The sequence below is a fragment of the Pseudomonas sp. Pse1 genome (genome assembly GCF_024519635.1).
Taxonomy (GTDB): Bacteria; Pseudomonadota; Gammaproteobacteria; order Pseudomonadales; family Pseudomonadaceae; genus Aquipseudomonas.
Genome location: NZ_JALJRO010000007.1, coordinates 172,002 through 229,672 on the forward strand (window position 1 = coordinate 172,002; position 57,671 = coordinate 229,672).

Sequence of the window (57,671 nt, forward strand, 5' to 3'; positions counted from 1 at the left end):
TCGAGGGGATGGGGCAAGTGGTTGAGGGTCGGGATCACGGTGGTGGCCTCACGGTTATTTGAGGTGCTGCCTCTGGTGGGCAGGTGATTTTTTTGTATGGCTATCGCGGGCGAGCCCGCTCCCACAGGGGATTGCACTTCGATTTCAAACTGTAGGAGCTGGCTTGCCAGCGAATGACGGCTTCAGCGTTTCACAGCCACGGGCCTGTTCAACTCCGCCCGCTTGCTGAGCAAATCAAACACCGCCGGATAGGCCGGCCGTTCGATATAGCGTCCGGCACCACGCTCGGCCCGCAGGTCGCCGTTGGCCCAGACCAGCTTGCCTTGGCTGATGGTGTGGCTGGGCACGCCGCGCACGGTCTTGCCTTCGAAAATGTTGAAGTCGACCTGCTGATGATGGGTTTTGGCCGAGATCGTGCGAGTGCCCTCAGGGTCCCAGAGCACCAGGTCGGCATCGGCACCGACGCGAATCGCGCCTTTGCGTGGGTAGAGGTTGAAGATCTTCGCGGTGTGGGTGGAGGTCAGGGCGACGAACTGCTGCATCGACAGGCGTCCGGTGTTGACCCCTTCATCCCAGAGCACCGCCATGCGGTCTTCGATACCCGCGGTGCCGTTGGGGATCTTGCTGAAATCGTTGCGGCCGGCGGCTTTCTGCTCGGCGCAGAAGCAGCAGTGGTCGGTGGCGGTGGTGTGCAGGTTACCTGCCTGCAGGCCATGCCACAGCGCCTCTTGATGGCCGCGTGGGCGGAACGGCGGGCTCATCACGTAGCCTGCAGCGGTGTTCCAGTCGGGATGCTGGTAGACGCTGTCGTCCAGCAGCAAGTGCCCGGCGAGGACTTCGCCGTAGACCGGCTGGCCCTTGCTACGGGCATAGGTGATTTCGTCCAGTGCCTCCTTGGTCGAGACGTGCACCAGGTACAGCGGAGTGCCGAGGGTTTCGGCGATGCGGATCGCCCGGCTGGCAGCTTCGCCTTCGACCTGAGAGGGGCGCGACAGCGGATGCGCCTCGGGACCGGTCATGCCTTGGGCCATCAGTTTGCGTTGCAGGTGGAACACCAGCTCGCCGTTTTCGGCGTGCACGGTGGGCACGGCACCGAGTTCCAGGCAACGCTCGAAACTGGCCACCAGGGTGTCGTCGGCCGCCATGATCGCGTTCTTGTAGGCCATGAAATGCTTGAAGCTGTTGACCCCGTGCTGGCTCACCAACTCGCCCATCTCTTCGCGGACCTGCTCGCTCCACCAGGTCACCGCCACATGAAAGCCGTAGTCAGAGGCGGACTTTTGCGCCCAGCCGCGCCATTGGTGAAAGGCTTCCAGCAAGGATTGCTGCGGATTGGGAATCACGAAGTCGATGATCGAGGTGGTGCCACCGGCCAGGCCGGCCGCAGTGCCGCTAAAGAAGTCTTCGCTGGCCACGGTGCCCATGAAGGGTAATTGCATGTGGGTGTGGGGATCGATGCCACCGGGCATCAGGTATTGGCCGCTGCCGTCGAGCACTTCGCAGTCTGCGGGAACATCAAGATTGTCACCGATGGCGGCGATCAATCCGTTATGGCACAGGACATCGGCGCGATAACTTTCATCATGGGTAACAACGGTGGCGCCACGGATCAACAGAGACATTCCGAGTTCCTCGCAGGCAAGACCGGCTTATGCCGGTTCTAAGTGTTTTTATATGAGGCAGGCTGCGTGGGTTATATTCCTGTCAGCGCTGTCAAGATTAAACGCTAGCTGGTGATGTCAGATTGAGCAAGAATATTTTTTATAAGCTTATAGCCTGATTAACTATATGATTTTAAATGATTAAATATGTAAATCCGCAATTTGGTGCGGTCCCTCACCAATTTGACGAACTTGACAGGATCCAAATATGGTCAAGATTTCTCATGTGCAATCAGCTATTTGCGGTAGGTTCGTGGCATACGAAAAAAACGCCTATAAATAAAGCGCACCAGTTTGGATCCTGGAAGTTCCGATCATTTGACCGACATTTAGCCTGAGTGCCCGATCAAGTAGTCGCAGCGGGATCGACTGTAGATATAAAAGTTATGGGTATCAGTTGTTTACATGGATTTTACCGAGCCGTTGCAACCGTCAACGGAGCCTGCGGCACAGTTATTGATTGCCGCCGCTGGCACCTTGGCCGGTCGGTAAATGTTGTCAGTTCTCCGGCCATCGTCAGGTCAGCGGATCGCCGCTGGCCAACCCGATGAGCACAATAATCAGAACAGTGGAGCGGCCATGCAACAGAACAGATCGCAAGTCACCGAGCGTGACGGACTCTACGAACTCGAGGCCGCCAGCGACGTCCTCGACAGCCCCCGATACAACCACGACATTGCCCCGACCAAGGTCCACGAGCGCACTTGGAACAAGTGGCACATCACTGCGCTATGGGTTGGCATGTCGATCTGCGTACCGACTTACACTCTTGGCGGCGTGCTCACGGCTTACTTCGGCCTGAGTGTCGGCGAAGCGCTGATGGCGATTCTGCTGGCCAACGTCATCGTGCTGATCCCGCTCACGCTCAACGCCTTTGCCGGCACCAAGTACGGCATTCCATTTCCGGTGTTGCTGCGCTCGTCCTTCGGGGTGATTGGCTCCAACGTACCCTGTCTGATTCGCGCCTTGGTGGCCTGCGGCTGGTTTGGCATCCAGACCATGTTCGGCGGGCTGGCGATCCACCTGTTTCTAGGCTCGCTGTCGGCCGACTGGAAGGGGCTCGGCGGCACCGGGGAGGTGATCGGCTTCATGCTGTTCTGGGCGCTGAACCTGTGGGTGGTGCTGCGCGGCGCCGAGTCGATCAAATGGCTGGAAACCCTTTCTGCGCCGCTGCTGGTGCTGGTGGGCCTGGGCCTGCTGGTGTGGGCGATGCCTAACGTGTCGCTGACCGAACTCATGGCCCAGCCGCCAAAACGGCCCGAGGGCGCCAGCCTGTGGAGTTATTTCTTTGCCGGCCTGACCGCGATGGTCGGATTCTGGGCCACGCTGTCGTTGAATATCCCGGACTTCAGCCGTTATGCGAAAAGCCAGAAGGACCAGATTGTCGGGCAGATCATGGGCCTGCCGTTGACCATGTTCCTGTTCGCCGCCCTCGGCGTAGTGATGACTGCGGCTTCGGAAAAACTGGTGGGGGTGACCGTCTCGGATCCGGTGTCACTGATCGGCCATATCCAGAGCCCGGCGTGGGTCGCACTGGCCATGGCGCTGATCATTATCGCCACTTTGTCCACTAACACCGCCGCCAACATCGTCTCGCCCACCAATGACTTCCAGAACCTCGCGCCGAAGCTGATCAACCGCACCAAGGCAGTAATGCTCACCGGTCTGGTGGGCCTGGCGCTGATGGGCCATGAGCTGCTGAAAAAGCTCGGCTGGATCGTCTCCGAAATCAGCCTCGAGTCGGTTTATTCCAACTGGCTGCTGGGCTACTCGAGCCTGCTGGGGCCGATCGCCGGGATCATGGTGGTGGACTATTTCCTGATCAGGAAACAGCAACTCGATCTCGCCGGCCTGTACCGCGATGACGTCTATCCGGCGTGGAACTGGTACGGCTTCATTGCCTTCGCGGTGCCTGTGGCGCTGACTCTGCTGTCGCTGGGCAGTGATGTCTTCAACTGGTTCTACAGCTACGGCTGGTTCACTGGTTCGGCGTTGGGCGGCCTGATTTACTACGGGCTGTGCTCGATGCGCTCCAGTCAATCGGTGGCGAAATCTGCGGTGTAGTGGGCGGCGTTCCGCTGCTCGCGAAGGGGCCCTCAAACCCACCCAAAAACCACCTGAACGAACCCATAAGAACAACCCCGAGGAGATCACCATGAACGCGGCCGTAGACGTTCTGCAGTCCAGCCACCAGCACATCAACCGCGACCGCCTGTGGCAGTCACTCATGGAACTGGCCAAGCTCGGCGCCACGGTCAAGGGCGGCGTCTGTCGCCTGGCGCTGACCGACCTCGATCGCCAGGCCCGGGACATTTTCGTGGGTTGGTGCGAGGACGCCGGATGCACGGTCACCGTGGACGCGGTGGGCAACATCTTTGCCCGCCGCCCCGGACGCAATCCCGACCTGCCGCCGGTCATGACTGGCAGCCACATCGACACCCAGCCCACCGGCGGCAAGTTTGACGGCTGTTTCGGTGTTCTGGCCGGTGTCGAGGTGCTGCGCACCCTGAATGACATGGGCGTGGAAACCGAGGCACCACTGGAGGTGGTGGTCTGGACCAACGAAGAAGGTTCGCGCTTCGCCCCGTGCATGATGGGATCCGGGGTGTTCGCCGAGAAATTTACGTTGGAGGAAACCCTGGCCAAGGTCGACGCTGAGGGCGTAACGGTGGGGGAGGCACTCAACGCGATTGGCTATGCCGGTCCGCGTAAAGTCAGTGGGCACAAGGTCGGTGCCTACTTTGAAGCACATATCGAACAGGGGCCGATTCTTGAAGATGAGCACAAGACTATTGGTGTAGTCATGGGCGCGCTGGGGCAGAAGTGGTTCGACCTTAAGCTGCGCGGTGTCGAGGCCCACGCCGGGCCAACCCCGATGCACCTGCGCAAGGATGCCCTGGTGGGTGCTGCGGTGATCGTCGGTGCAGTCAATCGCGCAGCTCTGGGGCACCAGCCCCATGCCTGCGGCACCGTCGGGTGTCTGCAGGCCTATCCCGGCTCACGCAACGTGATCCCGGGCGAGGTGCGCATGACCCTGGATTTCCGTCATCTGCAACCGGAGCGCCTAGACTCGATGATCGCCGAAGTGCGCCAGGTGATCGAAACCACCTGCGAGGAACACGGCCTGAGTTACGAACTGACGCCCACCGCCGATTTCCCACCGCTGTACTTCCACCAGGACTGCGTCGAGGCGGTTCGCGGGGCGGCGCAAGGCTTGGGTTTGTCGCACATGGACATCGTCAGCGGCGCGGGACATGACGCGATCTTCCTCGCGGAACTGGGCCCGGCGGGGATGATATTTGTGCCTTGTGAGGGGGGGATCAGCCACAACGAGATTGAGAATGCCGCACCGGATGATCTGGCGGCTGGGTGTGCGGTGTTGTTGCGTGCGATGTTGGCGGCGTCGGCGACGGTGGCCGGGGGGCATGGCAAGGGATAACAAAACCATGTGGGAGCAGCCGGTCGACGCTCGAATGCTCGCGAAGGTCGTCAACGATAACGCGCTTTTTCAGCTAAGGCGCGGTGACCTTGAGACCTTCGCGAGCAGGCTCGCTCCCACAATGATCAACTAATAGCCGAAGATTACTCTTCGATGTTACCCATAGCCGTGGTGTTGAAACCACCGTCTACATACATGATTTCACCGCTGATGCCCGACGCCAGGTCGGAGCACAGGAAGGCGCCGGCGTTGCCGACTTCGTCGATGGTGACGTTGCGACGCAGCGGGGTTTGCGCTTCGTTGGCGGCCAGCATTTTGCGGAAGTTCTTGATGCCGGAAGCCGCCAGGGTGCGGATCGGGCCAGCCGATACGCAGTTCACGCGGGTGCCGTCCGGGCCCAGGGAGCCGGCCAGGTAACGCACGCCAGCTTCCAGGGAAGCCTTGGCCATGCCCATGACGTTGTAGTTCGGCATGGTGCGCTCGGCGCCCAGGTACGACAGGGTCAGCAGGCTGCCGTTGCGGCCTTTCATCATTTCGCGACCGGCCTTGGCCAGGGCCACGAAGCTGTAGGCGCTGATGTCGTGGGCAATGCGGAAACCGTCACGGGTGGTGGCTTCGGTGAAGTCGCCGTCCAGTTGGTCGCCCGGGGCGAAGCCCACGGAGTGCACGATGCAGTCCAGGCCGTCCCACTTCTGGCTCAGGGCTTCGAAGACCTTGGCGATTTCTTCATCGCTGGCCACGTCGCACGGGAAGCACAGCTCAGGGCTCGAACCCCAGCCTTGTGCGAACTCTTCGACACGACCCTTGAGTTTGTCGTTCTGATAAGTGAAGGCAAGCTCAGCGCCCTCGCGATGCATGGCGGCAGCGATGCCGGATGCGATGGACAGCTTGCTGGCGACACCGACGATCAGTACGCGCTTACCGGCGAGAAAACCCATGTGTTGCTCCTCTTTCAGGTTATTCGGCTGATGCTGGGGCCAGGAAGGCGGCCTCCAGCAACTGCTGGGTATAGGGATGTTGCGGTGCGGCAAAGATCGCTTGCGCAGCACCTTGTTCGACCACTTGGCCATGCTTGACCACCATCAATTGGTGGCTCAGCGCTTTCACCACAGCCAGGTCATGGCTGATGAACAGATACGTCAGGTTGTACTTGCTCTGCAGTCTGCGCAGCAGTTCAACCACTTGGCGTTGCACGGTGCGGTCGAGGGCCGAAGTCGGCTCGTCCAGCAAAATCAACGCCGGTTTTAGCACTAATGCCCGGGCAATGGCGATTCTTTGCCGTTGCCCACCGGAAAATTCGTGAGGGTAGCGGTGCCGGGTGTCCGGATCCAGGCCTACTTCCTCGAGCGCGGCAATAATAGCCTGCTCTTGCTCTGCTTCCGTGCCGATCTTGTGAATTCGCAGGCCTTCGCCGACGATCTGACTCACGCACATGCGTGGGCTCAGGCTACCGAAGGGGTCCTGGAACACCACCTGCATCTCCCGCCGCAGCGGCCTGACCTGTTGCTGCGTCAGGCTGTCCAGCGATTTGCCTTCAAAACGGATCGCGCCCTTGCTGGCAATCAAACGCAGTATCGCCAGGCCCAACGTCGACTTGCCCGAACCACTCTCGCCGACAATGCCCAGGGTCTGGCCCTGGGGCAGGCTGAAGTTGATTCCGTCCACCGCCTTCACGTAATCGACGGTGCTGCGCATAAAGCCTTTCTTGATCGGGAACCAGACTTTCAGGTCCTCGACTTGCAGCAGCGGCGGGCCGATTTCATTGCTCGCCGGGCGTCCGCTGGGCTCCGCTGCCAGCAATTCACGGGTGTACGGATGCTGTGGCGCGCGAAACAATTCCTCACACGATGCCTGTTCGACGATGCAACCGCGCTGCATGACACATACCCGATGCGCAATTCTTTGCACCAGGTTCAAATCGTGGCTGATCAGTAGCAGCGCCATGCCCAGGCGCGCCTGTAAATCCTTGAGCAAATCGAGGATTTTCAGCTGCACGGTGACGTCCAGCGCGGTGGTCGGTTCGTCAGCGATCAGCAGTTCCGGCTCGTTGGCCAGGGCCATGGCAATCATCACCCGCTGTCGTTGGCCGCCGGACAATTCGTGGGGGAGAGCCTTGAGGCGTTTGTGCGGTTCAGGGATGCCCACCAGTTCCAGCAATTCCAGGGTGCGCTGGGTCGCGACCTTGCCGGTGAGACCCTTGTGGATCCCCAGCACCTCGTTGATCTGCTTCTCGATCGAATGCAGCGGGTTCAGCGAGGTCATGGGTTCCTGAAAAATCATCGCGATGCGATTGCCACGAATGTGGCGGATGGTTTTTTCTTTCAGGCTCAGCAGGTCATGCCCGGAGTAGTGGATGCTGCCGCTGGGGTGACGGGCCAGGGGGTAGGGCAGCAGGCGCAGGATCGAGTGCGCGGTGACCGACTTGCCCGAACCGCTTTCGCCGACCAGTGCCAGCGTTTCCCCGCGCTTGATGTCGAAACTGACACCCTCGACCACCCGATGCCGTCGGTCGCCGATGCCAAACTCGACGCTGAGGTCGCGCACTTCGATCAGATTGTCCTGATTCATTTCACTTCCTCGGGTCGAAGGCATCGCGAGCGGACTCGCCGATAAACACCAGCAAACTCAACATCACCGCCAGTACCGCAAAGGCACTGATACCCAACCACGGCGCCTGCAGGTTGGACTTGCCCTGGGATACCAGCTCACCCAGGGACGCACTGCCGGCCGGCAAACCGAAGCCGAGGAAGTCCAGGGCGGTCAGGGTGCCGATGGCGCCGGTGAGGATGAACGGCATGAAGGTCATGGTCGAGACCATGGCGTTGGGCAGGATATGGCGGAACATGATCGCGCCGTTCTGCATGCCCAGCGCCCGGGCGGCACGCACGTATTCGAGATTGCGCCCACGCAGGAACTCGGCACGGACCACATCCACCAGACTCATCCAGGAAAACAGCAGCATGATTCCCAGCAGCCACCAGAAGTTGGGCTGCACGAAACTGGCGAGAATGATCAGCAGGTACAGCACCGGCAAGCCCGACCAGATTTCCAGGAAACGCTGCCCGGCGAGGTCGACCCAGCCGCCATAAAAGCCCTGCAGGGCACCGGCGATCACCCCGATGATCGAACTGAGGACGGTCAACGTCAGGGCAAACAGCACCGATACCCGGAAACCGTAGATCACCCGGGCCAGCACATCACGGCCCTGGTCGTCGGTGCCCAGCAGGTTATCCGCCGACGGCGGCGCGGGGGCCGGGACTTTCAGGTCGTAATTGATGCTCTGGTAGCTGAACGGGATCGGCGCCCACAGGGTCCAGGCGTCCTTGGCCTTGAGCAACTCGCGGATGTACGGGCTCTTGTAGTTGGCTTCCAGCGGGAATTCGCCGCCGAAGGTGGTCTCTGGATAGCGCTTGAGTGCCGGGAAGTACCACTCGCCGTCGTAGTGCACGGCCAGCGGCTTGTCGTTGGCGATCAGCTCGGCGCCGAGGCTCAGGCCGAACAGCACGAGGAAGATCCACAGCGACCACCAGCCGCGCTTGTTGGCCTTGAACAGCTCGAAACGGCGTCGATTGAGAGGGGAAAGGTTCATCTCAATGCTCCCGGGTTTCGAAGTCGATACGTGGGTCGACCAGGGTGTAGGTCAGGTCGCCGATCAGTTTTACCACCAGGCCCAGCAGGGTGAAGATGAACAGGGTACCGAAGACCACCGGGTAATCGCGGTTGATCGCCGCCTCGAAACTCATCAGGCCGAGGCCGTCGAGGGAGAAGATCACCTCCACCAGCAGCGAGCCAGTGAAGAAAATCCCGATGAAGGCCGAGGGGAAACCGGCGATTACCAGCAGCATGGCGTTGCGGAATACATGGCCGTACAGCACCCGGTGGCGGGTCAGGCCCTTGGCCTTGGCGGTGACCACGTACTGCTTGTTGATCTCGTCGAGGAAGCTGTTTTTGGTCAGCAGGGTCATGGTCGCGAAGTTGCCGATCACCAGGGCGGTCACCGGCAGCGCCAGGTGCCAGAAGTAATCGAGGACCTTGCCACCCAGGCTCAGTTCGTCGAAGTTGTTCGAGGTCAGGCCGCGCAGGGGGAACCAATCGAGGTAGCTGCCGCCGGCGAACACCACGATCAGCAGGATGGCGAACAGGAACGCCGGGATCGCATAGCCGACGATGATCGCCGAACTGGTCCAGACGTCAAAATGGCTGCCGTGTCGCGTGGCCTTGGCGATCCCCAGGGGGATCGACACCAGGTACATGATCAGGGTGCTCCACAAGCCGAGGGAGATCGACACCGGCATCTTCTCCTTGATCAGGTCGATCACCTTGGCATCGCGGAAGAAGCTGTCGCCGAAATCCAGGCGCGCGTAGTTTTTGATCATAATCCACAAGCGTTCCGGCGCCGACTTGTCGAAGCCGTACATCTGCTCGATTTCCTTGATCAGCGCCGGGTCCAGGCCCTGGGCGCCGCGATAGCTGGAGCCAGCCACCGAGACTTCGGCACCGCCACCGGCAATCCGGCTGGTGGCGCCTTCGAAGCCTTCGAGCTTGGCAATCATCTGCTCCACCGGGCCACCGGGCGCGGCCTGGATAATCACAAAGTTGATCAGCAGGATGCCGAACAGGGTAGGAATGATCAGCAGCAGTCGCCGTAATATGTAGGCCAGCATCTTATTGCTCCCCGGCCGCAGGTTCGGCTTGCTCTTGTTTCAGCACCTCGATCGCCGGCTTGGCGTCGGGCTTGATCCACCAGGTATTGATGCCGATGTCGAAGGTCGGCGAAACCTTGGGGTGACCAAGGTGATTCCAGTAGGCCACACGCCAGGTCTTGATGTGCCAGTTGGGGATCACGTAATAGCCCCATTGCAGCACTCGGTCGAGGGCGCGGGCGTGAGCCACCAGGCTGCTGCGCGAGTCGGCATTGATCAGCGCCTCCACCAATTGGTCGATGGCCGGGTCCTTGAGGCCAATGTAATTGCGGCTACCCGGCTTGTCGGCACTTTCCGATTTCCAGAACTCGCGCTGTTCGTTGCCCGGCGAACTGGACTGCGGGAAACCGCCGACCACCATGTCGAAGTCCCGCGAGCGCACGCGGTTGATGTACTGCGAGACGTCGACCCGGCGAATCTCCAAATCGATCCCGAGGTCGCTGAGGTTGCGCTTGAACGGCAGCAGCACGCGCTCGAACTCGGTCTGCGCCAGCAGGAATTCGATCTTCACCGGTTTGCCGCTGGCGTCGACCATCTTGTCGTCGACAATGCGCCAACCGGCTTCCTGCAGCAGTTGATAGGCCTGGCGTTGCTGGGCGCGGATCATGCCGCTGGCATCGCTCAGCGGGTTGGCGAAGGCCTCAGTGAACACTTGCTCGGGAATCTTGCCGCGCAGGGGTTCGAGGATCTTCAACTGGGCTTCATCCGGCAGCCCGGTGGCGGCCATTTCCGAGTTTTCGAAGTAGCTGCGGGTGCGGGTGTAGGCGCCGTTGAACAGCTGTTTATTGGTCCATTCGAAGTCCAGCAACAGGCTCAGGGCCTGACGCACCCGCACGTCCTGGAACAGCGGCCGGCGCAGGTTAAAGACAAAGCCCTGCATGCCGGTGGAGTTGCCGTTGACGATCTGTTCCTTGATCAGTCGACCTTCACTGACCGCCGGGATGTTGTAGGCGTTGGCCCAGTTTTTCGCGGAAATTTCCAGCCAGTAATCGAACTGGCCAGCCTTGAGGGCTTCCAGGGCGACGGTATTGTCGCGGAAATAGTCGGTGCTCATCACATCGAAGTTATAGAAACCGCGATTGATCGGCAGGTCCTTGCCCCAGTAGTCCTTGACCCGCTCGTAACGGATCGAACGTCCGGCCTTGACCTCGCTGACCTTGTACGGCCCGCTGCCCAACGGCGCTTCGAGATTGCCCTTGGTGAAGTCGCGGTTTTCCCACCAGTGCTTGGGCAGCACGGGCAATTGACCGATGATCAGCGGCAGCTCGCGATTGTTGTTGTGCTTGAAGGTGAACAGCACCCGCAGTGGGTCTTCGGCGACCACTTGGTCGACATCGCCGTAGTAGCCGCGATACAGCGGTGCGCCACTTTTCATCAGGGTCTGGAAGCTGAACACCACGTCCTCGGCACGGACCGGATGGCCGTCATGGAAGCGTGCCTCAGGGCGCAGGTAGTAGCGCACCCAGCTATTGTCCGGGGCTTTCTCGATCTTGCTGGCGATCAGCCCGTATTCGGTGAAGGGTTCGTCCAGGCTTTGCCGCGCCAGGGTGTCGTAGATCAGGTCGGTGTCGTTGGCCGGTACGCCTTTGCTGATGAAGGGGTTGAGGCTGTCGAAGCTGCCGAAGCCGGCCTGGCGGAAGGTCCCGCCTTTGGGCGCATCCGGATTGACGTAATCGAAGTGTTTGAAATTCGCCGGGTACTTGGGCGGTTCGTCGTACAGGGTCAAGGCGTGTTGCGGCGCCGCTTGGGCGACACAGGCTACACCCGCGAGGAGCAGGCCGAGGAGGGTACGCACAGGCATCATTGAGCTTTCTCCGAAGTCTTCAGCCACCACGCGTTCAGGCCCAGGGTGTAGGGCGGCGTGGTCACGAAGGCGAACCGGTTACGGTACGCCAGGCGGTGATAATTGATGTACCAGTTAGGAATGATGTAGTGCTGCCACAGCAGCACGCGGTCCAACGCCTTGCCGGCGGCCAATTGTTCATCGCGGGACTGGGCCGCGAGCAACTGTTCCAGCAGGTGGTCGACCACCGGGTTGGCGACGCCGGCGTAGTTCTTGCTGCCCTTGACCGCGACCTGGCTCGAATGGAAGTACTGCCACTGCTCCAGCCCGGGGCTGAGGGTCTGGTCGAGGGTCATGAGGATGATGTCAAAATCGAACTGGTCCAGACGCTGCTTGTACTGGGCGCGGTCGACCGTGCGCAGGCGCGCGTCGATGCCGATGCTGGCGAGGTTTTCCGCGTAGGGCTGGAGAATCCGTTCCAGGTTCGGGTTGACCAGCAGAATCTCCAGGCGCAACGGCTGGCCGGCGGCGTTCTGCAGGCGCTGGCCATTGAGCTTCCAGCCCGCTTCGGCCAGCAAGCCCAGGGCCTGGCGCAGGGTCTCGCGGGGAATCCCGCGGCCCTCGGTGCGCGGCAGGCTGAACGGCTCGGTGAACAGCTTGGCGGGCAACTGCTCGCGATAGGGCGAGAGCATCAGCCATTCGTGGCCCACCGGCAGGCCGCTGGCAGAGAATTCGCTGTTGGGGTAATAACTCATGGCCCGTTGGTAGGCGCCGCTGAACAGGGTGCGGTTGGTCCATTCGAAGTCAAACATCAGGCCCAGGGCCTGGCGCACCTTGGCGTCGGCAAACGTGCTGCGCCGGGTGTTCATGAACAGGCCCTGGGTCTGGGTCGGGATCTGGTGCTTGATCTGTGCCTTGATCACCTCGCCCCGGCGCACGGCGGGGAAGTTATAGCCATTGGCCCAGTTCTTCGCCTGGTGTTCGATGTAGATGTCGAACTCGTTGGCCTTAAAGGCTTCGAAAGCGACGTCGCTGTCGCGGTAAAACTCGACCTCGACCTTGTCGTAGTTGTATTTGCCGCGATTGACCGGCAGATCCTTGCCCCAGTAATCCTTGACCCGTTCGAACTGCAACTGTCGCCCCGGCTGAACCTGGATGATGCGGTACGGCCCGCTGCCCAGTGGTGGTTCGAAGGTGGTGGCCTTGAAGTCGCGACCTTTCCAGTAGTGCTGCGGCAACACCGGCAACTCGCCAAGGCGCAGGATCAACAGGGGGTTGCCGGCGCGCTTGAAAACGAAGCGGATGCGCAACGGGTTGAGGATATCGACCCGTTGCACTTCCTGCAGACTGGTGCGGTAGCGCGGGTGACCTTCCTTTAGCAATAAACGGTAGGAAAAGGCCACGTCGTAGGCAGTGATGGCTTTTCCGTCGTGGAAACGTGCCTCGGGGCGCAGGTTGAACACCACCCAGCTGCGGTCCTCACTGTATTCCACGGATTGCGCGATCAGCCCGTAGCTGGATGCCGGCTCGTCGCCGGAGGGTGCGTATTGCCCGGTGCCGACCATCAGTGGCTCATTCAGCTCGTTGATGCCGTATTGCAGGAAATTGGGCGTGGCAACCGGGCTGGTGCCCTTGAAGGTGTAGGGGTTGAGGGTGTCAAAAGTGCCAAACGCCATCAACCGCAAGGTGCCGCCCTTGGGCGCTTGCGGATTTACCCAGTCGAAGTGGGTAAAGCGGGCTGGGTACTTGAGTGTGCCGAACTGCGCATAACCGTGGCTTTCGCTGATGGTTGCGCTCGCAGGGAAGCTCAAGGCCAGGCTGATCAGCAGGAGGGGAAAGACAGGCTTCAAGTCAGGGTTTCGATCCAGGCGGCTTGGGCTACATGGTTCGTACAGTAACAGCTTGTCTTGACAGGAAAAAGCCGGAGGAGGGGGCTGTTCAAATGTAGGAGCTGGGTTGTCGGGACGCCGCATCGCAGCGAAAAACCTGAGGCCGCCGCATTTATTCAGAATGGGCGCCTCATCGTTGACATTTTTCGCGAGCAAGCTCGCTCCTACCACTTATCGTCCATTAGACACGCATTGACTCTCAGCGCGGCGAGGAGACGGTGAGCAACTGCCCCGGCTTCAGCGCCTGGCCCACCCGTGGGTTCCAGCGCTTGAGGTGTTGCATCTCGACATTGAAACGCTTGGCGACCATGTACAGCGAGTCACCGCGCTGGACCTTGTACTTCGTCTGCTTCTTGCTGTTGGCGGCTAGGGTGGTGGTAGTGCGGCCGCTGCTGCGGCGGGTGTCCTGCATGACCAGGGTCTGGCCGGCCTTGAGGTGCTTGCCGCTGAGGTTGTTCCAGCGCTGCAGGTCCTTGACGTCGACCTTATTGGCCTTGGCGATGGCGGTCAGGTTGTCGCCACGCTTGACCCGATAACTGCGCTTGGCACCGGCAATCGCCGGGCTGTCGGCACCGTCGAACACCGGCTTGAGCGGCCGCTTGCTGATCAGCTCTTCGGGCTTCATGGTCGACAGGCTGGCCGTCAGCAGCTGTGCCTTGGAGGTTGGCACCAGCAGATGCTGGGGGCCGTCGATGGTGGTGCGTTGCTTGAAAGCCGGGTTGAGCTGGAACAACTCGTCTTCGTCGATATTGGCCACCGCGGCGACCTTGGACAGGTCCATGCGCTGGTTGATTTCAACGACTTCGAAGTAGGGCTGGTTGGCAATCGGGTTGAGATTGACGCCGTAGGCTTGCGGGGTGATCACTACCTGGGACAGGGCGAGCAACTTGGGCACGTAGGCCTGGGTTTCCGACGGCAGTGGCAGGTTCCAGTAATCGGTGGGCAGGCCGAGTTTTTCGTTGCGCTCGATGGCCCGGCTGACCGTGCCTTCGCCGGCGTTGTAGGCCGCCAGAGCCAGCAGCCAGTCGCCGTTGAACATGTCATGCAACTTGGTCAGGTAATCCAGGGCGGCGGTGGTCGACGCGGTGATGTCGCGACGACCATCATAGAAACGGGTCTGGCGCAGGTTGAAGTAACGTCCGGTGGACGGAATGAACTGCCACAGGCCTACCGCGTTGGCCGGTGAATAGGCCAAGGGATTGTAGGAGCTTTCAATCACTGGCAGCAGCGCCAGCTCCAGCGGCATGTTGCGTTCTTCGAGGCGCTCGACAATGTAATGCATGTACAGGCTGCCGCGTTCGCCGGCGCTTTCCAGGTAGGAAGGATTACTGGCGAACCACAGGCGCTGTTGCTCGATCCGAGGGTTGACGCCCAGGCCGTCCTGCAACTGGAAACCCTGGCGCATGCGCTCCCAGACATCCTGCGGGACCTCCGGCGTGGGTTTTTCGCTGAGCCAGATCGGCTTTTGCTTGGGGCGTGCGGACAGGGTGTGTGCCGCATCGGTTTGCGGCACTTGACCGGTGCTGCTGCAGCCCGCCAGGGTGGCGGACACAGCCACCGCGATGGCTTGAGCCAGGCGGGTCAATGCGTCTGATTTGATGGATTTACGTATAGATGACGACATTGGCTGGAAGTAAGTTCCGGGCAAAAATGTCGGGCGATTCTAGAAAGGGCACCCGGTGCGGTCAACCTTTGAGAATCTTCCGACCTATGCTGGCCCTGTTTAGAACCTATCCTTCCAAGCCCGAAGTGCCGCAAAAACCTCACTGGGCGCCCGGTCTTTGGAGTCACTCCGTTCGTCTAATATTTCTTTAACGGATGTTTCGCCGGTGCGCAAAAAGGGATTTGTCAGCTTTTCCAAAGCCAGATTGGACGGCAATGTAATCTGCCCGGCTTCGCGTAATTGCGAGACATTCCTGAAGCGCTTGGCGACGTCCGGGTTATTCGGTTCGACGGCGACGGCAAAGCGCAGATTGCTCAGGGTGTACTCGTGGGTGCAATACACCAGGGTCGCGTCCGGCAAGGCAGCGAGGCGGCTCAGCGAGTGGTGCATCTGTTGCGCAGTGCCCTCGAACAGGCGGCCGCAACCGGCGGCGAACAGGGTGTCGCCACTGAACAACACGCCCGGGGTGTAGTAAGCGATGTGGCCGAGGGTGTGGCCCGGCACCGCATACACGTCGAAGGTATGACCGAGTACGCTGATCTGGTCGTTATCGTTGAGGGCCACGTCGCGCGCCGGGATGGCTTCGCTGGCTGGGCCGTAGACCTTGGCCCCGGTGGCTTGCTTGAGGGTTTCGACGCCGCCGACGTGGTCATGGTGATGGTGGGTGACCAGAATATCGCTGAGGGTCCAGTCGGAATGTTCCGCCAGCCAGGCCAGGACCGGTGCCGCATCGCCCGGATCGACCACGGCGCAGCGGAAATTTGCTTCATCTTGTAACAACCAGATGTAGTTGTCGGTGAAGGCGGGTAGGGCTGTGATCGGTATCATTACGAAATTCGCCAAGCGGAATACATTGGCGCATCTTAGAGCTTCCTGGCGAGTTGGAGAATGCAATGACCGATAAAGCGTTCGCGCAGGCCGATCCGCAGTGGCTGGAGTTGATCGGCGCTGCCCGCGAGTGGCTGTCCGGGCCCATTGGCCAGTTTCTGCTGAATGAAGAGCGGCGCATGCTCGAAGACGAACTCGGGCGCTTCTTCGGCGGCTACCTGGTGCATTACGGGCCCTCGGCTGAAACGCCGCCCAACGCCCCGCAAGTGCAACGCAATGTGCGCCTCGGTGCGCCGCTGCCGGGGGTGGAAATTGTCTGTGAAGAACAGGCATGGCCGCTCAGCGAGCACGCCGCCGACGTGGTGGTCATGCAGCACGGCCTGGATTTCTGCCTGTCGCCCCACGGCCTGCTGCGCGAGGCCGCCAGTGCCGTCCGCCCTGGCGGGCATTTGCTGATCATCGGCATCAACCCCTGGAGCAGTTGGGGCATGCGCCATGTGTTCGCCGCTGACGGGATGCGCAAGGCGCGCTGCATTTCGCCGTCGCGAGTGGCCGACTGGCTCAACCTGCTGGGCTTCGCGCTGGAGAAACGCCGCTTCGGGTGCTATCGTCCGCCGCTTGCGTCTCCTGCCTGGCAAGCTCGCCTGGCCGGTTGGGAGCGCAGGGCGGGTAACTGGCAACTGTCCGGTGGCGGCTTCTATCTATTGGTCGCACGCAAGATTGTTGTGGGCCTGCGCCCGGTGCGCCAGGTGCGGCGCGAGCCGATGGGCAAGCTGATCCCGCTGCCGATGGCCAAGGTCAACCGACGCGACAGCAAGCCGTAACCCCCCTTCCTTATTACTCCAGCCGGGTTCGCCCGGCCCAGGCATTGTCGACCCAGGCCGACAAGCCACCGACTTATTCTGGATAGATTGCATGAGCGATAGCGTAGAACTCTTCACCGATGGCGCCTGCAAGGGCAACCCCGGCCCCGGCGGCTGGGGCGCCTTGCTGGTGTGCAAGGGCGTGGAAAAGGAGCTCTGGGGCGGCGAAGCCAACACCACCAACAACCGCATGGAGTTGATGGGGGCAATTCGTGGCCTGGAAGAGCTCAAGCGGCCCTGCGATGTGCTGCTGGTGACCGACTCGCAGTACGTGATGAAGGGCATCAACGAGTGGATGGTCAACTGGAAAAAGCGCGGCTGGAAAACCGCTGCCAAGGAACCGGTCAAGAATGCCGACCTGTGGATGCAACTGGACGAACAGGTTAATCGCCACAACGTGACCTGGAAGTGGGTGCGTGGCCACATCGGCCATCCGGGTAACGAGCGCGCCGACCAGTTGGCCAACCGCGGCGTCGATGATGTGCGCGGTTACAAGCAGGCCTGATCGGCTGAAAAGCTGCGCAGTTCGTCGATCAAGCGCAAACAGTGCTTCAACCCCGGTGAAACGTCGCCAATGCGCTGACTGAGAATGATCGGCGAGGTGGCGTTGTTTTCCAGGACCGGGGTGAAGCCGATGTCGTCGCGGTGCAGCAATTGCACCGACGCCGGCACCAGGGTCACGCCGATGCCCGCACCCACCAGGCCGATCGCCGTCTGCAGTTCGTTGGTCCACTGCGCCACCTTGATGCTCACCCCATAAGACTCGAACAACGCGATCACATGGTCGGCGTAGCTTGGCCGTGGGTTACCGGGATAGAGCACGAAGGGCTCGTTGGCCAGCTCGCTGAGGCTGATGGGTCGGGCCAGCAGCGGATGGCCGGCGGGCAGGGCGGCGACCAGGCGGTCTTCGTTGAGCACGGTTTGGATGATCGCCGGGTCATCGATACGAATCCGCCCGAAACCGACATCGATCCGACCCGCTTTGAGCGCCTGCACCTGCTGCAGGGTGGTCATTTCCGACAAGCCCAACTCCAGCTCCAGGGCGTCGTTGCTGCGCAGGCGCCTGATCAACTCGGGGAGTACACCGTACAGAGTCGATGGCGCAAAACCGATACCCAGCCAGGTTTTCTCGCCCAGGCCAATCCGCCGGGTGTTGTCGCAGACTTTGTGCAGTTGCTCCAGCAGCGCCGTGGAGTGCTCAAGGAAAAACCGCCCGGCCTCGGTCAGGCGCAGCGGCCGTCCGCGCTCCAGCAGGACCACCCCCAACTCATCTTCCAATTGCTGGATCTGCCGGCTCAAAGGCGGTTGGGCGATGTGCAGGCGCTCGGCGGCGCGGGTGAAATTCAGGGTGTGCCCCAGCACCTGGAAGTAGCGCAAATGACGTAGTTCCATGAGTCCTCCACAGTCGAATCTTGAAAATACCTAAAAGGTATCGATCCAGACCAATTCTATATTGGAACCCGGAAAAAAGCCGTACGAGAATCGGTCCCAGAACTTCAAGAACCTGATGGGTATGGACATGCTTTCTTCTGCCATTGAATCGATCGAGACGATCATCGTCGATCTGCCGACTATCCGCCCGCACAAGCTGGCGATGCATACCATGCAGAACCAGACCCTGGTGATCATCCGTGTGCGCTGCGCCGACGGCATCGAAGGTATCGGTGAGTCGACCACCATCGGTGGCCTGGCCTACGGCAACGAAAGCCCGGACAGCATCAAGACCAACATCGACCAGCACTTTACGCCGCTGTTGCTGGGCCAGGACGCCTGCAACATCAACGCCGCGATGCTGCGTCTGGATCGCAGCATCCGTGGCAACACTTTCGCCAAGTCCGGTATCGAAACCGCCTTGCTCGACGCTCAGGGCAAGCGCCTTGGTTTGCCGGTCAGTGAGTTGCTCGGTGGCCGTGTGCGTGACGCGCTGCCCGTGGCCTGGACCCTGGCCAGCGGCGACACCGCCAAGGACATCGCCGAAGCCGAACAGATGCTCGACCTGCGTCGTCACCGGATTTTCAAATTGAAGATCGGTGCCGGCGAAGTCGACCGTGACCTGGCTCACGTGATCGCGATCAAGAAAGCCCTCGGCGATCGCGCCAGTGTGCGGGTCGACGTCAACCAGGCCTGGGACGAGGCCGTGGCCTTGCGCGCCTGCCGGATTCTCGGCGGCAACGGCATCGACCTGATCGAGCAGCCAATCTCGCGCAACAACCGTTCCGGCATGGTCCGCCTCAATGAAATGAGCCCGGCGCCAATCATGGCCGACGAGTCCATCGAGTGCGTCGAAGACGCCTTCAACCTGGCCCGCGAAGGCGCGGCGTCGGTGTTCGCCCTGAAAATCGCCAAGAATGGTGGCCCTCGCGCCGTGTTGCGCACCGCCGCCATTGCCGAAGCAGCGGGGATCGGCCTGTACGGCGGCACCATGCTCGAAGGCGGGATCGGCACCCTGGCCTCGGCCCATGCGTTCCTGACCCTGAACAAACTGAGCTGGGACACAGAGCTGTTCGGCCCCTTGCTGCTGACCGAAGATATTCTCAGCGAGCCACCGGTGTACCGTGATTTCCAATTGCACGTTTCACGCGAGCCGGGCCTTGGCCTGAGCCTGGACGAGGAGCGCCTGGCGTTCTTCCGCCGTGACAAAACCGCCACCACCCTGTATTCCGCCTGAGGAGATGCGCATGCTGTTCCACGTAAAAATGACCGTGAACCTGCCGGTCGACATGAATCCCGAGCGGGCTGCCAAGCTCAAGGCCGATGAAAAGGCCTTGGCCCAGCGCCTGCAGGAACAGGGCAAGTGGCGGCACCTGTGGCGAATCGCCGGGCTCTACGCCAACTACAGCGTGTTCGACGTCGACAGCGTGCAGGAACTGCACGACACCTTGATGCAACTGCCGCTGTACCCGTACATGGCCATCGAAGTGAACGCGATGTGCAGGCATCCTTCTTCTATTCACGAAGACGATCGCTGAGCCGGCGTCGTCCGTACTGCACTCTAATAACTACAAGATGAGGAATAATCATGAACGTCAAAATTTCCCACACTGCCACTGCCCAGAAGTTTCTCGAAGAAGCCAGTGGCCTGCATAACGATGAAGGCAGCCCGCGCGCCAAGGCGCTGATCTACCGCATCCTGCGCGACTCGGTGAACATCATCGAAGACCTCAACGTGACCCCGGAAGAGTTCTGGAAAGCGGTGAACTACCTGAACGTCCTCGGCGCACGCCAGGAAGCGGGCCTGCTGGTTGCCGGCCTAGGCCTGGAGCACTACCTCGACCTGCTGATGGACGCGGAAGACGAGCAGGCCGGTAAAACCGGCGGCACCCCGCGCACCATTGAGGGCCCGCTGTACGTAGCCGGTGCGCCGCTGTCCACCGGCGAAGCGCGCCTGGACGACGGCGTCGATCCGGGTGTGGTGCTGTTCATGCAAGGCCAAGTGAAGAACACCGACGGCTCGCCACTGGCCGGCGCCGTGGTCGACGTCTGGCACGCCAACACCGGCGGCACTTACTCGTACTTCGATGGCAGCCAGTCGGAATTCAACCTGCGTCGTCGTATCGTCACCGATGCCGAAGGTCGCTATCGTTTCCGCAGCATCGTGCCGTCGGGCTACGGCTGCCCACCGGACGGTCCGACCCAGCAACTGCTCGATCAACTGGGCCGTCACGGCCAGCGTCCGGCGCACATCCACTTCTTCATCTCGGCAGACGATCATCGTCACCTGACCACCCAGATCAACCTGGATGGCGACAAGTACCTGCACGACGACTTTGCCTACGCCACCCGCGACGAACTGATCGCCAAGATCACCTTCAGCGACGATCAGCAACGCGCCGCAGCCTACGGCGTGAGCGGGCAATTCGCCGAAATCGAGTTCGATTTCACCCTGCAGTCCTCGGCTCAGCCTGACGAGCAGCAGCGTCACGAGCGAGTTCGCGCCCTGGAAGACTGATAACACGCGGCTCACCGACCACGAGATAAACCACCGTTTATCTCGTGGTTTTTGCCGTTGTGGCACCTGGCATACAATGGCCCGGTCCGATGTACCCATAACAACAATGAGAGAGACGGTTATGCAAGCGCATCTATTGAGTGAGCGCAGCCGCGTGTTTGCCCAGGCCGACCCCTATGCGGTGTCGGAGTACGTCAATCAACACGTGGGCAACCACTGCATCCGCCTGCCTGGCAGCGGCAGCCCGCAGGCCAGTCTCAATCACAGCAAATTCGCCAGCCTGGACCTGTGCCGTATCAGCTACGGCGGCAGCGTGCGGGTCACCTCACCAGCCCTGGAAACTATCTTTCACCTGCAAGTCCTGCTGCGTGGCCACTGCCTGTGGCGCGGCCATCGTCAGGAGCATTACTTCGCTCCCGGCGAGTTGTTGCTGATCAATCCGGACGATCCGGTGGACCTGACCTATTCCGACGACTGCGAAAAATTCATCCTGAAAATGCCCGCCAGCCTGCTGGAATCGGTGTGCCAGGAGCAGCGCTGGTTGCACTCGGGGCAGGGCGTGCGCTTTCTCGAAAATCGCTATCAACTGGATGAGTTGGAAGGCTTCTTCAACCTGCTGGGCATGATCTGTCAGGAGGCCGAAGCGTTCGACAGCATGCCGCGGGTCCAGGATCACTACGCACAGATCATCGTCAGCAAGATGCTCAGCCTGATGAAAACCAACGTCAGCCGCGCCGGCCTTGGTTCGCAGACTGCCTGCTTCGAGCGGATCACCGATTACATCGAGCGCAACCTCAAGCAGGACATCTGCAGCGAGGAACTGGCCCGCCAGGCGAGCATGAGCCTGCGTTCGCTGTACGGGCTGTTCGAGCGATATGCCGCGACCACGCCAAAAAACTACATTCGCCAGAAGAAGCTGGAACGGGTCAACGCCTGTCTCAGCGACCCCACCTGCACCGTGCGCAACGTCACCGAGCTGGCCATGGATTACGGTTTCCTGCACCTGGGCCGGTTTTCCGAAAGCTACCGAAAGCAGTTCGACGAATTGCCGTCGGACACCCTCAAGCGCCGCCACTGATCGTCAGTCGATGCGCGCAGCCCGCGTATCGACCTGGTTGCACAAAACGGATAGTGCTTTGCACCCAGTGGATATTGGCCCTCCAGCGCCCGTTCTAGCATGAGCCTTGCCTGAACAATAACAATGGAGGCGGCGGCCATGACCCTGCGACCCGAATATCTTCAATCCCTGCTCGAAGACGATAAAGAACAGGGCCTCTTCCGTTGCAAGCGGGAGATGTTTACCGACCCGCGCCTGTTCGATCTTGAAATGCAACACATTTTCGAGGGCAACTGGCTGTACCTCGCTCACGAGAGCCAGATTCCCAACAAGAACGATTTCTACACCACCACCATGGGCCGCCAATCGATCTTTATCGCCCGTAACAAGGACGGTGAGCTCAACGCTTTTCTCAATGCCTGCAGCCACCGTGGCGCCATGCTCTGCCGGCACAAAACCGGCAATAAGAGCTCCTATACCTGCCCGTTCCATGGTTGGACCTTCAACAACTCCGGCAAACTGCTCAAGGTCAAGGATCCAGCGGCGGCCGGCTACCCGGCGAGCTTCAACTGCGAGGGCTCCCACGACCTGACCAAGGTGGCGCGCTTCGAGTCCTACCGTGGCTTCCTGTTCGGCAGCCTCAAGGCCGACGTGGTGCCGCTGGTGGAGCACCTGGGTGAGTCGGCGAAGATCATCGACATGATCGTCGATCAGTCGGTGGACGGCCTGGAAGTCCTGCGCGGCTCCAGCAGCTACATCTATGAAGGTAACTGGAAACTCACCGCCGAAAACGGCGCCGACGGCTACCACGTCAGCTCGGTGCACTGGAACTACGCGGCGACCCAGAACCAGCGCAAGCAACGCGAATGCGGCGACGAGAACCCGACCATGAGCGCCGGCACCTGGGCCAAGCAGGGCGGCGGTTTCTACTCGTTCGACAAGGGGCACATGCTGCTCTGGACCCGCTGGTCGAACCCCGAGGACCGGCCGCTGTACGAGCGTCGCGACGAACTCGCCCGCGACTTCGGCAAGGCCCGCGCCGACTGGATGATCGAAAACTCGCGCAACCTGTGCCTGTACCCCAACGTTTATCTGATGGACCAGTTCAGTTCGCAGATTCGCATCGCCCGGCCGATCTCGGTCAATCGCACGGAAATCACCATTTATTGCATCGCCCCCAAAGGCGAAAGCGACACCGCGCGCTCCAGCCGGATCCGCCAGTACGAAGACTTCTTCAACGTCAGCGGCATGGCCACCCCGGATGACCTGGAAGAGTTCCGCTCCTGCCAGATGGGCTATCAGGGCAGCAACACGGCCTGGAACGACATGTCCCGTGGTGCCGAGCACTGGATCGAGGGCGCCGATGAGGCGGCCAAAGAGATCGACCTGCAGCCACTGCTCAGCGGTGTGCGCACCGAAGACGAAGGGCTGTTCGTGCTGCAGCACAAATACTGGCAGGAAACCATGCTCAAGGCCCTGGCCGAAGAGCAGTCGGCCTTGATCAAGCTGGAGGCGCTGGCATGAGCATTTCTTACGACGCCGTGCGCGACTTCCTCTACCGTGAAGCGCGCTACCTCGATGACAAGGACTGGGACAACTGGCTGGAGCTGTACGCCGCTGACGCCAGTTTCTGGATGCCGTCCTGGGATGACAACGACGAGTTGACTGAAGACCCACAGCGGGAAATCTCACTGATCTGGTACGGCAACCGCATGGGCCTGGAGGACCGCATCTTCCGGATCAAGACCGAGCGTTCCAGCGCCAGCGTGCCGGACACCCGGACCTCCCACAACATCAGCAACATCGAGCTGTTGGAACAGGCTGACGGCCTGTGCAAGGTGCGCTTCAACTGGCACACCCTGAGCTTTCGCTACAAGACCGTCGACAGCTATTTCGGTTGCAGTTTCTACACCCTCGACGTGCGCGGCGACAGCCCGCTGATCAAGGCCAAGAAAGTGATCCTGAAGAACGACTACGTTCGCCAGGTCATCGATGTCTACCATTTGTGAGGTCACGGTCATGACGCATTCCATTGCACTGAATTTCGAAGATGGCGTGACCCGGTTCGTCGACGCCAAGCCGGGCGAGACCGTGGCCGATGCTGCGTACCGTCAGGGCATCAACATTCCGCTGGACTGCCGCGACGGCGCCTGCGGTACCTGCAAGTGTTTCGCGGAGGCTGGCCGTTATGAACTGGGCGAGGAATACATCGAAGACGCCTTGAGCAGCGAGGAAGCCGAGCAGGGCTTCGTGCTGACTTGCCAGATGCGCGCCCTGAGCGATTGCGTGGTGCGGGTGCCGGCGTCCTCGGACGTCTGCCGGACCCAGCAGGCCAGCTACAGCGCGGCCATCAGCCAGGTGCGGCAGTTGTCCGACAGCACCATTGCTCTGTCGATCAAGGGCGACGCCTTGAGCAAACTGGCGTTCCTGCCGGGGCAATACGTCAACCTGGGGATTCCCGGCAGCGAGCAGACCCGTGCCTATTCCTTCAGTTCGTTGCAACGCGACGGCGAGGTCAGCTTCCTGATACGCAACGTCCCGGGCGGCCTGATGAGCAGTTTCCTCACCGGCATCGCCAAGGCCGGCGACAGCATGAGCCTGGCCGGGCCACTGGGCAGTTTCTACCTGCGCGAAATCCAGCGCCCGCTGCTGTTGCTGGCCGGCGGCACCGGCCTGGCGCCGTTCACCGCGATGCTGGAGAAAATCGCCGAGCAGGGCAGTGCCTATCCGCTGCATCTGATCTACGGGGTGACCAACGATTTCGACCTGGTAGAACTGGATCGCCTGCAGGACCTGGCCGCGCGCATCCCCAACTTCAGCTTCAGTGCCTGCGTGGCGAATCCGCAAAGCGCTCATCCGCTCAAGGGCTACGTGACCCAGCACATCGAACCGCAGCACCTCAACGAGGGCGACGTCGACGTCTACCTCTGCGGCCCGCCGCCGATGGTCGAAGCGGTCAGCCAGTACATCCGCGAACAGGGCATTGCGCCGAAGAACTTCTACTACGAGAAATTTGCTGCCAGCGCGGCGTGATCGAGGTCGGCGGATGGTCCGTTGACTTTGTGGGAGCTGGCTTGTCGGGCCGCCGCGGTGTACCTGATACACCGCCATCGCCATGCTCCTACAGGGGTGCTGTCCAGTCAGATGTCCATGATTCAAAGGAACCCAACATGCACAGATTCCAAGACAAAATCGCCCTGGTCACCGGCGCCGCCCAAGGGATCGGCCGGCGGGTGGCCGAGCGTTTGGCAGCCGAGGGCGCGCGCCTGGTGCTGGTCGACCGCTCGGAGCTGGTGTTCGAACTCGAAGCCGAACTGGCCGGCAAGCACCCAGTGCTGGCCCTGACCGCCGATCTTGAGCAATACGCCGAGTGCAGCCGGGTCATGCAGGCCGCGGTAGAGCGTTTCGGTCGGCTCGACATTCTGATCAACAACGTCGGTGGCACCATCTGGGCCAAGCCTTTCGAGCACTACGAAGAACAGCAGATCGAAGCCGAAGTGCGGCGTTCGCTGTTTCCCACCCTGTGGTGCTGCCACGCCGCCTTGCCATTCATGCTGGCGCAGGGCAGTGGTGCGATTGTCAACGTCTCGTCGATCGCCACCCGCAGCGTCAACCGGGTGCCCTACGGCGCCGCCAAGGGCGGAGTCAACGCGCTGACCGCCTGTCTGGCATTCGAAACCGCCGAGCGCGGCATCCGCGTCAACGCCACGGCTCCGGGCGGCACCGAAGCGCCGCCACGACGCATCCCGCGCAACAGCGCCGAACAAAGCCCCGAGGAGAAGGTTTGGTACCAGCAGATCGTCGACCAGACCGTCGATAGCACCCTGATGAAGCGCTACGGCACCATCGACGAGCAAGTCGAGCCGATCCTGTTCCTCGCCTCCGATGATGCGGCCTACATCACCGGACTGGTAATGCCCGTGGGCGGTGGCGACCAGGGCTGAGCCCACGCCGATCGACCCGGTCGGCGTGCCTCGTACGCTCTGTGATAAGATCGCGCCCTTACGCAAAACGGCACGATGAGGGGTTGAAACAAGATGGCTCAAAGGATGGTGGTGCTCGACACTGAAACCACCGGTATGCCGGTGACCGACGGCCACCGGATCATCGAGATCGGTTGCGTCGAGTTGCTTGGTCGACGCCTGACCGGCCGGCATTTCCACGTCTATCTGCAGCCGGACCGGGAAAGTGACGAGGGCGCGATTGGCGTCCACGGCATCACCAACGAGTTCCTGGTGGGCAAGCCGCGCTTCGCCGAAGTGGCCGATGAGTTCTTCGAGTTCATCAAGGGCGCGCAGCTGATCATCCACAACGCGGCGTTCGACGTTGGCTTCATTAACAACGAATTCGCGCTGATGGGTCGCCACGACCTGGCCGACATCACCCAGCACTGCTCGATCCTCGACACCCTGTTGATGGCCCGTGAGCGTCACCCCGGCCAGCGCAACAGCCTCGATGCCCTGTGCAAACGCTACGGCGTCGACAACTCCGGCCGTGAACTGCACGGCGCCTTGCTCGACTCGGAGATTCTCGCCGACGTCTACCTGACCATGACCGGCGGCCAGACCAGCCTGTCGCTGGCGGGTAATGCCTCTGACGGTGCCGGTGACGGCTCCGGCAGCCAGGCCACGGAAATCCGCCGCTTGCCGGCCGACCGCACGCCAGCACGGATCATCCGCGCCAGCGAAGCAGAGCTGGCCGAGCACGCCGCACGCCTGGAAATCATCGCCAAGTCCGCCGGCGCTCCGGCGCTCTGGACCCAGTTGCTCGAAGCGCAGAGCCAGGGCTGATACACGCGGCCTCGCGACATGGGGTTTGACCTTCTACCCTGAATGTATTCAGGCAGGTGTGGTCCAGTGCCGATCAGTTGAGCGATGGGGATCAACTGTAGGAGCGAGCCTGCTCGCGATGGTCGTCAACGATAGCGCGTTCCTGCAAAGGGCACGCGGCGTACTTGAGTCCATCGCGAGCAGGCTTGCTCCTACAAGGTCCTTGACTGACGGGGATCAGGCCATGGCCTGTCATCTCAGGACGCCGCTCCCCATGTACAAAGACTTGAAATTCCCGGTCCTTATCGTTCACCGCGACATCAAGGCCGACACCGTCGCCGGCGACCGTGTGCGCGGTATCGCCCGCGAGCTGGAGCAGGAAGGCTTCAGCATTTTCTCGGCGGTGGATTACGCCGAAGGCCGCCTGGTCGCCGCCACCCACCACGGCCTGGCGTGCGTGTTGATTGCCGCCGAGGGCGCCGGGGAAAACACCCATCTGCTGCAGAACATGGTCGAGCTGATCCGCGTCGCCCGCGCCCGCGCACCCAACCTGCCAATCTTCGCCCTCGGCGAACAGGTGACCCTGGAAAACGCCCCCGCCGATGCCATGAGCGAGTTGAACCAACTGCGTGGGATTCTCTACCTGTTCGAAGACACCGTGGCCTTTCTTGCACGCCAGGTGGCGCGGGCGGCACGCACCTACCTGGATGGCCTGTTGCCGCCGTTTTTCCGCGCCCTGGTGCAGCACACCGCCGACTCGAACTACTCCTGGCACACACCGGGGCATGGCGGCGGCGTGGCCTATCACAAAAGTCCGGTGGGGCAGGCATTCCACCAATTTTTTGGCGAGAACACCTTGCGCTGCGACCTCTCGGTGTCGGTGCCCGAGCTCGGCTCGCTGCTGGATCACACCGGTCCGTTGGCCGAAGCCGAGGCGCGGGCGGCGCGCAATTTCGGCGCCGATCACACCTTTTTCGTAATCAACGGCACGTCCACCGCCAACAAGATCGTCTGGCAGGCCATGGTCGCCCGCGACGACCTGGTGCTGGTGGATCGCAACTGCCATAAATCGGTGCTGCACTCGATCATCATGACCGGCGCCATCCCCCTGTACCTCTGCCCCGAGCGCAATGAGCTGGGGATCATCGGGCCGATTCCCCTGAGTGAATTCAGCCCCGAGTCGATCCGCGCCAAGATCGACGCCAGCCCGCTGACCCGTGGACGGCCAGCCAAGGTCAAGCTGGCGGTTGTCACCAATTCAACCTACGACGGCCTGTGCTACAACGCCGAGCTGATCAAGCAAACCCTGGGCGACAGCGTCGAAGTCCTGCATTTCGACGAGGCCTGGTACGCCTACGCGGCTTTCCACGAGTTCTTCGCCGGTCGCTATGGCATGGGCACTTCGCGCTCGCCCACCAGCCCGCTGGTGTTCACCACCCATTCCACGCACAAGCTGTTGGCCGCCTTCAGCCAGGCCTCGATGATCCATGTGCAGGACGGCGGAGCCCGGCAACTGGATCGCGACCGTTTCAATGAAGCGTTCATGATGCACATCTCGACCTCGCCGCAGTACAGCATCATCGCCTCTCTGGACGTCGCCTCGGCGATGATGGAAGGCCCGGCCGGGCGTTCGCTGTTGCAGGAAATGTTCGATGAGGCCCTGAGTTTTCGTCGCGCCCTGGACAATTTGCGCCAACACATCAACGCCGACGACTGGTGGTTTTCGATCTGGCAGCCGCCGCAGGTGACCGGAATCGCCACCGCCGACTGGCTGTTGCAGCCGGACGCGGAATGGCATGGCTTTGGCGACGTCGCCGAGGACTACGTGCTGCTGGACCCGGTCAAAGTCACTCTGGTGATGCCCGGTCTGACCGCTGGCGGCGCCTTGAGCGAGCGAGGGATTCCGGCGGCGGTGGTCAGCAAGTTCCTCTGGGAGCGCGGGCTGGTGGTGGAAAAAACCGGGCTGTATTCGTTCCTGGTGTTGTTTTCCATGGGCATTACCAAGGGCAAGTGGAGCACCTTGCTCACCGAATTGCTGGAGTTCAAGCGCAGTTACGACGCCAACCTCAGTCTCGCCGCCTGCTTGCCGTGTGTGTCCCGGTGTGACCCGGCGCGTTACCTGGGCATGGGGCTGCGCGATCTGTGCGATCAGTTGCACGCGTGTTACCGCAGCAATGCCACGGCCAAACACCTCAAACGCATGTACACCGTGCTGCCTGAAGTGGCGATGAAACCGGCCGAGGCCTACGACCATCTGGTGCGCGGCGACGTCGAGGCGGTGCCGATCGATCAATTGCCAGGGCGCATCGCCGCGGTGATGCTGGTACCGTACCCACCAGGTATCCCGCTGATCATGCCAGGCGAGCGTTTCACCGAGGCGACCCGCTCGATCATCGACTACCTGGCATTCGCCCGTACCTTTGACATCAGTTTTCCCGGGTTCGTCGCCGATGTGCACGGCCTGCAACACGAAGACGCGGGCAGCGGGCGCTGCTACACCGTCGACTGTATTTGCACCTGAGGACGTTTCCCCCTATGCAACCGCTGAGTAACCCCCGACAGCCGAATCTCGCGGTGCGTGTCGCCGACCAGGGCTTTGCCGCCTATATCTGCGCCAGTGATTTCAGTTTTGAAATCAGCGCTTATATCAGTGCCCATATCGACCGGCCGGTGGCGCAGTGGCCGTTGCACGCGGTGACGCCTTACCGCAAATGTTATGGCATTGACGCCGAGGAGTTCGCGAGTTACCACGATGCCCCCGACAGTGCGATTTTCATGGCTTTTCTGGACGAGCAGGCGGTGGGGCATATCGTGGTCAGCACCAACTGGAATGGCCTGGCCCATATCGATGAAGTGGCGGTGCATGCGCCGGCCCGGCGGCATGGCGTGGCCAAGGCCTTGCTGGACGTGGCGCAGTTCTGGAGTCAGAAGAAACTGCTGCCGGGGATCATGCTGGAGACTCAGAACAATAACCTCGGTGCCTGTCGGCTGTATGAGCGTTGCGGCTACGTGCTGGGCGGCATCGATCACCTGCGCTATCGGGGGATTGATCCACGCACCCAGGAAGTGGCGTTGTTCTGGTATCGATTTTTCGACGAAGCAACCGCCCTCAACCCTGCAACAGTGCCTGGGCGTTCGTCGTGATGATCTCCAGCAGCGCTTCCTGCGCCGTTGTTGGCTCAACATTCTTCAGGCTCAGGGCGTAAAGACTGATCGGCACCGCCGGCGACACCGGGCACACATCCAGTCCGGACGCCTTGGCGCCAAGGGCGGTAAACGGATCGACAATCGCCAGGCCTTCACCGGCCTCGACCATACTGCGCATCATCTGGTGGGTCTGCACCCGGGTCTGCACCACGGGCGCAGGGCGCAACGCTTGTAGCTTGCTGTCGAACAGCACACTCAATGGGTCATGGCCTTCCAGCCCGACCAGCGCCTGGCCGGCCAGGTCTTGGGCCGAGATGTACTTCTGTCGCGGTTGCAGCCAGCCGTGGGGCGCCAGCAGTTGCAGCTTGCCCTGGGCCAGCACCTGGCATTGGATGTCACTGTGTTCGGGGTCGTGCAGGCTCAATCCCAAGTCGCTTTCGCGCAGCAACAGGCTCCTGACGATGTCGGCGGTGGGCTGGCTCTGCAGAGAGCAGGGCATATCGGGGAAGCGCCGGCGCAAACTGGCAATAGCCTGCGGCAGCAGTTGATACGCCAGGGGCGGCGTGCCAATCACCCGCAATGGCGGCGCGTGGTACTGGCGCAGGCTTTCAGCCAGGCGTTGCACAGGTTCGAACGCGCTATAAACGTTGGCGATCTGCACCTGCAATAACCGTGCTTCACGCGTGGCCTGCAAGCGCCCGCGAACACTGGCGAATAGCATGAAGCCGAGTTGATCCTCGGCCTCGCGCAATACCCTCTCGATCTCGGTCACCGGCAGTTGCAACATCTCGGCTGCGGTACCCACGTGAGCGGTTTGCAGGAGCGCCTGGATCACTTCGATATGGCGTAGACGCATGCGTGAAGTCCATGTTCAGCGGGTGAGGGGTAGTGGCTGAATCCTAACCCAAGTCCGCAACCATGACTCCAACGGGTCGTGGAATTACTCAGGCGCTGACCACGGATTCGGGTTCACGAATCAGCGTGACGCCTGTTTGTACCAGCACGAACTGGTTGTCATCGACTTTATTGACCCGGTCTCCGATCGCCAATTTGTAGGTCATGACCGGTGCGGATCCGCCGAAACTGTCGACCGCTGGGGTGGATTCCTGGAACTCATGCACCGAGTAGACGCGGCCCTGCGCGTCTCTTGCATGGAATTGTCCGACGAGTACTGCTGCCATCTGCTTAGAACCTCTGGGAATAAGTCATTCAATTTGCGGTTCAGTAGACCGTCGTCAAGCGTGGGAAGTTTTCCTTCCGGAAAAAAATAGTGAATTGCCGTGATTGCCCGAGCCAAACCCGCTGCACTGCCCGTGGATCATCTATAACTACAGGCTCCTTTAGCCAGATAGTCGGGAATTCCCATGAGCAAGGTCCATACGGTCGCTGTCCTGGTAGGCAGCCTGCGAAAACAGTCGATTAACCGCAAGGTTGCCCTGGCGCTGGCGGAACTGGCCCCGGCCACCCTGAAGCTGAACATCGTCGAGATCGGCGACCTGCCGCTCTATAACGAAGACATCGACGAAACACCGCCGGCAGCCTACAGCACTTTCCGCGAGCAGGTACGTTCATCCGACGCAGTGCTGTTCGTCACCCCCGAATACAACCGCTCAGTGCCGGCGCCTTTGAAAAACGCCATCGACGTTGGCTCCCGGCCCTACGGTAAAAGCGCCTGGAGCGGCAAGCCCGGTGCGGTGATCAGCGTTTCTCCGGGCGCCGTCGGCGGTTTCGGCGCCAACCACCATCTGCGCCAGTCCCTGGTATTCCTCAACGTCCCGTGCCTGCAGCAGCCGGAAGCTTATCTGGGTGGGGCGGGGACGTTTTTTGATGAGTCGGGCAAGCTGTCGGATAAGGTTCAGCCGTTCTTGCAGAGCTTTATCGATGCATTTGCGGGGTGGGTGGAGCAGCACAAGAAGGTGTGAGGGCAAGGTCATTCTGGACATTTAAGTCCCTGCCTCTCCGAGCTACCGTTGGCGTAAGAGACGCCTTGGCTTTTCAGCAGGAAGAAGCTCCAACGCCCGTGCGTCTGGACAGTCTGCTGTTGTTTGCACCCGGCAGCGCCGAGTTCAGGACCGATTCGGCCAAGGTACTGATCGACGCCTTGGTGACTATCAAGGCTCGGCCAGGCTGGTTGATCGTCATCAGTGCCCACACCGACAGTTCCGGCGACACCGAGCGCAATCTGCAGTTGTCCCACGCCCGGGCCCTGGCTGTTCGTGACTGGATGCAGCGCATGGGTGATATCCCCAGTGGCTGCTTCGTTATCCAGGGGGTTGGCGCCAATCAGCCGGTTGCCAGCAATGACACGGCCGCCGGGCGCGTCGAGAATCGGCGAGTGGATATTCGCCTGATTCCTGAAGCCGGCGCCTGCTCCAGCGCATCAATGGGGCCCGTGGCGAGTTGACAAGCCCGCAGCAACTGATGGATAGGTGACTCCCTTCTCCAGTTGTTGCAGGCCCCACGCATGCTCATTGCCGCCTCCATCTTCCTGCTGACCATCACCCTGGTGATCTGGCAACCCCGTGGCCTGGGTGTGGGCTGGAGTGCGATGCTCGGCGCCGGACTGGCGTTGCTCAGTGGCGTGGTGCAGATCAGCGATATCCCACTGGTGTGGGAGATCATCTGGAATGCCACCGCCACCTTTGTCGCGCTGATCATCATCAGCCTGCTGCTGGACGAGGCGGGTTTTTTTGCCTGGGCGGCGTTGCATGTGGCGCGCTGGGGGCGGGGTAACGGGCGTCGGTTGTTTGCCTGGATGATCGTGCTGGGGGCGTTGGTCTCAGCGTTGTTTGCCAACGATGGCGCGGCGTTGATCCTGACGCCGATCGTGATTTCGATGTTGCTGGCCCTGCGTTTTTCACCGACGGCGACCCTGGCCTTCGTCATGGGCGCCGGATTTATCGCCGATACCGCCAGCCTGCCGCTGGTGGTGTCAAACCTGGTGAACATTGTCTCGGCGGACTTCTTCCACATTGGCTTCAACCGCTATGCCGCGGTGATGGTGCCGGTCAACCTGGTGGCCGTCGCGGCGACCCTGGTGGTGCTGATGGTTTTTTTCCGTCGGGACATTCCGCAGGCCTATGAACCCGGGCAACTGGATGAGCCGAAGAGCGCGATCCACGACAAGGCGACCTTTTATGCCGGATGGGTGGTGCTGGTCATTCTGCTGCTGGGGTGCTTTGCCCTGGAGCCGTTGGGGGTACCCATCAGTGCGATTTCGGCGGTGTGTGCGGCGCTGCTGCTGGCCGTAGCCGGGCGTGGTCACAGGATTTCCACGCGCAAGGTGCTCAAGGAGGCGCCGTGGCAGATCGTGATTTTCTCGCTGGGCATGTACCTGGTGGTCTACGGCCTGCGCAACGCCGGGCTGACCGCCTACCTGGCCGGCTGGCTGGACGCTTTCGCCCGGCAAGGGGTATGGGGCGCGGCCATGGGTACCGGGTTGCTGACGGCGCTGCTGTCATCGCTGATGAATAATCTGCCCACCGTGCTGATTGGCGCCTTGTCCATCGATGCCAGCCAGGCGACCGGGGTGGTCAAGGAGGCGATGATCTACGCCAACGTAATCGGCAGCGACCTGGGGCCGAAAATTACCCCGATTGGCAGCCTGGCGACCTTGCTCTGGCTGCATGTACTGCAGCGCAAGGGCATCCTGATTGGCTGGGGGTATTACTTCAAGGTCGGGATTGTGCTGACGTTGCCGGTGTTGTTGCTGACGCTGGCGGCGTTGGCGGTGCGGTTGACGGTGGGGTTCTGAGGCTGGGGATGATGGTGTATCAAGTCCAGGCACATCAATTCCCCGGTACATTCGGCCAGTGGTCCGAGACCAGGAACAGCCGTTCGGCCTCTTCCCAATCACCCCGGGCGTTCTCGCTCAGACGCACCAACAGCTGCGCCGGCGCCAGTGGGTCGAGGTTTTCCAGCCAATCCTGAAGTTGCCCAGCGTCCCAGGTTTGATCTGCCGGGTAGTGGGCCGGGGCCAGCCAGGCGTGGCGGGGCAGGGGTTGCCAGCGGCCGGGCGGGCGTTGCGCGACGAAAGCCGACCAGTCCTGTTGGTGCAGCCAACTACCGCGCAGGTGCTGCGGATGGGCGCCGTGAGGGGCGGCGGCGTGGCCTGGCCAGGGGTAGAGCAGATAGCCGCCGAGCCACAAGGTGGCGCTGAAATCTTCCACCTCCAACGCTGCAAGGGCGACGCGGCTCTCCGGGCGGGCGGAAATCGGCAGTTGGTGCTGACTCAGATGCGCCAGCTTCAGGTCCAGCCGGTCGTGACAACCGGGGCCCAGCCACTGAGCCGGATCCGCGCCATCGCCGTGCTGCGGCCCCAGGTACAGCTTGATTGCCAGTTCCAGGTGATGCACACCCTCGCGATCACGCAGCAGCATGTCCAACTCCCCGAGGGTGTGACCCTCGCGGCGAATCGGCAGGTTGGCCGCGATCAGCTCGATCCCCGGCGCCTGCGCCACGGCGAACTGCCACAAACGCTCGTAGTACAGACCCAGGCGTCGAGTGCGGGCCTGGGACAACCAATGCAGCAGTGCATAGCTGTCGCGGTCCAGTTGCCGCAGCCAGTGCTCCAGCCGCTGCGGGTCGCGCACCCAGTCGCTGCCGGCCAGCGGGTGGCGTTGTGGCCAGGGCGTGGCGCAGAGCATCGGCGGGGCGAGGATGACCCACGCTAGGTCACGCACTTCAGGGTGACGTAATTGCTGGGGCAACTGCAGTAAATCGGGAAATAGGATCATCCTGCGAGCATAGCCGCAAACCGCAGTGGCCCCTTGCCGCTGAAAGGATTTTGTCTACGGCGCGCTTTCGCCCATAATTGGGCTTTTCGCTGTTGCAGACCTCAGGGTCTGCCGACCTGGGCGGCACAGCCCCCACGGCCAACCGACCCTCGCTAGGAGCCCCATGGAGCAATTTCGCAATATCGGCATCATCGGTCGCCTGGGCAGTTCTCAGGTGCTGGATACCGTTCGCCGACTGAAAAGATTCCTGCTTGACCGGCACCTGCACGTGATTCTCGAAGACACCATCGCCGAAGTCCTGCCTGGCCACGGCCTGCAAACCTCGTCGCGCAAAATGCTCGGCGAAGTCTGTGACATGGTCATTGTCGTTGGCGGTGACGGCAGCCTGCTGGGCGCCGCCCGTGCCCTGGCGCGCCACAATATCCCGGTGCTGGGGATCAACCGCGGCAACCTCGGCTTTCTCACCGACATCCGTCCTGATGAACTGGAAGTCAAGGTCGCCGAAGTGCTCGACGGCCATTACCTGGTGGAAAATCGTTTCCTGTTGCAGGCCGAAGTCCGTCGGCATGCCGAAGCCATCGGCCAGGGCGATGCACTCAACGACGTGGTGCTGCACCCCGGCAAATCGACGCGGATGATCGAGTTCGAGCTGTACATCGACGGCCAGTTCGTCTGCAGCCAGAAGGCCGACGGCCTGATCGTCTCGACCCCCACCGGTTCCACCGCCTATGCCCTGTCCGCCGGCGGCCCGATCATGCATCCCAAGCTCGATGCCATTGTGATTGTGCCGATGTACCCCCATACCTTGTCCGGAAGGCCGATCGTGGTCGATGGCAACAGTGAGCTGAAAATAGTCGTGTCCAAGGATATGCAGATCTACCCGCAGGTGTCCTGCGACGGGCAGAACCACTTCACCTGCGCCCCCGGTGACACCATCACCATCAGCAAAAAAGCGCAGAAATTGCGCCTGATCCATCCGCTGGATCACAACTACTACGAAGTCTGCCGGACGAAGCTGGGCTGGGGTAGCCGCTTGGGTGGTGGAGGCGACTGATGCTCGATCCCGCGCGTAGCTACGACCTGATCGGTGACGTGCACGGTTGCGCTCATACCCTTGAGCATCTGCTGGACCGGCTCGGTTACGAGAAGCACGGTGGCGTGTGGCGTCACGCCCGGCGCATGGCTGTGTTTCTCGGTGATGTGATCGACCGTGGCCCGCGGATCCGCGAGGCCCTGCACATCGTCCACGACATGGTCGAGGCCGGGCAGGCGCTGTGCATCATGGGCAACCATGAGTTCAACGCGCTGGGCTGGTCCACTCCGGCACCACCGGGCAGCGGCAAGCAGTACGTGCGTGAACACACCCCACGCCATGCGCGCCTGATCGAAGCAACCCTGACCCAGTTCGCTCACCATCCGGGGGACTGGCACGACTTCCTTGCCTGGTTCTACGAGATGCCGCTGTTCGTCGATTCCGGACGTTTCCGCGTGGTGCATGCCTGCTGGGACGGCGCGCTGATCGACCTGCTGCGCGAACAGTATCCCGACGGCCGCGTCGATGAACATTTCGTCCAGGCGGCGGCAGTGCCTGGCAGTTTTGCCTGCATGGCCTTCGACCGCCTGCTGCGCGGCACCGACATGCGCCTGCCCCATGGCCAGACCATGACCAGCGGCGATGGCCTGACGCGCGCGTTCTTCCGCACCAAGTTCTGGGAAGACAACCCGCAGACCTACGGCGATATTGTGTTCCAGCCGGATGCCTTGCCCGAACCCGTGGCACAGACGCCGCTGTCGCCAGTGGAAAAAAACAAACTGCTGCGCTACGACGTCGAACAGCCACTGTTGTTTGTCGGTCACTACTGGCGCAGCGGCACGCCGGCGCCGATCCGCTCCAACCTGGCGTGCCTGGACTACAGCGCCGTGTTGTACGGCAAGCTGGTCGCCTATCGCCTGGACCAGGAAACCCGTCTCGACCCGAACAAGTTCGTCTGGGTCGATGTTGAACGGCCGGAGGCCCCGCAATGACTGCTGTTGCCGTACTGCGCCTGCCGCTGAGTGTTGATCTCAGTGGTTTCGTCAAACTGCTGCAGCGTATGCAGGTGCCCCATCGGGTCAGCGAAGAGGCTGGCGAGCAGGTGCTGTGGGCGCCGGAGGCGATCAGTGAGGACGTGCGCTCGCTGTATCAGCGCTTTCCAGCGGGCGATCCCGATCAGCAACTGGACCTGCCACCGGCCGCGCGCTCGCAGCGTCCGGGCTTTGTCGAGCAACTGCGCCACAGCCCGATGACCGCGCTGGTGCTGCTGGCAACCCTGATCGTCGGCGGCCTGACGCTGCTGGGCTCCAACCTCGACACCATGGAATGGTTTTCCTTTCTGCAATACCGGGTGGCGGGCGAATACATCCAGTTCACCTCGCTGACCGAGAGCCTGGCGGCAGGGCAGTGGTGGCGCCTGGTGACGCCGATGCTGATTCACTTCGGCTTCCTGCACATCGCCATGAACGGCATGTGGTACTGGGAACTGGGGCGGCGCATCGAAGCGCGCCAGGGTGGGATCAACCTGCTGGGCCTGACCCTGCTGTTCAGCCTGGTGTCGAACTACGCGCAATATTACTACGGCGGTCCGGGGCTGTTCGGCGGCCTGTCCGGGGTGCTCTACGGCTTGCTCGGACACTGCTGGATCTACCAGTGGCTGGCGCCCAACCCGGCGTATCGCCTGCCCCGTGGGGTGCTGGTGATGATGCTGGTGTGGCTGGCGCTGTGCATGTCCGGGCTGATGTCGATGATCGGCTTCGGCGAAATCGCCAACGCGGCCCATGTCGGCGGGTTACTCGTCGGATGCTTCAGCGGTTTGTTGGGCGGCTTGTACAGTCGCCGTAAAATCGCCCTCTAATTCTGTTACGTCACTGAAGAGCACGGAGACCCTGATGTCCTCTTTCAACGAAATGATCAGCAACATCACCCCCGAGATCTACCAGAGCCTGAAACTGGCGGTGGAGATCGGCAAGTGGTCCGACGGCGGCAAACTGACCACCGAGCAGCGTGAACTGTCCCTGCAGGCGATGATCGCCTGGGAATTGCAGAACCTGCCGGAAGACCAGCGCACCGGTTACATGGGCCCGCAGGAATGCAGCTCGAAGTCGATTCAGGTGCCAAATATCCTGTTCAAGTCGGATGCCATCCATTGATCGAGATTGGCCGCGGTGCAATCAGTAAAATGTCGGCGCGCCTCGACGGGCCGAACGTGCAATATGCTTTTCGCCTGGGCGACAGCGAGGTGCCGGTCAATCCGTTGATCGGCTCCACAGTGCGCCTGGAATACCTGGGGGCGATCCACTGCACCCATTGCGGGCGCAAGACCAAGACCAGTTTCAGCCAGGGCTACTGCTACCCGTGCATGACCAAACTGGCCCAGTGTGACGTCTGCATCATGAGCCCCGAGCGCTGCCACTACGACGCTGGCACCTGCCGCGAGCCGCAGTGGGGCGAGCAGTTCTGCATGACCGATCACATCGTGTATCTGTCGAATTCCTCCGGGGTCAAGGTCGGGATCACCCGCGCTACCCAACTGCCGACCCGCTGGATCGACCAGGGTGCCAGCCAGGCCCTGCCGATCATGCGTGTTGCCACTCGCCAGCAATCGGGCTTCGTCGAAGACCTGCTGCGCAGCCAGGTGGCCGACAAGACCAACTGGCGCGCCTTGCTCAAGGGCGATGCCACGCCTGTCGACCTGGCTCAGGTGCGCGATCAGTTGTTCGCCAGTTGTGCCGACGGTTTGCAGGGCCTGCAGGAACGATTTGGCCTGCAGGCGATCCAGACAGTAACCGACGTCGCGCCGCTGGAAATTCGCTATCCGGTCGAGCAGTACCCGGCCAAGATTGTCAGCTTCAACCTGGACAAGCAGCCGATTGCCGAAGGCACGCTGATGGGAATCAAGGGCCAGTACCTGATTTTCGACACCGGCGTGATCAATATTCGTAAGTACACGGCCTACCAGCTCGCCGTGCATCAGTAAGGACTCCAGCATGCGCACCGAACAACCGAAGATGATTTACCTCAAGGACTATCAGGCACCCGAGTACCTGATCGACGAAACACACCTGACCTTCGAGTTGTTCGAGGACCACAGCCTGGTCCACGCGCAACTGGTGATGCGCCGCAACCCCGAGCGTGGCCCGGGCCTGCCACCGTTGGTGCTCGATGGCCAACAGCTGGAACTGCTGGCAGTGAGCCTGGCGGACCATGCGCTGGACGCCGGCGACTACCAGTTGACTGACAGCCACCTGACCCTGCACCCGACCAGTACCACCTTCACGGTCGACACCAGCGTGCGCATCCACCCGGAAACCAACACCGCCCTGGAAGGCCTGTACAAATCCGGCACGATGTTCTGCACCCAGTGCGAAGCCGAGGGCTTTCGCAAGATCACCTATTACCTCGACCGCCCGGATGTGATGAGCGCCTTCACCACCACCGTGGTCGCCGAGCAGCACAGCTACCCGGTGTTGCTGTCCAACGGCAACCCGATCGCGTCCGGTCCTGGCGAAGACGGCCGGCACTGGGCGACCTGGGAAGACCCGTTCAAGAAACCGGCGTACCTGTTTGCCCTGGTGGCCGGTGACTTGTGGTGCGTCGAAGACAGCTTCACCACCATGAACCAGCGCGACGTGGCGCTGCGCATCTACGTCGAGCCGGAAAATATCGACAAATGCCAGCACGCGATGAACAGCCTGAAGAAGTCCATGCGCTGGGACGAAGAGGTGTATGGACGCGAGTACGACCTGGACATCTTCATGATTGTCGCGGTCAACGATTTCAACATGGGGGCCATGGAGAACAAGGGCCTCAACATCTTCAACTCCAGCGCCGTGCTGGCCCGCGCCGAGACCGCCACCGATGCCGCGCACCAGCGGGTCGAAGCGATCGTCGCCCATGAATACTTCCACAACTGGTCGGGCAACCGCGTGACCTGCCGCGACTGGTTCCAGTTGTCGCTCAAGGAAGGCTTCACCGTGTTCCGCGACTCGGGCTTCTCCGCCGACATGAACTCGGCCACGGTCAAGCGCATCCAGGACGTGGCGTTCCTGCGCACCCACCAGTTCGCCGAAGACGCCGGCCCCATGGCCCATGCCGTGCGCCCGGACAGCTTCATCGAGATCTCCAACTTCTACACCCTGACGGTCTACGAGAAGGGTTCGGAAGTGGTCGGTATGATTCACACCCTGCTTGGCGCCGAGGGTTTCCGTAAAGGCAGTGACCTGTACTTCGAACGCCATGACGGCCAGGCCGTGACCTGCGATGACTTCATCAAGGCCATGGAAGATGCCAACGGCGTCGACCTGACCCAGTTCAAGCGCTGGTACAGCCAGGCCGGTACACCACGCCTGGCGGTGAGCGAGTCCTATGACGCCGCCGCGAAGACCTACAGCCTGACCTTTCGCCAGAACTGCCCGCAGACCCCGGACAAGGTGGAAAAACTGCCATTCGTGATCCCGGTTGCGCTGGGCCTGCTGGACAGCCAAGGCAACGAGATTGCCCTGCGCCTGACCGGCGAAGCCGCCGCTCAAGGTACATCCCGGGTGATCTCGGTCACCGAAGCGGAACAGACCTTCACCTTCGTCGACATCGCCGAACAACCGCTGCCGTCCCTGCTGCGCGGCTTCTCGGCGCCGGTCAAGCTGAGCTTCCCGTACAACCGCGACCAGTTGATGTTCCTGATGCAGCACGACAGCGACGGCTTCAACCGCTGGGACGCCGGCCAGCAACTGGCGGTGCAGGTGTTGCAGGAATTGATCGCTCAGCAGCAGAAGGGCGAGACGCTGACTCTCGATCCACGGCTGGTGACGGCGCTGAAAACCGTGCTGTCCGATGAGTCGCTGGACCAGGCCATGGTTGCCGAAATGCTCTCGCTGCCAGGTGAGGCATACCTGACTGAAATCAGCGAAGTGGCAGACGTCGAAGCGATCCACAACGCCCGCGAATTCGCCCGCAAGCAACTGGCAGACGCCTTGTTCGAAGGCCTGTGGCTGCGTTACCAGGCCAATCGCGACCTGTCCCGCCAGACCCCATACGTCGCCGAAGCCGAGCATTTCGCCCGGCGCGCCCTGCAGAACATCGCGCTGTCGTACCTGATGCTCAGCGGCAAGCCGGAAGTGTTGGCGGCGACCCTCGAGCAGTTCGAACATTGCGACAACATGACCGAACGCCTGACCGCGCTGGCGGTGTTGGTCAACTCGCCGTTCGACGAGCAGAAGGCCGAGGCCCTGGCCAGCTTCGCCGAGCACTTCAAGGCCAACCCGCTGGTGATGGACCAGTGGTTCAGCGTGCAGGCCGGCAGCACCTTGCCGGGTGGCCTGGAGCGGGTCAAGACGCTGATGCAGCACCCGGCGTTCACCATCAAGAACCCGAACAAGGTACGGGCGCTGATCGGTGCATTCGCCGGGCAGAACCTGATCAACTTCCATGCCGCCGACGGCTCCGGCTACCGTTTCCTCGCCGATCTGGTGATCGAACTCAACGGCTTCAACCCGCAGATCGCCTCCCGGCAATTGGCGCCGCTGACCCGCTGGCGCAAATACGACAGCGCCCGCCAGGCGTTGATGAAGGCCGAGCTGGAACGCATCCGTGCCTCCGGTGAGTTGTCCAGTGATGTGTTTGAGGTGGTCAGCAAAAGTCTGGCTTGATGCTCAACCAGGCGACGCAGATTCACTAGGAGCCGGCTTGCCGGTGAAGGTCTTGAACGATGACGCGGGTTTCCTGACTGCACGCGGCGCTCTCAAGTCCTTCGCCAGCAAGCTCCTACAAACATCGAGTTCAGCGAGCTTTTTTCATCATCCCCACGAATGACCGCTCATTCAGCATCTACCCTCAATCCCCAGGTTAACAAAACATAACGTGGCGTTGATTGTCAGACGATTCCAAAGCTGGATAGGATAAGCCAGCCCGCAGAAGGGGCTCTAGACGGCAGGTTTCAGCAGTGTGTTGAAGCTGTTTAAAAAGAGCATGAACTCCCTGAACGGCGCCCCAAGGGTTAAACGACCTGACAATAATAATGGGAGAAAGGTCTATGAGTGAGCCTGTCATGGGTGTGGGTATTGGCCGCCCGCCGGCACTGCGCAGATTCGCAATGCTGGCTACAGCGCTCTCGCTGCTGGCGACTGCAGTGCTGTCGGCCCCGGTGCTGGCGGCCGCGACGCCCGCCGTCGAAACCGTCTATTCAATTGAATCGGCCAAGGCCGCCAAGGGCTTGATGCTCGATGTGGTGCACGCCGGCAACCGGCTGATCGCGGTCGGCGATCGCGGGCACATTCTCTACTCCAATGATCAGGGCGCCACCTGGACCCAGGCCAAAGTGCCGACCCGGCAACTGCTGACCTCCGTGTTCTTCGTTGATGAGCAGCACGGCTGGGCCGTCGGACACGATGCGCAGATCCTCGCCAGCACCGATGGCGGCCTCACCTGGACCAAACAATTCGAAGACCTTAAGCGCGAAGCACCCTTGCTCGACGTCTGGTTCAAGGACACCAGCAGCGGCTTTGCCGTGGGTGCCTATGGCGCTCTATTGACCACCACCGACGGTGGCAAGACCTGGGAAGACGTCAGCGACCGCCTCGACAACGAAGACCAGTACCACCTCAACGGCATTGCCGCGGTCAAGGATTCCGGACTGTTCATCGTCGGCGAGCAAGGCAGCATGTTCCGCTCGGCCGATTGGGGCGAGACCTGGGAACACGTCGAAGGGCCGTATGAAGGCTCGCTGTTCGGCGTGATCGGCACCGCCCAACCAGCAACCCTGTTGGCATACGGCCTGCGCGGCAACCTGTTTCGCTCAAGCGATTTCGGCAGCACCTGGGAGCCGGTCGAACTCAAGGCCGCACGCGGTGCGCTGGAGTTCGGATTGTCGGGCGCGACCCTGCTCGACGATGGCTCCATCGTCATCGTCGGCAACGGCGGCAGTGTGGTGCGCAGCAGTGACGATGGCCAAAGCTTCAGCGTGTTCAATCGACCGGACCGGATCTCCGTCTCGGGCGTGACTGCCGCAGGCAATGGCAACCTGATTCTCGTCGGACAGGGCGGCGTTCGCGTGTCGATGCCAACCGGCGCTGAGCTAAGCAAATGAGCCGGGCACATAATAAGAAGGCGGAGAGATGACATCCATGAGCAGCCACCACCAAGACAAGGCGACCTTTCTCGAACGCCTGATTTTCAACAACCGCCCGGCAGTCATCGTGATCTGCTTGCTGGTGAGCATTTTCCTGTTCTGGCAGGCGACGCTGATCCGGCCGTCCACCAGCTTTGAAAAGATGATCCCGCTGGAACATCCATTCATTGAAAAAATGATGGAGCACCGCAACGACCTGGCCAACCTGGGCAACACCGTGCGGATTTCGGTGGAGGCCACCAACGGCGACATCTTCTCCAAGGAGTACATGGAGACCCTGCGCCAGATCAACGACGAGGTGTTCTACATCTCCGGCGTTGATCGCTCGGGGCTCAAGTCGCTGTGGAGTCCAAGCGTGCGCTGGACCGAAGTGACCGAGGAAGGTTTTGCCGGTGGTGAAGTGATCCCGCAGAGCTACAACGGCTCGGCCGACAGCCTCGAACTGCTGCGTAACAACGTGCTCAAGTCGGGGCAGGTCGGGCGTCTGGTGGCCAACGATTTCAAGTCGAGTATCGTCGATATCCCGCTGCTGGAGTCCTACCCGGACCCGCAGGACCAGGGCAAACTGTTGGCGCTGGACTACCAGAAGTTCTCCCACGAGCTTGAAGAGAAGATCCGCGACAAGTTCGAAAAGCAGAACCCCAACATCAAGATCCACATCGTCGGTTTCGCCAAGAAAGTCGGTGACTTGATCGATGGCCTGATCATGGTGGTGCTGTTCTTCGGCGTGGCCTTCGTCATCACCCTGATCCTCCTGCTGTGGTTCACCCATTGCGTGCGCAGCACCGTGGCCGTATTGATCACCACCCTGGTGGCGGTGATCTGGCAACTGGGGCTGATGCATGCGTTCGGCTTTGGCCTCGATCCGTACTCGATGCTGGTGCCATTCCTGATCTTCGCCATCGGTATTTCCCACGGCGTGCAGAAAATCAACGGCATCGCTTTGCAATCCGGTGAGGCCGACAACGCCCTGACCGCAGCCCGGCGCACCTTCCGCCAGCTGTTCCTGCCGGGGATGATCGCGATTCTGGCTGACGCCGTGGGCTTCATCACCTTGCTGATCATCGACATCGGGGTGATTCGCGAGCTGGCCATCGGTGCTTCGATCGGCGTGGCGGTGATTGTGTTCACCAACCTGATTCTGCTGCCGGTGGCGATTTCCTATGTCGGCATCAGCAAGCGTGCAATCGCCCGCAGCAAGAAGGACGCGACCCGCGAGCATCCGTTCTGGCGCCTGCTGTCGAACTTCGCCAGCTCGAAAGTCGCCCCGGTGTCGATCCTGATCGCCCTGGTCGCCTTCGGTGGCGGCCTGTGGTACAGCAAAAACCTGAAGATCGGCGACCTCGACCAAGGCGCGCCGGAACTGCGTCCGGACTCGCGCTACAACCAGGACAACAACTTCATCATCAGCAACTACTCCACCAGTTCCGACGTGCTGGTGGTGATGGTCAAGACCAAGGCTGAAGGCTGCTCGCGCTACGAAGCCATGGCGCCGATCGATGAACTGATGTGGAAGATGCAGAACACCGAGGGCGTGCAGTCGGCGATTTCCCTGGTCACCGTATCCAAGCAGATGATCAAGGGCATGAACGAGGGCAACCTGAAATGGGAGACCCTGTCGCGCAACCCGGACGTGCTGAACAACTCCATCGCCCGTGCCGACGGTCTGTATAACAACAGTTGCTCGCTGGCGCCGGTGCTGGTGTTCCTCAACGACCACAAGGCCGAAACCCTCGACCGCGCAGTGCATGCGGTGCAAGAGTTCGCCAAGGAGAACAACAAGGACGGCCTGGAGTTCATCCTCGCGGCCGGTAACGCCGGGATCGAGGCGGCGACCAACGAGGTGATCAAGGAGTCGGAGCTGACGATTCTGATTCTGGTCTACATCTGCGTCGCGACCATGTGCATGATCACCTTCCGCTCGTGGGCAGCGACCCTGTGCATCGTCTTGCCGCTGGTGTTGACCTCGGTGCTCGGCAACGCCCTGATGGCCTTCATGGGCATCGGCGTCAAGGTGGCGACCCTGCCGGTGGTGGCGCTGGGCGTGGGGATTGGCGTGGACTACGGCATCTACATCTACAGCCGCCTGGAAAGTTTCCTGCGCGCCGGTTTGCCGCTGCAAGAGGCCTACTACGAGACGCTGAAGTCCACCGGTAAAGCCGTGCTGTTCACCGGCCTGTGCCTGGCCATCGGCGTGTGCACTTGGATCTTCTCGGCCATCAAGTTCCAGGCCGACATGGGCCTGATGCTGACCTTTATGTTGCTGTGGAACATGTTCGGTGCCCTGTGGCTGCTGCCAGCGCTGGCGCGCTTCCTGATCAAACCGGAGAAACTGGCAGGGCAGAAGGGCAATTCACTGTTCGCCCACTGATCCTTTGGTTGTGTTGAAACGCGAAAGCCGCGCCCCTGAAAAGGCGCGGCTTTCGCCGTTCAACGAGCGGCGATCAATTCGGCAGCAGGCTCAGAAACAGACGTTGATCCCGTGGCGCGGTAATCGGACTGTAGAGATCGCGGACGATCACTGTGTTGTCCGCTCCGGCCTTGGCTATCAGGTCCTTGAGCGTGATAAAACGATGCTCCGGGCGCTTCAGGTGGGCGACGCTGTAGCTCGCAGGCGTGCTGCTCGCCTGGGCATAGTGAAAGTGTGCGTACCACAGGACCTTCAGCGAGTTTTTCTCACGGATCGCAAACTCCGTCAGATAGTCTTTGGCGGCGGTGCGCTTGAGCGCCTGGACCAGGCCAATATCCACCGCCTGGTGATCACGCAGGTACTGAATGTTTTCCTCGCGCGGACGTTGTGCCTTGAAACCCTCGATGCAGTGTTGCTGGCCCTTCAGGCGGGCTTGCGCGGCACCACTGCGTAGGGTTTCGAGGGCGCCGGCCAGTTGCGGATGCTCGGCATGGGTGCGCTCAAGCTCGCCGGCCAGGGTTTCGATCCGTTCGGCCTGGTAGCCCAGCATGTCGTTCCAGTCACGCGGGTTGAGCTGATCGCGGCGTAGCGGATCGGCGAGCTTCTTCCTTTGAAAGTCGATTGAACGCTCAATGGCCGGGACCTCGTCGATCAGTCGCTGCCCCTCTGCCCGCAGGACGGCGAAAGCACGCGGCGGGGGTGTCAGGGTCGGTTTTACCGGTGCGGCGTCGACAATCTCGACCCATCCCTCACCGGGGTGCTCCATGAATCGGCCGCCCACCTGCAGGGTCACCGGATGGCGGCTGACCATCGTCGCAAACGGCATACCGGCCTGCGCCGGCTCTAGCTCACCCACCAGTGCGCCTTTGTCCCGTGACTTGAACACGCGCTTGGTGTTCGACGGGACTTTCAGCGTTTTAAGTGCCGCCGATGAAGGCGGCAGAAATTCATCTTCGCGCAACAGGTCGGCTAGTTCGGCCTCGGCACTGCTGCGGGCGGTCTCCAGGCGGGTCATCAGCAGGTCCATGAAGGGCTGCCGGATCAGCGGTGACCCGAGCTCCTGCAACGAACGATTGAATGTCAGGCGTTCTTCATAGTGTTTGATCACGTTGCTCAGGACGTCCTTGCGCTCCTGTGGGGTGAAGCCATCGGTGATCATCAGGTCGAGGTGGGAGTTTTCAAACGCCACCATGTCGTCACGACGCGCCTCGTAGGCCTTGATGAAGTACTGTTCCTGGGGCGTGCTGGCATCGCTGAAGAAGTCAACGCTCAGGGTGTTGAGGACATCCAGTGACTCAAGGACCGCCGCATCGCGGTTGTAGTAGCGGGTGCGCGGATTGTCCTTGAGAAACTTCAGGCGGATGGCCGGCCCGGTCTTGAAGTTCTGCGCCAGCTCCGTCAGCACCTCGTCGAAGGCGATCATCGCCTGGGTGTAGCGCTCGGAGGCGGCAAAATTGTTCTCCAGCATGTCGTACATGCGCTGCGAGCCTTCAATGTCATTGATTTTGTGCTGCCTCTCGATCAGCGGTTCGCCTTGCTCGGAAATGAAGCTGGCCAAATAGAGGTCGGTCAGGCGATGGATACGCAAGACGTGGGCCCCCAAAATCTTATGGTACTCGTCGGTCGCGCTGCCCTCGAAGTCGAACCTCGCGTCGACCTCTTTGAGCTGGCGGAAAGCCTCGATCAGCTCACGCCGGGCCTGGATCAGTTGGTCAATGACGATCTCTTCGCGTTCCTGCAGCACCTGGAAATCCAGGCGGCTGCGGGATCGCGCAAGCACCTTGAACCGCTGCGTATCCATCAGTTGCTGGTCGTCGGGTGATGCTCGCAGACGCGCCCGGGCGACTCCCAGCTCGTTGTGATTTTTTTCGTAGGCGGTTTTGGCAACGCTCAGTAGATGGTCCAGATCCCTGGCCTGGCTGATCAGCTGTGACGCCTTCTCGCCGATTCGACCGACTTCGTCGCGCACCTGTTGGCGCTTCTTCTCGATCTCCGCCAGCTTGTTCTGCAGGCGATTCTTGGGGCCGCCCCCTCGCAACTTCAACCCGCGATCCAGTGTCCAGTGGCCCTGACCGTCAGTCTGCAGCTTGAACCCGGGGTGCCCAGGCTTGTGCGGGTGAATGAGGTACACCTCGCCTAGGTCGAGATCGACAGTGACCTTGAACAACAGGCCCGCCACCGACCCGTACCATTGATGGTCGATACGGTAAAGGCCCCTGACTATCCCAATGTCGACAGGCTCGGGAGCCGGCACGGGCCAGTCGACGTGCAACTCAAGCAAGGCATTGAGCAAGCGTCGGCTGGACGAATCCCTGGCGCTGGAGTGAATGAAATCGATCTGGGTGCTGTCGCCCGCCGGCGGCGATGCGGGCAGGCCGGTGGCACCTTGTTCGATAACGGCGCTTGCCACAAATGTCTCTTCGGGGGCGCGACGCAAGGCTGCGAGATGCAGCGCCGGGTCTGGCGACTCGTGCACCGGCAGAGGCGGATGTCCACGGGAAGACAGCTGCATCAGCAGCAGGCCAACGTTGAGCAGCAGGTCGACCCAGGCCAGTTCCCTGGCGGTCGGATCATCACTGTGCAGCGCCGGTATATCCTGATTGAGGCTGACGGCCAGTTGCAGCATCCAGCCGGCGAGCATTGCCGGACCACTGAGCACCGGCAGGAGGATGGTGTTGAACAGCAGCCAGCCGCCCTCGCGCACAATCGCCCAGCGGCTCTCGGCGTTGGACACCGACTCTCTGTCTGCCAGGTCGACCAGCGCTCGGGCGTTGCAGGTGTAGAGGTACTGGGTCAGGTTGACGCTGGCCAGGGCCTGGGCGCTTGTATCCTGAGCCAACTGTGCCGGCTGCGGCTTTTCCCAACGGACGCTGTCGTCCCCCGACAGAAATTGCAGGATATGCGGGCTGTTGAAACCGTCATGGCTGTAGATCGGCCGGGCCTTGTCCGGCAGCCAACTCAACACGCTGTCTTGCAGGGCACCGGTATGGGCAATGGCCTCGAACAGGGCTTCACGGCTGGCGAACTGTAGAAGGGCGTCCCGGTACACCGGGCGGTAGAGAATGTGCGGGCCAACCGCAATGTCTCGCGGTTCAATGATGAACATATTCTCGACCACGTCCGCGCTCGCGCCGGGCTGGCGGATAAAGGCCAGCGGACGGATCACAATGTCCTGGCCGTCGACCACGCGCTCGGGTGCCTGGCTGTGCAGAACCGCCCTGACGCAGCGGTATCCGTGGAAGCTCAGGCCGTGTTCGCCACGTATGGCATGTTCAAGTGCCTGCAGCGGCAGTTGGACCTTGAGCATCTGGCCAAAGAGGCTGGCGCGGCGGGCAGATTCACCGGCGTCGTCGAGCAATAGGGCCTTTAGCTGCTGCGGGTAGCGTTGACCAATGTTCACCCGGCTGATCAGCCCCTCGGTGCTGCTGAACAGGCCCGGTACACCGAGGATGTAGTCGGCGTTCAGCCAGGCAGGAACGGCTTTGCCGCTGCTGTCGCTGACGGTCATGTTGCGTGAGGGCATGGCGCTGAGGTTGCGGATCGCCAATTCGCTCAACGGCATCGGCACGTGGGTGACGAAACCACTGCCGAAATCACCGGCCGCGACATGGAAGTTGAGTAGCAGATCCTGCGGCTCGTTTTGCACATCTGGATGATCGAGGCGTAACTGCGTGCGCAAGGCTTCAAGGGTGAAGGCTTGCAGGTTGTCGATGCCGTCGAGGAATGACTTGCCTGCGGTCAGTCGCTGCAGGCGAGCTTGCTCCACCAGTAACTGGCGGTACTCGTCGCGCTGGGTATCGGTTCCATCCTTGAGCCATTGCGGCAGGGCAGCGTGGATTTTTTCCATGGCGGGCGCGACTGGCACAGGCGCATCGCGAAAAAATCGACTGGGATCGGTGCAGGCGGCGATGCGTCGCTCCAGGGCGGCCACCCCTTGATCAGCGGGGAAACGCAGAGCATCCAGACTTTGCAACTGACGCTCCAGCAGCAAGGCGGCCTGGGTATCGAAGATATTGCCGTCAGGCTCGGAGCGCTCGATCACCAGGGTCTCGGCTTGGAATTGGCGCTCCACTTCGCTCCCCCAGGCCTGATTAAAGGCGTGCATGTCCGGGTATGACTCCAGGCGCCCGCAACTCCGGTACAAAAACACCCGTTCGGCCTGGACGATCAGTAGATCGGGGCTAAGCAACGAGTGGCTTTGGCCATGGCTGAGCAAGCGGGTTTCCAGGCACCAGGCATGCACAAAACCGCCGGGGCAGGGGATGGCTTTACGCTCGCGGCGGTCTGGGTGGCGGGCCAATTGGTAGAGCGCGTCCCGGGCCGTTGTCTGCGTCACGGGCAGCAGGCTGGCAGCGCTGCTCAGGCCGCTGGCCAGCAAGTCGCCGAGCCATTTCCAGTGGCTGTCGCCGTGTTCGTCGAGCTGGTTCCAGTAGTCACTCAGGGCGTTCTGCAGGTGTGTGCCGAGGGTATCCGCCAGGGCCAGGATCTGTTCCTGGATGACCGCCATGTCCGGACGCCCGGGGCCCTGCGAGCCAGTAAAGTACAAGCGCGAGGGCAACTGGTTGCTGAGGAAGTGCGTACGACCGTCGATTTCCTGAGTGAGGTCGAGGCGAGTGCCGTGGGCGAGAAAGTCCAGGGCGACGTCGATCAGCAGGATGAAATCCCAGCCCCCGGTGCGGTTCGGGACGGCCAGGCGGGTAACCTGCGGATCCAGCGGCAGGGTCGGGTATTGCTCGAGAATACTGGCGGCCAGCACGTGCCCGACGATCTGGCGCAGGGTCGGTCGGCCGGCAAATCGCAGGGCGACCGCCTGGGCGGGGGCGTCGCTCAAGGATATGGGTAGAAGGGTGGTTTGGTCTGGCATGGCGGATTCCTTTCTGCAGCGAAAATAAGGGACTTCGCTGCCAGAATGGAGGGCGCGGCAAGCGTCTGTGCGCTAGCGCGCTACCGCTCGGATCAGCCGCAAACGTGCCTGCTCAAGCCTGACTTGGCGCTGGGCGCAATGGGGTATCATGCTGGCTTTTCCACCCAAAGATTAATTGCCATGACTGCTGTGACCGACACCTTGCTCAACGCCCTGGAAAACTGCGACATGCTGGAAATCGACGGCCTGCACGCCTTCGATTTCTACCTCGACGAGGACGATAACCTGCACATCGAGTGCATGGACGGCCGCGCCAACAAGCGTTGGCAGTTCAGCCTGGCCCAGGTAGAGGCAGCAGTGTTCGATAGCACACTGCACAGCTGGACCCTCTGCAGCGATGCCGGCGAGCATCGCCTGGTGTGCCTGAGCGCGCTCAGTGGTAGCAACCAAGAGGACGACGAGCATGCGGATGCCTAAGGTCTGGCCGCTATTGGTGGTCGCAGGCATCGGGGCAATGGGTGGGCCAGCAGTCGCGGCTCAGCCCCATCAATTGCTGATCGGCAGCTACACCCAAGGCACCAGCCAGGGGATTTATCACCTCAGCTTCGACAGCCAGACCGGCCTGCTCGATGCCAAGCCGCTGCAGGTGATCAAGAGCGCCAACCCGTCGTGGCTGACGCTCTCGGCCGACCAGCGCCGTCTGTTCGCGGTCAACGAGAACGGTCCAGGACAACGTGATGTGGTCGGACGGGTCAGCAGCTTCGCCGTCGATCCCAAGTCTCGGCAATTGAGCCCGATCAATCAGGTGCAAAGCCTCGGCAATGAGCCGACGCATTCGAGCCTGAGCGCCGATGGGCGTTACCTGTTTGTCAGCAATTATTCGGTGGCTGAGGATCCGGGCGGCAGCCTGGCGGTATTGCCAGTGGATGCCGGCGGCCGGTTGTCGCCGCCGGTGCAGTTGAGCAGCCACCCGGCGAGTCGGATCAACCCCGAGCGGCAACGGTCAGCGCATGTGCATTCGACCGTGTCGTCGCCGGATGGTCAGTACGTGTTTTCCAACGACCTGGGGGCCGATCGGGTATTCGTCTATCGCTATGAGCCCAAGGCCCACCCCGAGCATCCGCTGATCGCCGCGACGCCGGCCTCGGTGCAATTGCCGCCCGGCAGTGGGCCGCGCCATCTGCTGTTCGGTGCCGACGGCAAGCACGCCTACCTGAGCATGGAAATGAGTGCGCAAGTGGCAGTGTTCGACTACCAGGCGGGGCAACTGACCCAACGCCAACTGGTGGACCTGGCGGCAGGGCAACCGGCAGCCAACAAAGCCGCTGCCGCATTGCACGCATCGCGCGATGGCAAGTTTCTCTACGTCAGCAACCGTGGCGCCGCCAACGAACTGCTGGTGTTTGCCATCGATCCGGTCAGTGGCGAGCTGAAAGAGCTGCAACGGCGTTCGGTGGAGGGCGATCACCCGCGCGAATTCAGTCTCGATCCGAGCGAAAAATTCATGCTGGTGGCCAACCAGAAGAGCAATCAGATCGTGGTCATCGAGCGTGACCGGCAGACGGGCTTGCTGGGCAAGACCGTGCAGAAACTGCCGTTCGATGCCCCCAGCGACATCAAGTTCTTCTCTGCTGAATAAGGCTGCAGGCCCCGGTTGACGGGGCCTGCGTGCTTGTATTAATCAGAGTGATAACGGCTACTGCTACAAAAGATTTCAAGCGCTCCAAGCATCGGGCGTAAGTTTGCTTCACGGCCTACACAGGCAAACAAGCCAACTGCACACGAGGGTTACCGCCATGAATTTCAATCTCTTCTCCGTGATCGCCGCTTCCGCCATTTCCGCCAGCGTGGTGTTGCCGGCGGGCGCCAGTGTCGAAATCAGCTCGAAAAAATCCGCGACCCATAGCTACACCCAGAAGTACCTGCAGCAGAGTGCCAATTTCTATGCGGCGCTGGATCATAAGGTTCAGCATTGATTGCACATTTCGGATGTGTTGCTGATGGCCCATTCGCTAGCTGGCTAGCGAATGGGCGCTCCTACAAGAGCTGCTACTGCTGCTTGATCATCACCGCCACAAACAGCCCTGATTGCAACAAACCCTCCAACCACGCCTGCAAATGCCGATACGGCGTCTGCGCGAACCAGTCGCGGTCGACGTGGGCGAATTGACGGATGAAGGGCAGCAGGGCCATGTCGGCCAGGCTGGGGTGTGCGGCCAGGAGAAAAGCCTGGCGTTGCAGCAACCCGTCGAGCTTGCGCAGAAACGCCTCGCCTTCACTGCGATAGTGTTCCATCGGCTGTTCGGGATAGCGCTCGGCGTATTTGTAGCGATTGAGTTGCAGCTTGAACGACTGGTCGTTTTCCTCAATCAGCGCCGCCATCAACGGTTGTGCATCGGCGTCGTCCTTGAGCATCCAGTCCTGCGGGTCGTGCTGTTGCAGGGCCCAGCGCATGATGTCCAGGCTCTCGTCCAACACCCGGCCGTCCGCGCTCAGCACCGGCACCGTGCCCTTGGGTGACAGTGCGAGCATGGCGGCGGGCTTGGCCTTGAGGCTGACTTCGACGATCTGCAGCGGCACTTCGCTGTAACGCAGGGCGAGGCGGGCGCGCATCGCGTAGGGACAGCGGCGGAACGAATACAGGGTATTCATTTGACCTCCAGGGTGCTCAGGCCATTGCCCTGGCGGTGGACCTGGATTTGCACCGGGATCCGTTCATGCATTTCCTGGACGTGGGAGATCACCCCGACCTTGCGCCCCTGCGCCTGCAACCCGTCGAGGGCGTCCATGGCCAGTTGCAGGGATTCCGGATCGAGGCTGCCGAAGCCTTCGTCGATAAACAGTGATTCGATTTTCAGCGTGCTCGAGGCCATCGACGCCAGCCCCAACGCCAGGGCCAGGGACACCAGGAAGGTCTCGCCGCCGGACAACGAGTGCACCGAACGCAGCTCATCGCCCATTTCGGTGTCCAGCACCAGTAAGCCGAGCATGCTGCCGCCGCGCTTGAGCCGGTAGCGTCGTACCAGTTGGCGCAACTGGACGTTGGCGTGGTGCACCAGCAGGTCAAGGTTGTAGGCCTGGGCGATCTTGCGGAAGGTGTCGCCGGTGGCCGAGCCGATCAGCGCGTTGAGCCGTGCCCAGCGCTGCCACTCGTTGTAAGCCTCATCGATGCGCTGAGCCAGGGCTTGATTGGCGTCCTGGCGACGCTGGTCCTCGGCTTGTTGCGCACGCAGTTCGGCGCAGTGTTGTTCGCGCTGGGCGTTGTCGTGCTGGACCGCGACCAGGGCGCCGGCCAGTTGCTCGGCGTCGAATGGCTCGCTGTGCAGCGCCTGGTGGTCGTGCAGGCGCTTCTCGCGTTCCTGCAGCAAGACCCTGGCCTGTTCGATGGCCGACTCGCTCGATTTGAGTTGCTGGCGCAACTGGCTGACTTGCTCATCGCTGTAACCCAACAACCGCTCCAGACCGCCGTCATCCAGTTGCGGATGCAAGGCGCGCCAGTCGGCGATGCGCTTGCCCAGATCACTGCGCTCCGCCTCTAGCGTCTGCTGACGCTCCTGCTCAGCCTTGAGTTCGGCAGCCACCTGAATCAACTGACTGGCAACGTCCTGCAAGTGCTGCTCAGCCTGGCTTTGCGCCTGGCGTGCCTGTTCCACCGACTGTTCCAGATGCTCTTGCCATTGTTCGGCACTGGCGTGTTCGCCCAGCAGCTCGCCCAGAGTGTCGCGGGCGGCTTGCTGTTGCTCGGCGAGTTGGCCGTGCTGTTGCAGTGCCGCCTGCAATTGCGCGCTGCGATGCAGTTGCCGTTCCTGTTCTTTCTCCAGGTGCTGTTGGCGCTGTTGCTGCTCTTCAAGTTCCTCGCGTTGCCGGCTCAGTTGCTCCAGGCGCTGGCTAACCTGTTGGTCGAGCTGCATGAAGGTCGCGGCCGGCTCACTACGCAAACCGTCCATGACCTCAGCCGGCAGCAAGTTGGCAAAGCCTGTGAGCTCTTCCTCCAGGCGTTTGCGGTCGTTGCTTAATTCATGTTGCTGCAGGGTCAACTGTTGGCTGGCTTGCTGGCTGGCCTTTTCGGCCGCCTGCAGCGCCTGAGTCAAGCGTGCAGCCTCGTGTTGCACGGCGAGCAGGACGCTTTGGCGTTGTTCGTCCTGGCCGATGCGTTGCTGCAATTGCGCGGTCTGCTGGGCCAGCCAGGGTTCGCGACGAGCGTCGTCCTGATCGAACAGCTGGATGGCCAGTGGATGGGCTTCGAGCTCCGGGCTGAGGCTCTGCTGCTGGAGCGCGAGTTGCTCCTGTTGCTGCAGCAGTTCTTTTTGCTGGGCGATCAGGCCGCCGACTTCGGCGCGCAACTCACCGAGTTTTTCCTTGAGTTGATCGACGGCCAACTGCGCGCTGGCCTGTTCGTTCTGGTCATGCCGGCCGAGGCTTTGCAGCAGGGCTCCAGGCTGATGATAGGGATGCTCGGCACTGCCGCACACCGGGCAAGGCTGGTCGTCCTGCAACTGTGCGCGCAGTTCCTCGACACTGGCGCTGCGAGCCAGGCGCTGGCGCTCAAGCAGTTCTCGGGTGACCTGCAGGGCCTGCTCGGCGAGGGTCAATTCGGCCTTGGCCTGTACCCCGTCAGCGGTCAGGCGTTCGCGTTCGCCGTGCACGCTGTTCAGGCGTTCTTGCAGCGCCTGGCCGCGGCTGTGCAGTTGCTGCTGACTGGCCCACAGACGGGACAGCTCTTCGATCGCCCGCAGCTGTTTGCGATTGTCCTGCAGCAGGCTGCCGAGGATCTGCACCTGCTCGGCGACCGCCGCCGGCTCGACATCGGCCTCGCTGTAGAGCACCGCCAGTTGTTGGCGTTGCTGGTCCAGGTGACTGGCGCTGTCGCTGGCGCGCTGCTGCAGCGCAAGTAGCTCGGTCTCGCCCTGCTTCAGGCGATTGCCCACCAGCATCAGTTGCTGCAGGCGCTCGCGGTGCAGGCGCCAGGCGTCGCAGACCGGCGCCAGGTGCAGGCTGTGCTCCAGCTGGCTGGCGATGCTCGCCAGTTGCTCGGCGGCGCGCTGTTGCTGTTCGAGCATCTGCGCAATCGCCTGCTGGCCGCCGAGGCTGGCCTGTTCGGCGCTGAGCTTGTGCTCGTTCGCGGCAGTGATGGCCTCGACCAGCCGCTGCAGATTGGCTTGTTCGGCAAATGCCTGGCGCAGGCGCGGGGCATTGCTGCTGTGTTGTTGCTGAGCCTGGAGCAGCGCGGCTTTGGCGCTGGTCAGGCCCACTTCGAGCTCGGCCTGACGGGCCTGATGCGTGCTCTGTTGGCTGCTGTGTTGCTGGATCTGTGCAGCCAACGGGGTTAGCTGGGCGTCGAGTTCAACCTGCCGGGAAAACTGGTGACGCTGCGGCGCCAATTGCTCCAGACGCTGCAGGTTCAGACGGTTGTCGGCCAGGGCATCGGCGTCCCGTTGTGCTTGCTGCAGTTGGTCGACGGCGGGCTGGTGCAAGGCCTGGATCTGCTGCAATTCGTTTAACCAGCTGTGTTGCAGTTCAAGCTGCTTGAGTTGTGCCTGACCGTGCTGCAGTTGCTTCTGCGCGTCTGCCAGTCGTTGATTCAGTTCGGCGCGGGCCTCGGCGGCCAGCGGGGTGATGCCGCTGGCCTGGTCCTGCAGCAGCTTGTGGGCTTCGCGGGTCTCCTTGCTCTTGTCGAAGGCGCGCTTGCCCAGCCGTGTGTAGAGCGCGGTGTCGGTGAGTTTTTCCAGCAACTCGCTGCGATCGTTGTCGTCAGCTTTGAGGAAGGCGCTGAACTCGCTCTGGGCGAGCATCACCGCGCGGGTGAACTGCTCGAAGTTAAGCCCCAGCACGGCTTCGAGCTGGCTCTTGTACTCGCCTTTCTGGCTGGCCAGCAGTTGATCGGTGTCCAGGTCGCGCAGGCTCTGGCGGCTCGCTTGCAGCTTGCCGGTGGCTTTCTCCCGGGCGCGGTTGGCTTCCCAGCGGGCGCGATAGCGGCGGCCGTCGATGCCGAGGAAATCGACTTCGGCGAAGCCCTCGCCGGTGCCGCGGCGCAGCAGGGTGCGCGGATCGCCGCTGGCGATTTCGCCATCGGCGTCCGGGACCTTGGCGTCACGTCCGGTACTGTTCAGCCGTGGCACGGCGCCAAACAGCGCCAGGCACAGGGCATCGAGCAGGGTGCTTTTGCCGGCGCCGGTGGGGCCGGTAATGGCGAACAGGCCGGAGCTGGCCAGCGGTTCGCGGGTGAAGTCGATTTCGAACGGCCCGGCCAGTGAGGCGAGGTTTTTCAGGCGAATGGCAAGGATTTTCACGGCTGTTCGCTCTCCTGTTGCACGTCCTGCAGCAGTTGGGCGAAGTCCTGCAGGGTCTGCTCGTCAACGGTGCTGCCGTAGCTGTCCTGCCAGGCGCGACTGAACAGTTCCTGGGGCGTGAGCTGGTCCAATTCAATCAATTGACTGTTGTCGTCATGGCCGTCGCGGCTGCCGCTGCCGGCGTATTCAACGGCAATCCGCACCAGGCGCACCGCCTTGCCTTGCAGGGCGACTTCAAGCTGTTGGCGTAGGTCTGGTTGTGGCTCGTCGAGGCGCACTCGCACCTCCAGCCAGGGTTGGCGCTGAACCTCGGCCAGCAGGTCGATGTCTGGCAGTTCCGCAAGCTGTCCGAGGATTTCACTGAGCGGCGCCGGGCCGATGCGCTGCAGATTGACCGCCCGCGGGATCAGCCGAGGTTCGACGCTGACCAGGGTTTCGCCGTCGAGGCGCACGTCGAGGATCTGGTGCTGATAGCCGATTTCGGAAAACGACAGCGGAATCGGTGAGCCGCAATAACGAATGCGCTCCTCGCTGTTGACCCTCTGCGGCTTGTGCAGGTGACCGAGGGCAACGTAGCTGATGCTCGGGCCAAACAGACTGGCCGGCAGGGCCTCAGCGTTACCGATGATCAGGCTGCGTTCGGAATCCTCGGACACCGAGCCGCCGGCCATGTGCGCGTGACTGATGGCGATCAGCGCCTGGCCCGGCAGGCGTTTGGCGTTGGCCGCTTCGATCAGCCATTCGTGGACCTGACCGATGCCACGCAAGTAGTTGTCACCAAGATGGGCGCCGGTGACTTCCGCCGGGCGCAGGAAGGGCAGGGCCAGGCACCAGGCGGCAATCGCCCCCGAGGCGTCCGGCAGTGGGATCAGCAGGCGCTCGGCGTCCAGTTGGCCGTCATCGAGCCACAGCACGCGGCCCAGAGCATGGGCGCGCAGGCGGCGCATCAGTGGCGCGGGCAACTCGATCCGCGAGCCGGAATCGTGGTTGCCGGCGATCATCACGATGGTCAGCAACGGCTGCTGTTCGTGGGCGCTGACGATGAAGTCATAGAGCCGCTCCTGGGCTTTGACCGGCGGGTTGACCGTGTCGAAGATATCGCCGGCGATCAGCAACACGTCGGGCTGTTCCTGCCCCAGTTGACGCAGCAGCCAGTCGAGGAAACAGCCGTGTTCAAAGTCGCGTTCCTGGCCGTGGAGGTTTTGCCCCAGGTGCCAGTCGGAAGTGTGAAACAGACGCAAGGCGGACTCCGTTGAATTCATGAAGGGTGCGCTGTATGGGCAGCCTTCGGTCGATCACAATGTTTGCATTCACCGCAGATCCCTGTGGGAGTGAGCCTGCTCGCGAAGATTGTCAGGGTGGCGGTGATTATTTGGGATAAAGCGGCGGCAAACTGCTGTCGCCCTGTGGCGCCTGGACCCCTTCGGCGGTGGGGATGGCGCGGATTGCGCGCCACAGCTC

48 protein-coding genes (2 of these 48 cut by a window edge) are annotated in these 57,671 nt (G+C 61.7%); 29 read left to right on the forward strand and 19 right to left on the reverse strand.

What is annotated here, in order from left to right; translation table 11 throughout:
* Positions 1-38, reverse strand: the start of a protein-coding gene (locus tag NR126_RS13045) for an NAD(P)-dependent oxidoreductase (protein ID WP_177433258.1). Its footprint begins 1,330 nt before the window's first position; only the first 38 of its 1,368 coding nucleotides appear in the window; the start codon lies at positions 36-38; the stop codon falls past the left edge of the window.
* Between the two features lie 144 nt (positions 39-182).
* Positions 183-1,622 carry a dihydropyrimidinase gene (gene hydA / locus NR126_RS13050; protein ID WP_027616495.1) on the reverse strand — a complete coding sequence of 480 codons (1,440 nt, stop codon included), beginning with the start codon at positions 1,620-1,622 and terminating at the stop codon, positions 183-185.
* A gap of 618 nt (positions 1,623-2,240) precedes the next feature.
* Here hydA and NR126_RS13055 point away from each other — a divergent pair.
* A complete protein-coding gene (locus NR126_RS13055; RefSeq protein ID WP_027616496.1) occupies positions 2,241-3,725 on the forward strand; it encodes an NCS1 family nucleobase:cation symporter-1 in 1,485 nt (494 codons plus the stop codon).
* A 91-nt stretch (positions 3,726-3,816) separates the two neighbouring features.
* A complete protein-coding gene (locus NR126_RS13060) occupies positions 3,817-5,100 on the forward strand; it encodes a Zn-dependent hydrolase (protein ID WP_027616497.1) in 1,284 nt (427 codons plus the stop codon).
* Between the two features lie 143 nt (positions 5,101-5,243).
* Here NR126_RS13060 and fabI read toward each other — a convergent pair whose 3' ends face one another.
* The 8 genes from fabI to gloB all read right to left on the reverse strand — a co-directional run bounded on the left by fabI (position 5,244) and on the right by gloB (position 15,966).
* Positions 5,244-6,038 carry an enoyl-ACP reductase FabI gene (fabI, locus tag NR126_RS13065; RefSeq protein WP_027616498.1) on the reverse strand — a complete coding sequence of 265 codons (795 nt, stop codon included), beginning with the start codon at positions 6,036-6,038 and terminating at the stop codon, positions 5,244-5,246.
* Between the two features lie 19 nt (positions 6,039-6,057).
* Complete coding sequence (locus tag NR126_RS13070; protein ID WP_256830381.1) at positions 6,058-7,668, reverse strand: ABC transporter ATP-binding protein; 1,611 nt, start codon at positions 7,666-7,668, stop codon at positions 6,058-6,060.
* A 1-nt stretch (position 7,669) separates the two neighbouring features.
* Positions 7,670-8,689: an ABC transporter permease gene (locus NR126_RS13075; protein WP_027616500.1), complete on the reverse strand. Its 1,020-nt coding sequence runs from the start codon at positions 8,687-8,689 to the stop codon at positions 7,670-7,672.
* 1 nt (position 8,690) lies between these two features.
* Complete coding sequence (locus tag NR126_RS13080; RefSeq protein WP_027616501.1) at positions 8,691-9,764, reverse strand: microcin C ABC transporter permease YejB; 1,074 nt, start codon at positions 9,762-9,764, stop codon at positions 8,691-8,693.
* A 1-nt stretch (position 9,765) separates the two neighbouring features.
* Positions 9,766-11,607, reverse strand: coding sequence for an extracellular solute-binding protein (locus tag NR126_RS13085; protein WP_256830382.1), 1,842 nt, complete (start codon positions 11,605-11,607; stop codon positions 9,766-9,768).
* Complete coding sequence (locus tag NR126_RS13090; RefSeq protein ID WP_256830383.1) at positions 11,604-13,436, reverse strand: extracellular solute-binding protein; 1,833 nt, start codon at positions 13,434-13,436, stop codon at positions 11,604-11,606. Before NR126_RS13090 ends, NR126_RS13085 begins: the two co-directional genes overlap by 4 nt.
* A gap of 238 nt (positions 13,437-13,674) precedes the next feature.
* Positions 13,675-15,099 (reverse strand): transglycosylase SLT domain-containing protein, encoded by a 1,425-nt coding sequence (locus tag NR126_RS13095; protein ID WP_256830384.1) that lies wholly within the window; start codon positions 15,097-15,099, stop codon positions 13,675-13,677.
* A 99-nt stretch (positions 15,100-15,198) separates the two neighbouring features.
* Positions 15,199-15,966, reverse strand: coding sequence for a hydroxyacylglutathione hydrolase (gene gloB / locus NR126_RS13100; RefSeq protein WP_027616505.1), 768 nt, complete (start codon positions 15,964-15,966; stop codon positions 15,199-15,201).
* 65 nt (positions 15,967-16,031) lie between these two features.
* Here gloB and NR126_RS13105 point away from each other — a divergent pair, with 65 nt between their 5' ends.
* Together NR126_RS13105 and rnhA are read left to right on the forward strand one after the other, a co-directional pair.
* On the forward strand, positions 16,032-16,790 hold the full coding sequence (locus tag NR126_RS13105; RefSeq protein ID WP_256830385.1) for a class I SAM-dependent methyltransferase: 759 nt from the start codon (positions 16,032-16,034) through the stop codon (positions 16,788-16,790).
* Between the two features lie 91 nt (positions 16,791-16,881).
* The gene (gene rnhA, locus NR126_RS13110; protein WP_027616507.1) at positions 16,882-17,334 is read left to right on the forward strand and encodes a ribonuclease HI; all 453 of its coding nucleotides are present in this window, start codon (positions 16,882-16,884) and stop codon (positions 17,332-17,334) included.
* Here rnhA and NR126_RS13115 read toward each other — a convergent pair.
* On the reverse strand, positions 17,319-18,221 hold the full coding sequence (locus NR126_RS13115; RefSeq protein WP_027616508.1) for a LysR family transcriptional regulator: 903 nt from the start codon (positions 18,219-18,221) through the stop codon (positions 17,319-17,321). The genes rnhA and NR126_RS13115 overlap by 16 nt on opposite strands.
* A 127-nt stretch (positions 18,222-18,348) precedes the next feature.
* Here NR126_RS13115 and NR126_RS13120 point away from each other — a divergent pair, with 127 nt between their 5' ends.
* The 11 genes from NR126_RS13120 (at position 18,349) to NR126_RS13170 (ending at position 29,748) form a co-directional block, all read left to right on the forward strand.
* On the forward strand, positions 18,349-19,497 hold the full coding sequence (locus NR126_RS13120) for a muconate cycloisomerase family protein (protein ID WP_027616509.1): 1,149 nt from the start codon (positions 18,349-18,351) through the stop codon (positions 19,495-19,497).
* A 10-nt stretch (positions 19,498-19,507) separates the two neighbouring features.
* A complete protein-coding gene (gene catC, locus NR126_RS13125) occupies positions 19,508-19,798 on the forward strand; it encodes a muconolactone Delta-isomerase (protein ID WP_256830386.1) in 291 nt (96 codons plus the stop codon).
* A 50-nt stretch (positions 19,799-19,848) separates the two neighbouring features.
* Positions 19,849-20,778, forward strand: a complete 930-nt coding sequence (catA, locus tag NR126_RS13130) for a catechol 1,2-dioxygenase (RefSeq protein ID WP_027616511.1) — start codon at positions 19,849-19,851, stop codon at positions 20,776-20,778.
* Between the two features lie 121 nt (positions 20,779-20,899).
* The gene (locus tag NR126_RS13135; protein ID WP_027616512.1) at positions 20,900-21,856 is read left to right on the forward strand and encodes an AraC family transcriptional regulator; all 957 of its coding nucleotides are present in this window, start codon (positions 20,900-20,902) and stop codon (positions 21,854-21,856) included.
* A 138-nt stretch (positions 21,857-21,994) separates the two neighbouring features.
* Positions 21,995-23,359, forward strand: a complete 1,365-nt coding sequence (benA, locus tag NR126_RS13140) for a benzoate 1,2-dioxygenase large subunit (RefSeq protein WP_256830387.1) — start codon at positions 21,995-21,997, stop codon at positions 23,357-23,359.
* A complete protein-coding gene (gene benB, locus NR126_RS13145) occupies positions 23,356-23,844 on the forward strand; it encodes a benzoate 1,2-dioxygenase small subunit (RefSeq protein ID WP_105754568.1) in 489 nt (162 codons plus the stop codon). The genes benA and benB overlap by 4 nt, the downstream gene beginning before the upstream one ends.
* 10 nt (positions 23,845-23,854) lie before the next feature.
* The gene (gene benC / locus NR126_RS13150; protein ID WP_105754567.1) at positions 23,855-24,868 is read left to right on the forward strand and encodes a benzoate 1,2-dioxygenase electron transfer component BenC; all 1,014 of its coding nucleotides are present in this window, start codon (positions 23,855-23,857) and stop codon (positions 24,866-24,868) included.
* Positions 24,869-25,005: 137 nt separating this feature from the next.
* Positions 25,006-25,779 carry a 1,6-dihydroxycyclohexa-2,4-diene-1-carboxylate dehydrogenase gene (locus tag NR126_RS13155; RefSeq protein ID WP_027616516.1) on the forward strand — a complete coding sequence of 258 codons (774 nt, stop codon included), beginning with the start codon at positions 25,006-25,008 and terminating at the stop codon, positions 25,777-25,779.
* 93 nt (positions 25,780-25,872) lie between these two features.
* The gene (gene dnaQ / locus NR126_RS13160) at positions 25,873-26,625 is read left to right on the forward strand and encodes a DNA polymerase III subunit epsilon (protein WP_027616517.1); all 753 of its coding nucleotides are present in this window, start codon (positions 25,873-25,875) and stop codon (positions 26,623-26,625) included.
* Between the two features lie 253 nt (positions 26,626-26,878).
* Entirely contained in the window at positions 26,879-29,125 is a 2,247-nt protein-coding gene (locus tag NR126_RS13165; RefSeq protein ID WP_256830391.1) for an arginine/lysine/ornithine decarboxylase, read from the forward strand.
* A gap of 14 nt (positions 29,126-29,139) precedes the next feature.
* On the forward strand, positions 29,140-29,748 hold the full coding sequence (locus NR126_RS13170; RefSeq protein WP_027616519.1) for a GNAT family N-acetyltransferase: 609 nt from the start codon (positions 29,140-29,142) through the stop codon (positions 29,746-29,748).
* Here NR126_RS13170 and NR126_RS13175 read toward each other — a convergent pair.
* Positions 29,714-30,607: a LysR substrate-binding domain-containing protein gene (locus NR126_RS13175; protein WP_027616520.1), complete on the reverse strand. Its 894-nt coding sequence runs from the start codon at positions 30,605-30,607 to the stop codon at positions 29,714-29,716. The genes NR126_RS13170 and NR126_RS13175 overlap by 35 nt on opposite strands.
* Before the next feature lie 88 nt (positions 30,608-30,695).
* On the reverse strand, positions 30,696-30,932 hold the full coding sequence (locus NR126_RS13180; RefSeq protein ID WP_027616521.1) for a hypothetical protein: 237 nt from the start codon (positions 30,930-30,932) through the stop codon (positions 30,696-30,698).
* A 183-nt stretch (positions 30,933-31,115) separates the two neighbouring features.
* Between NR126_RS13180 and NR126_RS13185 the strand changes: the two genes are divergently transcribed.
* From NR126_RS13185 to NR126_RS13195, 3 genes are all read left to right on the forward strand, one after another.
* Positions 31,116-31,673 carry an NADPH-dependent FMN reductase gene (locus NR126_RS13185; RefSeq protein WP_027616522.1) on the forward strand — a complete coding sequence of 186 codons (558 nt, stop codon included), beginning with the start codon at positions 31,116-31,118 and terminating at the stop codon, positions 31,671-31,673.
* 65 nt (positions 31,674-31,738) lie between these two features.
* The gene (locus tag NR126_RS13190) at positions 31,739-32,155 is read left to right on the forward strand and encodes an OmpA family protein (RefSeq protein WP_372826415.1); all 417 of its coding nucleotides are present in this window, start codon (positions 31,739-31,741) and stop codon (positions 32,153-32,155) included.
* A gap of 60 nt (positions 32,156-32,215) precedes the next feature.
* A complete protein-coding gene (locus NR126_RS13195; protein WP_256830392.1) occupies positions 32,216-33,505 on the forward strand; it encodes an arsenic transporter in 1,290 nt (429 codons plus the stop codon).
* A gap of 34 nt (positions 33,506-33,539) precedes the next feature.
* On the opposite strand, the gene NR126_RS13200 is transcribed toward NR126_RS13195, so the two are convergent.
* On the reverse strand, positions 33,540-34,487 hold the full coding sequence (locus NR126_RS13200) for a DUF1853 family protein (protein ID WP_027616528.1): 948 nt from the start codon (positions 34,485-34,487) through the stop codon (positions 33,540-33,542).
* Between the two features lie 163 nt (positions 34,488-34,650).
* On the opposite strand from NR126_RS13200, the gene NR126_RS13205 reads away from it, so the two are divergent.
* The 8 genes from NR126_RS13205 (at position 34,651) to NR126_RS13240 (ending at position 45,017) form a co-directional block, all read left to right on the forward strand.
* Positions 34,651-35,541, forward strand: coding sequence for an NAD(+) kinase (locus NR126_RS13205; RefSeq protein ID WP_027616529.1), 891 nt, complete (start codon positions 34,651-34,653; stop codon positions 35,539-35,541).
* Positions 35,541-36,512 (forward strand): metallophosphoesterase, encoded by a 972-nt coding sequence (locus NR126_RS13210; protein ID WP_027616530.1) that lies wholly within the window; start codon positions 35,541-35,543, stop codon positions 36,510-36,512. Before NR126_RS13205 ends, NR126_RS13210 begins: the two co-directional genes overlap by 1 nt.
* A complete protein-coding gene (locus NR126_RS13215; protein WP_105755394.1) occupies positions 36,509-37,378 on the forward strand; it encodes a rhomboid family intramembrane serine protease in 870 nt (289 codons plus the stop codon). Before NR126_RS13210 ends, NR126_RS13215 begins: the two co-directional genes overlap by 4 nt.
* A 34-nt stretch (positions 37,379-37,412) precedes the next feature.
* Positions 37,413-37,673 (forward strand): YeaC family protein, encoded by a 261-nt coding sequence (locus tag NR126_RS13220; protein ID WP_027616532.1) that lies wholly within the window; start codon positions 37,413-37,415, stop codon positions 37,671-37,673.
* A complete protein-coding gene (locus NR126_RS13225) occupies positions 37,670-38,500 on the forward strand; it encodes a DUF2797 domain-containing protein (protein ID WP_027616533.1) in 831 nt (276 codons plus the stop codon). Before NR126_RS13220 ends, NR126_RS13225 begins: the two co-directional genes overlap by 4 nt.
* Positions 38,501-38,510: 10 nt before the next feature.
* Positions 38,511-41,168 carry an aminopeptidase N gene (gene pepN / locus NR126_RS13230; RefSeq protein WP_256830393.1) on the forward strand — a complete coding sequence of 886 codons (2,658 nt, stop codon included), beginning with the start codon at positions 38,511-38,513 and terminating at the stop codon, positions 41,166-41,168.
* Positions 41,169-41,551: 383 nt separating this feature from the next.
* Positions 41,552-42,604, forward strand: a complete 1,053-nt coding sequence (locus NR126_RS13235; protein WP_256830394.1) for a YCF48-related protein — start codon at positions 41,552-41,554, stop codon at positions 42,602-42,604.
* 37 nt (positions 42,605-42,641) lie between these two features.
* Positions 42,642-45,017 (forward strand): RND family transporter, encoded by a 2,376-nt coding sequence (locus tag NR126_RS13240; protein WP_027616536.1) that lies wholly within the window; start codon positions 42,642-42,644, stop codon positions 45,015-45,017.
* Between the two features lie 73 nt (positions 45,018-45,090).
* Here the strand turns inward: NR126_RS13240 and NR126_RS13245 are convergent, their stop codons facing one another.
* The gene (locus NR126_RS13245) at positions 45,091-49,920 is read right to left on the reverse strand and encodes a DUF6543 domain-containing protein (protein ID WP_256830396.1); all 4,830 of its coding nucleotides are present in this window, start codon (positions 49,918-49,920) and stop codon (positions 45,091-45,093) included.
* Positions 49,921-50,100: 180 nt separating this feature from the next.
* Here NR126_RS13245 and NR126_RS13250 point away from each other — a divergent pair, with 180 nt between their 5' ends.
* The 3 genes from NR126_RS13250 (at position 50,101) to NR126_RS13260 (ending at position 51,896) form a co-directional block, all read left to right on the forward strand.
* The gene (locus NR126_RS13250) at positions 50,101-50,397 is read left to right on the forward strand and encodes a DUF5629 family protein (protein WP_105755390.1); all 297 of its coding nucleotides are present in this window, start codon (positions 50,101-50,103) and stop codon (positions 50,395-50,397) included.
* Positions 50,390-51,559 (forward strand): lactonase family protein, encoded by a 1,170-nt coding sequence (locus NR126_RS13255; RefSeq protein WP_256830397.1) that lies wholly within the window; start codon positions 50,390-50,392, stop codon positions 51,557-51,559. Before NR126_RS13250 ends, NR126_RS13255 begins: the two co-directional genes overlap by 8 nt.
* Positions 51,560-51,716: 157 nt before the next feature.
* The gene (locus NR126_RS13260; protein ID WP_027616540.1) at positions 51,717-51,896 is read left to right on the forward strand and encodes a hypothetical protein; all 180 of its coding nucleotides are present in this window, start codon (positions 51,717-51,719) and stop codon (positions 51,894-51,896) included.
* 73 nt (positions 51,897-51,969) lie between these two features.
* Here NR126_RS13260 and NR126_RS13265 read toward each other — a convergent pair whose 3' ends face one another.
* From NR126_RS13265 to NR126_RS13280, 4 genes are all read right to left on the reverse strand, one after another.
* The gene (locus NR126_RS13265; RefSeq protein WP_256830399.1) at positions 51,970-52,572 is read right to left on the reverse strand and encodes a glutathione S-transferase; all 603 of its coding nucleotides are present in this window, start codon (positions 52,570-52,572) and stop codon (positions 51,970-51,972) included.
* Positions 52,569-56,210 (reverse strand): AAA family ATPase, encoded by a 3,642-nt coding sequence (locus NR126_RS13270; RefSeq protein WP_256830400.1) that lies wholly within the window; start codon positions 56,208-56,210, stop codon positions 52,569-52,571. Before NR126_RS13270 ends, NR126_RS13265 begins: the two co-directional genes overlap by 4 nt.
* Positions 56,207-57,451 carry an exonuclease SbcCD subunit D C-terminal domain-containing protein gene (locus tag NR126_RS13275; protein ID WP_027616543.1) on the reverse strand — a complete coding sequence of 415 codons (1,245 nt, stop codon included), beginning with the start codon at positions 57,449-57,451 and terminating at the stop codon, positions 56,207-56,209. The genes NR126_RS13270 and NR126_RS13275 overlap by 4 nt, the downstream gene beginning before the upstream one ends.
* Positions 57,452-57,578: 127 nt before the next feature.
* Positions 57,579-57,671, reverse strand: partial view of a BatD family protein gene (locus NR126_RS13280; RefSeq protein ID WP_256830402.1) — the end only. It continues 1,533 nt past the right edge of the window; 93 of the gene's 1,626 nt are visible here — the last part of the coding sequence; its start codon lies off the right edge, out of view; its stop codon occupies positions 57,579-57,581.

Excerpts from the sequence above, each read along its gene's own strand:
- hydA (WP_027616495.1), bottom strand. The coding sequence starts at position 1,622 with ATGTCTCTGTTGATCCGTGGCGCCACCGTTGTTACCCATGATGAAAGT.
- NR126_RS13055 (WP_027616496.1), top strand. The coding sequence starts at position 2,241 with ATGCAACAGAACAGATCGCAAGTCACCGAGCGTGACGGACTCTACGAA.
- NR126_RS13060 (WP_027616497.1), top strand. The coding sequence starts at position 3,817 with ATGAACGCGGCCGTAGACGTTCTGCAGTCCAGCCACCAGCACATCAAC.
- fabI (WP_027616498.1), bottom strand. The coding sequence starts at position 6,038 with ATGGGTTTTCTCGCCGGTAAGCGCGTACTGATCGTCGGTGTCGCCAGC.
- NR126_RS13070 (WP_256830381.1), bottom strand. The coding sequence starts at position 7,668 with ATGAATCAGGACAATCTGATCGAAGTGCGCGACCTCAGCGTCGAGTTT.
- NR126_RS13075 (WP_027616500.1), bottom strand. The coding sequence starts at position 8,689 with ATGAACCTTTCCCCTCTCAATCGACGCCGTTTCGAGCTGTTCAAGGCC.
- NR126_RS13080 (WP_027616501.1), bottom strand. The coding sequence starts at position 9,764 with ATGCTGGCCTACATATTACGGCGACTGCTGCTGATCATTCCTACCCTG.
- NR126_RS13085 (WP_256830382.1), bottom strand. The coding sequence starts at position 11,607 with ATGATGCCTGTGCGTACCCTCCTCGGCCTGCTCCTCGCGGGTGTAGCC.
- NR126_RS13095 (WP_256830384.1), bottom strand. The coding sequence starts at position 15,099 with ATGTCGTCATCTATACGTAAATCCATCAAATCAGACGCATTGACCCGC.
- gloB (WP_027616505.1), bottom strand. The coding sequence starts at position 15,966 with ATGATACCGATCACAGCCCTACCCGCCTTCACCGACAACTACATCTGG.
- NR126_RS13105 (WP_256830385.1), top strand. The coding sequence starts at position 16,032 with ATGACCGATAAAGCGTTCGCGCAGGCCGATCCGCAGTGGCTGGAGTTG.
- rnhA (WP_027616507.1), top strand. The coding sequence starts at position 16,882 with ATGAGCGATAGCGTAGAACTCTTCACCGATGGCGCCTGCAAGGGCAAC.
- NR126_RS13115 (WP_027616508.1), bottom strand. The coding sequence starts at position 18,221 with ATGGAACTACGTCATTTGCGCTACTTCCAGGTGCTGGGGCACACCCTG.
- NR126_RS13120 (WP_027616509.1), top strand. The coding sequence starts at position 18,349 with ATGCTTTCTTCTGCCATTGAATCGATCGAGACGATCATCGTCGATCTG.
- catC (WP_256830386.1), top strand. The coding sequence starts at position 19,508 with ATGCTGTTCCACGTAAAAATGACCGTGAACCTGCCGGTCGACATGAAT.
- catA (WP_027616511.1), top strand. The coding sequence starts at position 19,849 with ATGAACGTCAAAATTTCCCACACTGCCACTGCCCAGAAGTTTCTCGAA.
- NR126_RS13135 (WP_027616512.1), top strand. The coding sequence starts at position 20,900 with ATGCAAGCGCATCTATTGAGTGAGCGCAGCCGCGTGTTTGCCCAGGCC.
- benA (WP_256830387.1), top strand. The coding sequence starts at position 21,995 with ATGACCCTGCGACCCGAATATCTTCAATCCCTGCTCGAAGACGATAAA.
- benB (WP_105754568.1), top strand. The coding sequence starts at position 23,356 with ATGAGCATTTCTTACGACGCCGTGCGCGACTTCCTCTACCGTGAAGCG.
- benC (WP_105754567.1), top strand. The coding sequence starts at position 23,855 with ATGACGCATTCCATTGCACTGAATTTCGAAGATGGCGTGACCCGGTTC.
- NR126_RS13155 (WP_027616516.1), top strand. The coding sequence starts at position 25,006 with ATGCACAGATTCCAAGACAAAATCGCCCTGGTCACCGGCGCCGCCCAA.
- dnaQ (WP_027616517.1), top strand. The coding sequence starts at position 25,873 with ATGGCTCAAAGGATGGTGGTGCTCGACACTGAAACCACCGGTATGCCG.
- NR126_RS13165 (WP_256830391.1), top strand. The coding sequence starts at position 26,879 with ATGTACAAAGACTTGAAATTCCCGGTCCTTATCGTTCACCGCGACATC.
- NR126_RS13170 (WP_027616519.1), top strand. The coding sequence starts at position 29,140 with ATGCAACCGCTGAGTAACCCCCGACAGCCGAATCTCGCGGTGCGTGTC.
- NR126_RS13175 (WP_027616520.1), bottom strand. The coding sequence starts at position 30,607 with ATGCGTCTACGCCATATCGAAGTGATCCAGGCGCTCCTGCAAACCGCT.
- NR126_RS13180 (WP_027616521.1), bottom strand. The coding sequence starts at position 30,932 with ATGGCAGCAGTACTCGTCGGACAATTCCATGCAAGAGACGCGCAGGGC.
- NR126_RS13185 (WP_027616522.1), top strand. The coding sequence starts at position 31,116 with ATGAGCAAGGTCCATACGGTCGCTGTCCTGGTAGGCAGCCTGCGAAAA.
- NR126_RS13195 (WP_256830392.1), top strand. The coding sequence starts at position 32,216 with ATGCTCATTGCCGCCTCCATCTTCCTGCTGACCATCACCCTGGTGATC.
- NR126_RS13200 (WP_027616528.1), bottom strand. The coding sequence starts at position 34,487 with ATGATCCTATTTCCCGATTTACTGCAGTTGCCCCAGCAATTACGTCAC.
- NR126_RS13205 (WP_027616529.1), top strand. The coding sequence starts at position 34,651 with ATGGAGCAATTTCGCAATATCGGCATCATCGGTCGCCTGGGCAGTTCT.
- NR126_RS13210 (WP_027616530.1), top strand. The coding sequence starts at position 35,541 with ATGCTCGATCCCGCGCGTAGCTACGACCTGATCGGTGACGTGCACGGT.
- NR126_RS13215 (WP_105755394.1), top strand. The coding sequence starts at position 36,509 with ATGACTGCTGTTGCCGTACTGCGCCTGCCGCTGAGTGTTGATCTCAGT.
- NR126_RS13220 (WP_027616532.1), top strand. The coding sequence starts at position 37,413 with ATGTCCTCTTTCAACGAAATGATCAGCAACATCACCCCCGAGATCTAC.
- pepN (WP_256830393.1), top strand. The coding sequence starts at position 38,511 with ATGCGCACCGAACAACCGAAGATGATTTACCTCAAGGACTATCAGGCA.
- NR126_RS13235 (WP_256830394.1), top strand. The coding sequence starts at position 41,552 with ATGAGTGAGCCTGTCATGGGTGTGGGTATTGGCCGCCCGCCGGCACTG.
- NR126_RS13240 (WP_027616536.1), top strand. The coding sequence starts at position 42,642 with ATGAGCAGCCACCACCAAGACAAGGCGACCTTTCTCGAACGCCTGATT.
- NR126_RS13245 (WP_256830396.1), bottom strand. The coding sequence starts at position 49,920 with ATGCCAGACCAAACCACCCTTCTACCCATATCCTTGAGCGACGCCCCC.
- NR126_RS13250 (WP_105755390.1), top strand. The coding sequence starts at position 50,101 with ATGACTGCTGTGACCGACACCTTGCTCAACGCCCTGGAAAACTGCGAC.
- NR126_RS13255 (WP_256830397.1), top strand. The coding sequence starts at position 50,390 with ATGCCTAAGGTCTGGCCGCTATTGGTGGTCGCAGGCATCGGGGCAATG.
- NR126_RS13260 (WP_027616540.1), top strand. The coding sequence starts at position 51,717 with ATGAATTTCAATCTCTTCTCCGTGATCGCCGCTTCCGCCATTTCCGCC.
- NR126_RS13265 (WP_256830399.1), bottom strand. The coding sequence starts at position 52,572 with ATGAATACCCTGTATTCGTTCCGCCGCTGTCCCTACGCGATGCGCGCC.